Here is a 57,464-nt window from a genome sequence, read left to right as displayed (position 1 = left end):
TTCACTGTCACGACGATTGGCGTCTCCGGCCGAACGCTGACATAACGGCGGACATCCTCGAATGTGGAAACCTTGCTTCCGTCGAGTGCAACGAGCCGGTCGCCGGGCCGCACGCCGGCTTCAGCGGCCGCACTGTCCGGACGCACTTCGGCGACAACCGGATCGGCGATCATCTTGCCATAGACGGAAAACAGTACGGCGAAAATGGCGATCGCGAGGATGAAGTTGGCGATAGGGCCTGCAGCAACGGTAGCGGCGCGTTTCCACAACTTTGCGCCCGCAAGTGTCCGAGCCCTGTCGGCCTCGCTCATGTGGGAAACGCTTGATGCATCGGGCAGGCTCGACGCATCCTCGTCACCAAAGAACTTTACGTAGCCGCCGAGCGGAATAGCAGAAAGCTTCCAGCGTGTACCGTGGCTATCGGTGAAGCCGATCAATTCGGGACCAAAGCCGACCGAAAATGCAGTCACCCGAATTCCGCTCCATCGCCCCACGAGATAGTGACCCATCTCATGAACGAAAACGAGCAGAGAGAGGACGAGGATGAACGGGATAATGTAGCCCGTTATGAAACCGAAGATGGCCATCAGTGTTTCCGCTTCACGATATCGAGGCTGGTCGCCGCTTTAGAGACCGAAGATGAAGGCAGCGACCGAGTTGCTAACATGGCCTTTCATGGCCGTGTCCACAAGCGTCAGCAGAAATACGGCAAAACAGGCAAAAACCAAGCCGTCCACACGGTCCATCACGCCACCGTGTCCGGGAATGAGATGGCTGCTGTCCTTCACACCGAAACGTCGCTTGATGAAGGATTCGAAAAGATCGCCGATCTGGCTCGCAACAGACAGCAGGAAGGCAAGCGCCATCGTCCACAGTGAAAGCCGCGAAAATACGCCAAGCGTAAGCAAACCACTGGCGGCAACGCCTGCAACCGTTCCGCCGATCGCCCCGGACCATGTCTTGCCGGGGGAGATGCGCGGTGCAAGCTTCGGACCGCCAATAGCACGGCCGACAAAATAGGCCAGGATATCTGTCCCCCACACCACTGCGAAGATGAAAAGCGTGGCGACAAACCCCGCCTGATTATCACCGCGGATGGCTGCAAGAGAGATGCCGCTCAATCCGGCATAGACAATACCGCCCGGAAGCCACCAGGAGCCGTGCCCAAGGATCGCCAGCAGCACGCCCGTAACGACACCACCGCAAAGCAGCGGCATGGACAGCTCGCCTTCTCCGATGATGAGATCGGCAGCGATAAGTAGAACGACCAGCCAGCCAAACGCATTGGCCTTGAAGCTCCGCTCCGAAAGGCCGGTGATCGTTGACCATTCATAATAGATCAGCGGTGCCATCACGGCAGCCACAAGATTGAACGCCCAGCCACCTATCCATGTTGCGGCAAGGACGATCACGGCCAGCACAATAGCGGACGCGATGCGAAGTTTGAGCTCCTGCCCCATCAGCCGACCACCGCCGCAGGTCTTGCAGACAAACCGCCAAAGCGCCTGTTACGCGACGCATAGATCTTGAGCGCTTCGACAAAAAGATCCCGGTTGAAATCCGGCCAATAGTCGGGAAGGAAAACGAATTCCGAATACGCGGCCTGCCAGAGCAGGAAGTTCGAAAGCCTCTCCTCGCCGCTCGTGCGGATGATGAGATCCGGATCCGGTATGCCCGCCGTATCGAGATGATCGCTGATCATCTCGGAACTGATGGAATCCGGATCAAGGAGGCCGGCCTTGACCTTCTGCGCAATCCTTGTGGTTGCACGCGCAATTTCGTCGCGAGACCCGTAATTGAACGCGATCACCACCGTAAGCGCTGTATTGTTACGCGTAGTCTCCTCGGCCTCCAGAAGAAGCGGCAGAATATCGCCACGCAGTTTGTCGCGCTCACCGATAACTTTGATCCGTACGTTTTCTCGATGAAGTTCGGCCAGGTCGCGTCGTATAAAACGGCGAAGGAGGCCTAGCAGATCACTGACCTCGGCTTCCGGCCGGCTCCAGTTTTCCGACGAGAACGCAAACAGCGTCAAATACCGGACGCCGAGCTCACCAGCCGCCCGGACCGTTTCCTTGACGGCCTCGACACCCTTACTGTGCCCCATCGTCCGGGCCAGACCGCGCTTGTTGGCCCACCGACCGTTGCCATCCATGATAATGGCAACGTGCTCCGGAATGATCGCAATATCTGGCGTCAGCATGTCCTATGCATTTCCTTCAACGGCCGAGGGAGGGATAAAGATACCCAACCTAGACCTGCATGATTTCCTTTTCCTTATCCGCAAGCAAGCGGTCGACTTCAGAAATCGTGTCGTCGGTCATCTTCTGAACCTTTTCGGATTGCGAGCGGCTATCGTCCTGGCCGATTACGCCATCCTTTTCGGCTTTTTTCAGGCCTTCCATGCCATCGCGACGAACATGTCGGGCAGCGACCTTGGCTTTCTCCGCATAATCATGCGCAACCTTGACCAGCGACTTGCGGCGCTCTTCATTGAGTTCAGGCAGCGGGATGCGAAGGTTCTGCCCATCGACGATCGGGTTGAGGCCAAGGTGCGATTCGCGAATGGCACTTTCTACAGCCCGAACCATGGACTTGTCCCAGATCGAGACACCCAGCATGCGGGGCTCCGGCACGGTGATGTTCGCCACCTGATTCAGCGGCACGCGCGAGCCGTAGGCCTCAACGGTAATCGGATCCAGAACGTTGGCCGACGCGCGACCGGTTCTCAGAGACGCGATATCGCTCTTGAAGGCATTGACTGCGCCTTCCATGCGGCGCTTGATGTCGTTGAGATCGACTGATCCACTCATCGTTGGAACTCCATCTTGTTATCGTTGAACTTTCTGATCGGCAGAAAGATCGCGGTAATTTCTCAGTTGTCGGATACGATCGTCTTGAGGCCGCCGCCGGTCAAGATCTGCGTAAAGCCGCCTGGCTCATGGATCGAGAAGACGACGATCGGGATATGGTTTTCGCGGGCAAGCGCGACCGCGGCGACATCCATCACTGCGAGGCCCTTTTCCAGAACCTCGCTATGCGTCAGCGCGTCGAAGCGGGTAGCATTCGGATCCTTTTTCGGGTCGGCGGAATAGATGCCATCCACCTGGGTGCCCTTGAAGATAGCTTCGGCACCGATTTCTGCGGCGCGCAACGCAGCTGCCGAATCGGTGGTGAAGAACGGATTGCCTGTGCCGCCGGCGAAAATAACCACCCGGCCCTGCGCCATGTGATGCAGTGCCTGTCGCTGCGAGAAGCTTTCGCAGATTTCCGGCATGGCGATAGCCGAAAGAACGACGGTATCGATATCGAGCTTGCGCAGCGACGTTGCAAGCGCCAGCGCGTTGATCACGGTGGCCAGCATGCCCATATGGTCGCCGGTCACCCGGTCGCCGCCCTTGGAGGCCACAGCCACGCCGCGGAAAATGTTGCCGCCGCCGACGACCACACCAACCTCGACGCCCATGCGCCGTGCTTCGGCAATATCGGAAGCGATACGGTCGGCGACCGCGACATCGATGCCAAACCCCTGGCTGCCCATGAGAGCCTCGCCGGAGGCCTTGAGGAGAACGCGTTTATATATGGGCTGAGACGACATGACGGCTCCTTTAAAAGCGAAACGGAAACGGAGAGATCAAACGGCTTGCGGATACACGAAGGGCACCGGCTTGTCACCGGTGCCCTCATAGTTTTCACTGGATTAGGCGAGGAAATCAGCCCTTTGCAGCAGCAGCAACTTCTGCAGCAAAGTCTGTTTCTTCCTTTTCGACGCCTTCGCCGAGAAGAAGACGAGCCATGCCGGTCACTTCAATCGGTGCGCCGACTTCCTTTTCAGCTTCCTTGATGGCAGCGCCGACGGTCAGGTCAGGATTGATGACGAAAGCCTGCGACAGAAGCGCGACTTCTTCGAAGAACTTGCGCATGCGGCCTTCAACCATCTTTTCGATGATGGCTTCCGGCTTGCCGGATTCGCGAGCCTGCTCGATGAAGACGTGGCGTTCGCGCTCGGCGACGGCAGCATCGACTTCTTCGGCGCGTACGGCGAGCGGAGCCGTTGCGGCAATGTGCATGGCAACCTGACGGCCGATGGCGTTCAGTGCGTCCTTGTTACCGGTCGACTTGAGCGCAACCAGAACACCGAGCTTGCCGAGACGATCAGCAGCAGCGTTGTGGATGTAGGTGGCAACGACGCCATCTTCCACTTCGAGTGCCGCCGAACGACGCAGGTTCATGTTTTCGCCGATCGTGGCAACAGCGTCCTTGATCGTGTCGGTGACCGACTTGCCGGTTGCCGGGTAGATGGCGGCGCCGACAGCTTCGACGGAACCGTCAGTGGTGAGTGCAACGTCGGCGATGCCGCGAACGATTGCCTGGAAGGCGTCGTTACGGGCAACGAAGTCGGTTTCCGAGTTGACTTCGACGACAACGGCCTTGGTGCCGGTCGATGCAACGCCGATCAGACCTTCGGCAGCCGTACGGCCAGACTTCTTGTCGGCCTTGGCGATGCCCTTGGCGCGCAGCCAGTCGATTGCCGCTTCGATGTCGCCGTTGTTTTCGGTCAGCGCCTTCTTGCAGTCCATCATGCCTGCGCCGGACTTTTCGCGCAGTTCCTTCACCAGTGCAGCGGTGATCTCAGCCATTGTAAGCCTCTTGTCGGTTTAAATTGCGTAGCGCCGAAAAACTCGGCGAACTCAAGGTTTTGGGAACGAATGTACCCGGAAGTGTGACAGGGTGATGAAGACACCGCCGGCCTGCCCTTCAACCACAATCCGATGGATCGCAGGCGAACAGGACTTTTAAACAAACCGAGGCCAGGGATCGTCTCTCTGGCCTCGGTCGAATTGAAAAAGCAGGAACTGATAACCGTTCCAACCTTGGCCTTAGGCTTCAGCTTCGCCTTCGAGAGCCGGCTCGACCGGAGCTTCGGCGGAAGCGCCGAGGTCACGTCCAGAAGCGCCCTGCTGGCGAGCGATGCCGTCGATGGCAGCGCGAGCGATCAGGTCGCAGTAGAGAGCGATGGCGCGCGAAGCGTCGTCGTTACCCGGGATCGGGAAGTCGATCAGGTCCGGATCGCAGTTCGAGTCGATGATGGCAACGACCGGAATGCCGAGGCGCTTGGCTTCGTCGATCGCGATCTTTTCCTTGTTGGTGTCGATGATGAACATCAGGTCCGGAACGCCGCCCATGTCGCGGATACCGCCGAGAGCCTTTTCCAGCTTCTCGCGTTCGCGCTCAAGGTTCAGACGCTCCTTCTTGGAATAGCCGGACTGTTCCGAGTTCAGGATTTCATCGAGCTTGCGCAGACGGGCGATCGAGTTCGAAATGGTCTTCCAGTTGGTCATCATGCCGCCGAGCCAGCGGGAGTTGACGTAGTACTGAGCCGAACGCTTGGCGGAATCAGCAACAAGCTCGGAAGCCTGACGCTTGGTGCCAACGAACAGAACACGGCCGCCACGGGCAACGGTGTCGGACACGACCTGCAGGGCGCGCGACAGCATCGGAACGGTCTGGGCCAGGTCGATGATGTGGATGTTGTTACGGTCGCCGAAGATGTACGGCTTCATCTTCGGGTTCCAGCGGTGCGTCTGGTGGCCGAAGTGGACGCCTGCTTCGAGGAGCTGACGCATAGAGAAATCGGGCAATGCCATGCCTAGTTATCCTTTTCCGGTTGAACCTCCGCAAGGCAAACAGCACCCTCTTCGAGAATGCCACCGGGCGGAAAAATCCGGATTTCTCCCGGATGATCCCATGCCTCACGTGTGGAATATCGGTGCCCATACAGGCGATTGTGGAAAATTGCAAGCGCTGTGGTGCAGCTTTCACCGCACGACACAAGCGAAACCGGTCAGGCCTTGGCCCCGAGCCTTTGGCGGACCTGCTCGACACTCCCACGGATATAGATCGTATGCGGCTGCCCGGCGCCATTGACCGCAGCAAACGTAACGATCGTCACACCTTCTTCGAAGGGCATCACATAAAGGATCTGCGCCGGGTTGATGTAGACTTCCTGATTGTGGGTGTTTTTAAATCCGATCAATGCCATGAATCACTCCTTATTGCGGCGCAACTACAGACACGAAACTAACAATGTGTCGAGTATTGTGACGCCTAGATTCGGCACTGCGACCGCGTGTTCCAAATCAAATGGCAGGATCGTTACTAACGCGGCACCGCAGGGCACGGATCCTGCTGTGTCTTCAGCAACTCCAGCTTTACGAGGCTGCCTTCCAGCGAAAAATCACCGTAATCCATGGTCAGATCACGGGTTATGCCGTTCTCGTAGAGCTTGAAAGACATGTTGTAGACGGGCATAGGATCGCCGGCGGCGCCATCGTTGAAATAGGCGATCGTGACCGGCCAGTAGGGAGTCTTGGCAAACTCCCCGGCAGCACCGGCTTCGGTATCGCCTTTTTCCGGTGCCTCCGCCTTGCCGATCACGGTTGAGGTCAGAAGTGCCTGATCGCCGTTTTCTGAGCCATCGAAGACACGCGTCTCAAAGATACGTTTGTTGTCCTTGGCCTGCTGAATGATGTCGAGCATATGACTGGTCGGGAACGCGCTTGCCGGCAGCTCCACTTCCCTGCCATTTGCTCCCTGCAGCTCGACCTTCACCCCGCTCTCGCCTTCGCTCGCATCGCCGGTCACGCTCTTGTCGAGTTGCTCATCGGTGAAGGACTTGGTCTCGAAATGAAACTGCTTCGCGGAAAGATCTTCGAACGTCTTGGTCTGCTGGTCGCTGACACGCGTCTCCTCGCCCGTGCTGATCTTGGTGACGAGGCGGAAATTGGTCGTGAACCCGGTGCAGGCAGAGCCGTTGAATTCATAGACCATACGGCCGAACATGCCCTCGATACCGGAGCGCTCGGACGCATCCTTGAGCTTTAGGTCATAGACCGCCCTGTGAGGAATAAGCAGGCGCGCAGCACTGTCGGCGCTGATCGGCGCAGCGGAGGCGACACCGGCACTGGTGACGAGGAACAGCGCGAGGCTCGTGCGCAGCATTCATATTCTCCTGTTGGACTCGGGCGCGGGTGTTATAAGAACGCCATCAGCCAAGGTTATGACCTTGATGAAGGATTTTTGTACGCTTGACAACAAACCGGAGACCGAAATGTCCGATGCCATCGAAAGCCGCCTGAAGGAACTTGGAATTACCCTCCCCATGGCAGCGGCACCCGCAGCCAATTACGTGTCCTACGTCATCAGCGGCAACATGCTTTACATCTCCGGACAGTTGCCGACAGAAAATGGCAAGCTTGAGATCAAAGGCCTTGTTGGCAGCGACGTCGACGTGGCTTTGGCGAGCCGCGCAGCTGAACTTTGCGCCATCAACATCCTGTCGCAGGCAAAGGCAGCACTCGGCGGCGATCTCGGCAAGATCAAGCGCGTCGTCAAGCTGTCGAGTTTCGTCGCCTCCGCTCCCGGCTTCACAGAGCAACATATCGTCACCAACGGCGCATCGAACCTGATTGCAAACGTCCTGGGCGAAGCTGGCAAGCATGCTCGCGCTGCCGTTGGCATGGCCGCATTGCCGCTCAATGCCGCCGTTGAAATCGAAGCCGTTATCGAGATCGAAGCATGACATCTGCAGCCTGGATCAAGGATCTGCCCGTCGCGCATCGCGGCTATCACGACATGAACAAGGCCGTATGGGAGAACTCCCTCTCGGCCTTCGCCCGCGCTGCGGATGCCGGCTTTGCCATCGAATGCGACCTGCAGCTCTCTGCAGACAGCATCCCGATGGTGTTCCACGACGACAAGCTCGAGCGCGTCTGCGGCATCAAGGGCGACGTGCGGGAGCGCACCGCCTCTGAACTCGGCCTGCTATCCATTGGCGGAACGGCCGACAGGATCCCGACCTTGAAGCAGATGCTCAAACTGGTCGATGGTCGCGTACCGCTGGTGATCGAATTGAAAGGCCGCACCGCCGAAGAAGATGACGGCTTCGTCGATATCGTTCTCGAAGAGCTGGAAGGTTATCAGGGCAAGGTCGCGCTGATGAGCTTCGACCATCATCTGATCCGCGATCTGAAGAAGGCCGACGGACCTTATCCGATCGGCCTGACCGCTGAAGGCAGCCAGCCGGAAGAGTTCTTCAAGCATGATGAAATGGCCCAGCTTGGGCTGGATTTCATCTCCTATCACTGGTCCGACCTGCCGAACAGCTTTATCACCGCCCAGAGACAGACCGGCATTGCGTTGATTACCTGGACTGTCAGGGATGAAAACGCGCGCGAGGCTACCTATAAATATGCAGATCAGATGACGTTCGAAGGGTTTGACCCGCGCACGTCGCCCACTGCATAATTCAGGTACATGGCCGGTAATCTTTCAATCCGCATCGAACAATCCCTTGCCGCGATCAGCCCTGAAAGCTGGTCGCGGCTTGCGGGTGCTTCACGGGAAAGCTCTTCAGCAGCGGTCCCCTACAATCCGTTTCTCTCGCATGCCTTCCTTTCGTCGCTGGAACAATCAGGCTCTGCCACGGCCAAGACCGGCTGGCATGGGCATCACATTCTTCTCGAAACCGAAGAAGGCACGCTGATCGGCGCAATCCCCGCCTATCTGAAAAGCCATAGCCAGGGCGAATACGTCTTCGACCACGGCTGGGCTGACGCTTTCGAGCGGGCGGGCGGGCGTTATTATCCGAAACTGCAATGCGCCATCCCCTTCACGCCGGCTACCGGCCCTCGCCTGCTGGTCGCTTCCAGTTATGATCGCGAGACGATGCAGACGACGCTCGCCGCAGGTCTCCAGGAAGTGACACGACAACTCGCAATATCGTCGGCGCATGTGACCTTCGTGCCGGAAAACGAAATTGAGACATTCGAGGAGGCCGACTACCTCCATCGGACCGATCAGCAATTCCACTTCATCAACGAAGGCTATGTCGATCACGACGCATTCCTCGAAACGCTGGCGTCACGCAAGCGCAAGGCGCTGAAAAAGGAACGCCGCGCCGCATTGGAGAATGGAATTTCGATCGACTGGCTGACCGGCGCCGACCTGACCGAGGATATCTGGGATCAATTCTTCGCTTTCTACATGGATACCGGCGGCCGCAAATGGGGCAGACCATATCTGACCCGTAGCTTCTATTCGCTGATAGGCAGCCGCATGGCCGATGACATTCTGTTGGTCATGGCAAGACGCGATGGTCGTTATATCGCCGGCGCGATCAATTTTATCGGTGGTGATACGCTCTACGGCCGTCACTGGGGCTGTATCGAGGATCATCCCTTCCTGCATTTCGAAGTCTGTTATCATCAGGCCATAGACTTCGCCCTTGCCAAGGGGCTGAAGCGCGTCGAAGCCGGTGCCCAGGGCGAACACAAGCTTGCCCGCGGTTATCTTCCAGTCACCACCCATTCCATGCATTACATCGCCCATCCGGGCCTGCGCCGCGCGATTTCCGATTATCTGGAGCGCGAGCGGCAGGAGGTGGACGGCATGAACGAATACCTATCCGAGCACAGCCCTTTCCGAAAAGGCGAGCGGCAGCAGGATGATTGATTGAAGTAATTCCGGCAAAAGCGAGCACCGGTTTTGCGTTCGGAATTGCGTTGAAAGAAGCAGATAGGAGAGGACTTCCATGAGCTACGACGACAAAAACATCTTCGCGAAGATCCTGCGCGGCGAGATCCCTTGCCACCGCGTTTACGAGGATGCCGACACTCTGGCCTTTATGGATGTCATGCCGCAATCCCCAGGTCACCTCCTGGTGATACCGAAGACGCCCTCGCGCAATATTCTCGACGCTGACCCGGCCACCCTGTCGAAAGTCATTCCGATCGTGCAGAAGCTTGCCAATGCGGCCAAAGATGCGTTCGACGCCGATGGCATCACGGTCACGCAGTTCAACGAACCGGCTGCCGGCCAGACCGTCTATCACCTGCATTTCCACATCATCCCGCGCTATGAAGGCGCCGGCCTGAAGCCGCATAGCGGCCAGATGGAAGACCATGGCGTTCTGGCTGCCAACGCCAAAAAGGTCGTTGATGCACTCGGCGCCTGATCAGGCTTTGAGCAGAAACAGGCCTGCGACAAGGATGGCGATCGGTGCGATGACGCCGATCGCCACCTTCTTGCCCGTCAGCAGAAAAATGCAAAAGCCGATACCCGCGGCAGAAAGCCGAAGCCAGAGCGGAGAATCGGCCAATACGCCTGTTGGAAAAACGATCAGCTTGGCGGTGACGGCCATCACGAGCGCTGTCGCAACCGCCCTCACCCAGTTCAGCGCCTCGGATTCCTCATTCAGCCTGTTGCCGGCCAGAACGCCGAGCCAGCGCCAGAAGTCCGTTGCGATAAAGCCGGCAACGGTGATCAGGATATAGGTCCAGTATTCCTCAAGCATCACGCGGCCTCCTCAACGGCACGCCGACGCTGTCGCCGGTATCGATCGATCAGGTAGGCAACGGTTCCGCCGCCAAGGCCGGCAATCAGCACATCGAATTGCGGAACAACAAGCGCCAGCAGCGGTCCTGCGGCGATGCCGATGATAAAGGCGAGCTTAACAACGAACTGCCTGGAACTCGCCCAGATCGACGAGATGAAATAGACCGGCGTCAGCATGAAGAGTGCGCCCGCGACGACCGGCGGAAACTGCGAAACGATGCCATAGCTGATGCCGACGATCGCCGCATTACCACAGGTAAGCGTGAGGCCGAAACCGGCAAAAAAGGCGACCCGGTTCTGGCGCGGCACGTCACGCAGATGCGTCGAGGCGAACACCCAGGAGGTGATCGCAATGAAATGCGAAAGAAACAGAAGCAGCCAGACGGGCGTCTTCTGCGTCCGCATTTCCGGCACGATGGACGCAACCATCGGCATCATACGAATGGCGGACAAGGTCACTGCAAGAAACGACGCAACGATATTGGCTCCACCGATCATCGAGCCGACAAGGATCATCTGCGACGGCAGGGCCCAGACGCCGAGCGTCATGATCACGGCCTCCCAACGCGTCAACCCTGCCTGTAGCGCGAATGCGGCAAACCCGACATAGGACGTCATCAGAATAATGGCGGGAAGCGAGATGACGCCGCGCATGCCAGTCAGGAACCATTTCAAGTTACCGGGCTCATTGCGCTGCTCTGCAGACATAGGCATTCCATTTGCTGTTGATCAAATATGCCTACAAATACAAAGATGCCGGGACAAGCCCGGCATCTTTCATTCAATCGATATGAGAGCGATTACTTACTCTTCGGCACACGCGGAACGGTGCTGCTCTTGCGTGGCTTCGGCGCTTCTTCGGCGATTACGTCGCCGTCGTCATCTGCTTTGGCTTTGGCTGCTGCGCCCTTACCGCCATCCTTGCCCTTGGACGAGGATTTCTTGGCGGCCTTCGGCTTTACAACCTTGGCCTTTGCCTCTTCGGCAGCCTCTTCCACTTCGGCCTCCGGCTTGGGCTTTACCGGCACGGCTTCCGGAATGGAATCGAGCACCAGCTTGTCCTTGCCGTTGTCGTCCTTGCCGACCGTGACGCGGACTACACCACCCTTGCGCAGCGCACCGAACAGGATCTCGTTGGCGAGCGGCTTCTTGATGTATTCCTGGATCACGCGGGAAAGCGGGCGAGCGCCCATCTTCTCGTCGTAACCCTTGTCGGCCAGCCAAGCGATCGCATCCTCATGCAGGTCAAACGTGACGTTGCGTTCGGACAGCTGGGTTTCCAGCTGCATGACGAACTTCTGCACGACCTGATGGATGACGGCCGTCGGCAGCGGCGCAAACGGGATCGTCGCATCGAGACGGTTGCGGAATTCCGGCGTGAACAGGCGGTTCAATGCCTCTTCGTCTTCGCCGGTGCGCTTGGAGGAACCGAAGCCGAAGGCAGCCTTGGCCATTTCCGAAGCGCCCGCATTGGTCGTCATGATCAGGATGACGTTGCGGAAATCGATCTTCTTGCCGTTGTGGTCGGTCAGCGAACCGTGGTCCATGACCTGCAGCAGGATGTTGTAGATATCCGGATGCGCCTTCTCGATTTCGTCGAGCAGCAGCACACTGTGCGGATGCTGATCGACCTGATCGGTCAGAAGACCGCCCTGATCGAACCCGACATAGCCGGGAGGTGCGCCAAGCAGCCGCGAGACCGTGTGGCGTTCCATATATTCCGACATGTCGAACCGCAGCAGTTCCACGCCGAGCGAGGCGGCAAGCTGCTTGGCCACTTCCGTCTTACCAACGCCTGTCGGGCCGGAGAAGACGTAGGAACCAATCGGCTTGTTCGGCTCGCGCAGGCCGGCACGCGCCAGCTTTATAGCGGTTGAAAGTGCTTCGATCGCGGCATCCTGACCGTAGACGACGGACCGCAGTTCCTTTTCCAGGTTGGCGAGAACAGCCTCGTCATCCTTGGAAACGGTTTTAGGCGGTATCCGCGCCATCGTCGCGATGGTTGCCTCGATCTCCTTCTCGGTGATCAGCTTGCGGCGCTTGGAGGCCGGCAGCAGCATCTGCGCCGCACCGGTCTCGTCGATCACGTCGATCGCCTTGTCCGGCAGCTTGCGGTCTGAGATGTAGCGGGCCGACAGTTCGACGGCCGACTTGATCGCCTCGTTGGTGTAACGAAGCTTGTGGTAGTCCTCGAAATAGGGTTTGAGGCCCTTCATGATCTCGATCGCATCCGGGATCGACGGCTCATTGACGTCGATTTTCTGGAAACGGCGGACCAGCGCCCGGTCCTTTTCGAAGAACTGGCGGTATTCCTTGTAGGTGGTCGAGCCGATGCAGCGGATCTGCCCGGAGGACAGAGCCGGCTTCAACAGGTTGGACGCATCCATCGCGCCACCGGATGTTGCACCCGCACCGATAACGGTGTGGATTTCGTCGATGAACAGGACCGCACCCGGAAAATCTTCCAGTTCCTTGACGACCTGCTTCAGACGCTCTTCGAAGTCGCCGCGATAACGGGTGCCGGCGAGCAGCGTGCCCATGTCGAGCGAGAAGATCGTCGCATCGGCGAGCGCTTCCGGCACCTTGCCTTCGACGATACGCTTGGCGAGACCTTCGGCGATCGCAGTCTTGCCCACGCCCGGATCACCCACATAAAGCGGGTTGTTCTTGGAGCGACGGCACAAGACCTGAATCGTCCGGTTGACTTCCGAATGGCGACCGATCAGCGGATCGATCCGCCCGTCCTTGGCCTTGTCGTTCAGATTGACGCAATAGGCCTTGAGCGCATCGGCCGGCTTCTTGGCTGCACCCTCTTCCGGCTCCCCGCCACGCGAGGGCTTGGCTTCGGAATCGGGTTCTTCGGAACCGCGCGGCGTACGGGACTGGGAGGAACCCGGGCGCTTGCCGATACCGTGGGAGATGTAATTGACCGCGTCGTAACGGGTCATCTCCTGCTCCTGCAGGAAGAATGCAGCATGACTTTCGCGCTCGGCGAAGATCGCCACGAGCACATTGGCACCAGTTACTTCTTCACGACCGGAAGACTGGACATGGATGACGGCCCGCTGGATGACACGCTGGAAGCCGGAGGTAGGCTTCGAGTCTTCGTCATAGCCGGTCACGAGGTTGGCAAGTTCGTTATCGACATAGTCGGCAACGGTCTTGCGCAGGTTTTCAAGGTTGACGTTACAAGCGCCCATGACCGCCGCCGCATCCGCGTCATCAATCAACGCGAGAAGCAGATGTTCGAGCGTGGCATATTCGTGATGCCGCTCGTTGGCGAAGGTCAGTGCCTGATGCAGCGCCTTTTCAAGACTAGGCGAAAATGTGGGCACGTCGGGTTCCTCACTTCTTTTCCATGACACATTGTAGCGGATGCTGATGCTGTCTGGCGAAATCCATTACCTGGCTCACCTTCGTTTCCGCTACTTCGTAGGTATAAATGCCGCATTCACCCACTCCATGGTTATGAACGTGGAGCATGATAAGTGTGGCAGCCTCCCTGTCCTTCTGAAAGAACCGCTCCAATATGTGGATGACGAAGTCCATCGGGGTGTAGTCGTCATTCAAGAGGAGTACGCGATACAGGTTCGGACGTTTCGTCTTGGGTTTGGTACGCGTGATGACCGAGGTTCCGCGGTTGGCGTTATCCCCATCACCATCTTTTTCTTTTTCCATCGAGATCGGCAGTGCGATCATCATTCATCATCCCCAGGTGCCGACAACCATTTGAACATTGCGGTCTGCCGGACTCCAGTCTTACTAACTTAGTCCATTGGACACAGATTTTAAGCCCCCTTTGCGGCGGCGCAATCACTATTCCGCCAGAGAGCCGTTCAACCTGCAAAAATTAACACCCATCAGCCCATCGGATGCAAACGCCAAGCGTCCGCACCTGACGATTGTCAGCGACGAAGACATTAAATCGCGGTGTGGGGTTAATCTCACAGGGACGACCGGATAAGGTCGCTCCCTATTAATGGGATTGCATTCGCCGCGTTACAAGAGGCGAACGAGCGATAACGGCGCGACCGAAGGCGGAATCAAAAAGCGGGCCTAAGCGGCCCGCCGGAATGTGTTGGCACCAATGCTCAGTCGAGATCGACGTCGAGGATGGCCATCGAGAAATTGTAGGAGCGCTCGTCGTCCTCGTCATCAACATAGACGACACCGAGAAACTCTTCACCCAGATAGACCTCTGCCGAATCGTCCTTGCGCGGCCGTGCCTTGACAACGATCTGCGGATTCAAAAGGCGCTTGAAGTAAGCGTCGATTTTCTTGATTTCGTCGGGCTTCACGACAATCTCCGTTTTCTATTCACGTTGCCGCGCTTGTTGCATGCGACCGCGGCAAAAGTAAAGCCGACAAGCCTTGGGCCTGCCGGCTTCGACGATTATCCACCGGCGTTTCTATAGCCGGCAGCACTCAGTCTTCCGACATCAGCAGCTGATCCATGACGCGCGCTGGCTCCGAACAGCCCGCCTCCCCGACCACTTTCGCCGGCACCCCGGCAACGGTCGACTTAGACGGAACGGGTTTCAGCACCACCGAACCGGCCGCGACACGCGAGCACGATCCGATCTCAATGTTGCCGAGGATCTTCGCACCGGCGCCGATCAGCACGCCATTGCCGATCTTCGGATGGCGATCGGCACCTTCCTTGCCTGTTCCCCCAAGCGTCACACCATGCAGGATCGAGACATTGTCACCGATGACTGCAGTCTCGCCGACGACGAGGCCCGTGGCATGATCAAGGAAAATGCCCTTGCCGATCCGCGCCGCCGGGTTGATGTCCGTCTGGAAGACGCTGGACGAACGGCTCTGCAGATAGAGCGCGAAATCACGGCGCCCACGTGCATAAAGCCAATGGGCCAGGCGATGCGTCTGGATCGCATGGAACCCCTTGAAATAGAGCACAGGCTCCAGGAAGCGCAGGCATGCCGGATCGCGATCGTAAAATGCCTGGATATCGACGCGCAGGATGGAACCCCATTCCGGCCAGGCATCCAGCATTTCCATGAAAGTCTGGCGAAGCAGAACCGCCTGCAGATCCGGATGATCGAGACGCTCGCAGATCCGGTGAACGACACATTCTTCCAGGGAACGATGGTTCAGCACGGTGGAATAGAGAAACGCGGCAAGAAGCGGATCCTGCTCGATTGCAAGCCGCGCTTCCTGCTGCAACGTATCCCATATCGGATCGACCGTCGCGACGGGTTCTTTGATGCGAATGTCCACTCTTGAGGGCATGACCCACTCCATAGTCGCCTGCAGGCTTTGGAAGACCATTATATAGAACAGGATTACCGGAACGCCAACGCAGGTAAAATCGCATTCCGTTGATCATTACGATCAGAGAACCTGTTACCGACCTGACAGTGCCGCATAAAATTCGAGAACCGCCTTCTTGAACACCCTGTCTCCGACCGCAAGCATGTGATCGCGGTTCGGGATATCGAGCGCCCGCGCATCCGACATGAGGTCGGCCAATTCCTGGGCAGATCCGGCGATATCATCCTTAGTTCCGACACCGATCAGCGTCGGGGCCTCGATCCGCCCCATATCGGAACGCGCCACCAGATCGCGCGAGCCACGGATACAGGCCGCAAGAGCCAGCTTGTCGCTCTTCGTCTGGTCCGCAAAAGCACGAAACATCTTACCACGCTCGTGCGTGATCGCATCGACATCCGGCGCAAGCAAAGCGTCCGCAATCGGGTCCCAGTCACCCACGCCATCGGTCATGCCGATTCCGAGACCACCTAAAACCAGCGAACGGACCCGTTCCGGATGAGCGAGCGCCGCAAAGACGGAAATCCTTGCTCCCATCGAATATCCGAACAGATGAGCGTCCGGAATGCGCAAATGGTCGAGCAGCGCCACGGCATCATCGGCCATGACCCATGGGCGATAGGCTTCCGCGTCGAGCGGCTTGTCGCTTCCGCCGTGGCCGCGATTGTCGATGGCAATAACTCTGTGGCCGGCATCGCCAAGCGTCTTCAACCAGCCGGGATGCACCCAGTTGACCAGCGCGCTCGAAGCAAAGCCATGAATGAGAAGCACCGGTTCGCCGGACGGTTCACCCTCGTCGAAATAACGAAGATTGATTCCGTCATGAATGAAGGACGAGAAGGCGGGCGCATTCAAATTCATCGGACTATCCCTTGTTTCGGGCGACCTATAGTGGATCAGGGATCGCCAATGAACCCGCTCGATAAAAAAATGCGGATGTTTCCCCCCTACACAATCGATGCGCGGGCAGATAATGTCCGGCGAAATCAAATGGCAGGGAGACGACCATGGCTGGCCACAGCATTCCTCACTTTCAAAACGATGGCGGATATCCGGTTATCCAGATCGGCGTGAAGGAATTCATGTGCACCGGTGCTTCCGTGCCCTTCGACCATCCGCACATCTTTATCGATCTCGGCGACGACAGCGAGAAGGTGTGCTCCTACTGCTCCACCCTCTATCGCTATAATCCGGGCCTGAAAGCCGATCAGACCGATCCTCCGGGTTGCGTCTTCCACGTCAAGGCAGCATAAGTTTAAACTTTCAGGCAGCAAGCCGATGCATCTCGACAGGATTGCGATTGTGGGAGCCGGCATGGCCGGCCTGGCTGCAGCGCTTAGCTTTTCCCGCTTGGGCATGGCTTGTGACATTTTTGAAGAAGCCGGCGACCTTGTGGAAGTCGGTGCGGGCCTGCAGATGTCGCCGAACGCATCAGCAATCCTTGGCGAACTGGGCGTGCTGGCCGGACTCGAAAAAATCTGGACCGAGCCGCGCGAAATCGCCCTTGTCTCCGGCACATCCCTCAAGAAGCTGGCATCCGTTCCGGCAGGTGATTTTGCCAGGGATCGCTGGAAAGCACCCTACGGCGTACTTCACCGTGCGACGCTGCAGGCAGCATTGCTTTCAGCGGTGGAGCGAGATCCGCTCTGCTCGATCCGGCTTGGCACACCCATAAGAGGCGGCTTGCCAAAAGCCGTTCGGGAACTCACCGGAAACTCCTACCCGCTCGTGATCGGTGCCGACGGAGTGTGGTCCAATGCACGCGCGTCGGTGGAGGATGCTCCCCAGCCCGATTTCTCCCGGAATATCGCGTGGCGCTTTACCATTCCGCTCGATGAAGCACCCGACTGGCTTGCGCGCGATTGCGTTACCGCGTTCATGGGGCCGTCGACACATCTCGTTGCTTATCCTTTGAGAGAAATGAGCGAGTTCAACATCGTTGCCATCGCGTCAGGCATAAGCCCCGGTGCCACATGGGAAGCGCAGGCGAACGAAGGCCAGAAAGCGATGCTGGTCAGGCAGTTTGGTGGCTGGAATGCGGAAATCACCGCGCTGTTGAGCCGCTTGCCCCGACCGACATTCTGGCCACTTCACGAAGTGACGTCGGGTCGCTGGCACAATGGCCGCGACGTGGTGCTGATCGGAGATGCCGCACACGCGATGATGCCATTCTCTGCACAGGGCGCTGCCATGGCAATCGAGGACGGGTTCGTGCTCGCCAACGAAGTGAAGAAGTCAAGTTCCCTGCCCGCCGCCCTGGCCGGCTTTGAAGCACAGAGAACCAGCCGCGCGGCGAGGGTCAAGGCTCGCGGGTCGTTCAACCGCTTCGCGTATCATGCTCGCGGTCCATTCCGTATCGGTCGCGATATCGTCCTGTCGCTGCGTCCGCCGCAATCTCTCGCGGCGGATCTGGATTGGCTTTACGGATACCGCGTCAGTTGATCAGACGGCAGCGGCTGCGAGGAAGCCCTGCTCGAGATCCTTCTGGAGGTCGGCAACGTCTTCCAAGCCGATCTGCAGGCGGATGACCGGGCCTTCTTCGGGCTGTTTGCGGATCGTGCGGTCAGACAGATTAACCTGTAGCGCCAGGCTTTCGAACCCACCCCAGGAATAACCGAGACCGAAATAGCTCAATGCATCGAGGAACGCATGCGCTTTTGCCTTGGCGTTGTCTGCGTCAGCCTTGAGCACGAAGGAGAAAATGCCGCTGGAACCCTTGAAATCACGCTTCCAGATCTCGTGTCCTGGGAAACTCGGCAATGCCGGATGCAGCACACGCGCCACATCGTCGCGCCCTTCCAGCCACTGCGCGAGAGCAAGCGCGCTTTTCTGATGATGCTCCAGACGAACACCCATGGTCCGCAGACCACGCAGGATCATGTAGGAATCATCCGGCGCACCGCAGATACCCATGAGGATGCGGGCTTCCTCCAGCTGCGGCCACCACTTGGCATTGGCGGACACCGATCCCATCACGATGTCGGAATGGCCCGAAGGGTATTTCGTCGTTGCATGGATTGACACGTCCACACCGAAATCGAGCGGTCGGAAATAAAGCGGCGTCGCCCAGGTATTGTCCATCGTCACGACGCAACCATGCTTGTGTGCGGCATCGGCAATCGCACGAATATCCTGCATCTCGAATGTATTGGAACCCGGCGCCTCGGTGTGCACCAGCTTCGTATTTGGTTTGATCAGAGCCTCGATACCGGCACCGACTTCCGGGTCGTAATACTCGATTTCCACGCCAAGGCGCGTGAGCATCGTATTGCAGAAATTTCGGCAGGGCGTGTAAACCGAATCGACGATCAAAGCATGGTCGCCCGCCGACAGGTAGGCCAGAAACGGCACCGAGATAGCTGCCAGCCCTGACGGGACCAGAATCGTGCCTGCTGAACCTTCCAATTCGTCAAAAGCAGCACACAATGCGTCTGTGGTCGGTGTTGCACGGGTACCGTAAGAGTAAGGCTGGCCTCGGCTCTCCATCGTCGCAGAATCAGGAAACAGCACGGTCGAGGCATGAACGACCGGGGGATTGACGAAGCCGTGGTAGGAGCGCGGATCATTTCCGATATGCGCAAGTCGCGTATTAGCGCCGGCAGCGCCGAGCATGGAAGATTTTCTGGTCATCTGGTGGGAAAACTCTCTAGGCGGGAAAGCTTTCTTGTCGCGCTGCGAAGCCTGGAGGTCAAGCCCGGTCGATACGTCGTAAAGTTGAGCATAGATCAGATGCAAAACATAAAGGCACTGAATTCAGCACATACTGCATAAGCCATCGGCAATTGCTCAATCACTGAGCAAAAAACTAAATTTTACCTTATTTCAAACGCAATTCCTGCTGGTGAGACTTGACCCCCACAGCATTTGCGAATGAGATAGGCTGGCTCGCCGCTGGAGGGTTGGCGAGCAACCGGCCGTATTCGAACAACGATCAAGGGGAGCGGCCCGGTGACGTCAGAAAATAAAACACAAACAAAGGTTGGGAAAATGAAAAAGACAATTCTGTCAGCCGCGATTGGCGCTGCAGCCCTGGGCTTGGCCTCGGCAGCATCGGCAGCCACGCTTGATGACGTTAAGGCAAAGGGTGTCGTCACCTGCGGCGTCAGCGCTGGCATTCCGGGTTTCTCGAATCCAGACGACAAGGGCGAGTGGACCGGTATCGACGTCGATTACTGCCGCGGTATCGCTGCCGCCGTGTTCGGCGACCCGACGAAGGCTAAGTTCGTTGCCCTGTCGAGCAAGGACCGTTTCCCGGCGCTGCAGTCCGGCGAAGTCGACGTCCTTACGCGCAACACCACCTGGACGATCAGCCGCGACACATCGCTCGGCTTCAACTTCCGTACCGTCAACTACTACGACGGCCAGGGCTTCATCGTGAAGAAGAGCCTCAACGTGAAGTCGGCACTTGAGCTTTCCGGCGCTGCTGTCTGCGTCCAGACCGGCACGACCACCGAGCTCAACCTCGCCGACTACTTCAAGTCCAACAACCTTCAGTACAATCCGGTCGTCTTCGAAAAGGAAGCCGACGCTACGACTGCTTACGACTCCGGTCGTTGCGACGTCTACACGACCGACCAGTCCGGCCTCTATGCAATCCGCCTGAAGATGAAGAACCCGGACGAGAACATGGTTCTGCCGGAAGTCATCTCCAAGGAGCCGCTTGGCCCGGCCGTTCGCCAGGGTGACGACAAGTGGTTCGACATCGTGTCGTGGGTTCACTACGCCATGGTCAACGCCGAAGAACTCGGCATCACATCGAAGAATGTCGATGAGCTGAAGACCAGCGGCGGACCGGACGTGAAGCGCATGCTCGGCAGCGAAGAAGGCTCCAAGATCGGTACCGATCTCGGCCTTACGAACGATTGGGCTTACAACATTGTCAAGCTGGTCGGTAATTATGGAGAAGTCTTCGACCGCACCGTCGGCCCGAACACTCCGCTCAAGATCGAGCGTGGCCTGAACGCTCTGTGGACCAAGGGCGGTCTGCAATACGCCCCGCCGATCCGTTAATCGGACCGACAGTGGACATGGGCATGGAGGTGGAGAAATCCGCCTCCATGCATCTAAAATTCCCGCAAGGGCAAAAAGTCTCCAAAAAGGAGATAAATAAACTAAGGGGATTCGTTTATGGCCGGCATGGCCCTCAATTCCGAAACGTCTGACACCAAAAAGCGGGCCTCGTCCCTGATAAACGACCCGAAAGTGCGCGGGATATTCTATCAGGTCCTGACATTGGCGCTTCTCGTCCTCTTCGTGTGGACCGTCACCCAAAACACGATCCACAATCTGCAGAAGGCAAACATTGCCTCCGGTTTCGGATTTCTTCAGGGCCGCGCCGGTTTCGACATCGGCCAGTCGCTGATCGCCTATACAAGTGACTCCACCTATGGCCGCGCGCTGCTCGTCGGCATTCTGAACACCTTGCAGGTAGCCGTTCTTGGCATCATTACGGCTTCTATCATCGGCTTTATCGTCGGCATCGCCCGCCTTTCGCAGAACTGGCTCATTGCCAAGCTCGCGCAGGTCTATGTGGAGTTTTTCCGCAACATCCCGCCGCTGCTCGTTATCCTGTTCTGGTACAAGGGCGTCATCGCCGTACTTCCGCAAGCGCGCGAATCTCTGAATCTGCCCTTCCAGAGCTATCTCAACAATCGCGGCCTGTTTGTGCCAAAACCGATATTCGGAGATGGTGCCTGGGCAATCGCCGTAGCGTTTCTGATCGGTATCATCGCTACGGTGTTCGTAGCGCGTTGGGCAAAGAAGCGACAAATGCTCACCGGAAAGCCGTTTCATACCGTTTGGACGGGTTTGGCGCTAATCATCGGCTTGCCGATCCTGACTTTCCTGGCACTCGGCGCACCGATCACCTTCGACTTCCCCGTTGCAGGTCGCTTCAACCTGACAGGTGGTTCGGTTCTGGGACCGGAATTCATCTCGCTCTACCTGGCGCTCTCCTTCTACACGGCTTCCTTCATTGCCGAGATCGTCCGCTCGGGCATCAAGGCTGTGCCGAAGGGCCAGACCGAAGCTGCAAACGCGCTTGGGCTACGCTCGAATGCTATTACGCGACTGATCGTCCTCCCGCAGGCGCTCAGGATCATCATCCCACCACTGACAAGCCAATATCTGAACCTCACCAAGAACTCGTCTTTGGCGGTCGCGTGCGGGTTTGCAGACATTTATGCAATCGGCGGAACGATGTTGAACCAGACCGGCCAGGCAGTTGAGATCGTTGCTCTTTTCCTTGTCGTCTATCTGTCCATCTCGATCACCACGGCGATATTCATGAACTGGTTCAATGCCAAAATGGCCTTGGTGGAGAGATAATCATGGCCACGACCTCTTCAACTTTCGTGCGCCAGGACATGCTGGCGCAGCAACCGGCGCCGCTCGGTGTCAGCGGCCCGTCACACTGGTTCAGAACCAAGTTGTTCGCAACGCCGAAGGATACGGTTCTGACCATCCTGGCGCTTGCGCTGCTAGTCTATGTCATCCCAGGCATGATCAATTGGCTGTTTATCGATGCCGTCTGGACCGGTTCGGACCGCACGGCCTGTGCGACCGTCATCCAGGGCGGCATTCTTCCAGACGGTCAATCCGGCGCATGCTGGGCTTTTGTCGAAGCAAAATTCCAGCAGTTCATGTTCGGCCGGTACCCGGCTGATGAACGCTGGCGGCCGATCCTCGTCGCGGTCCTTTTTGTGATCCTGCTCATTCCGATGCTCATTCCGAAGGCCCCCCATAAGGGATGGAATGCGCTGGCGCTCTTCATCATCCTGCCGTTCATCTCGTTCTTCCTGCTGATTGGCGGCTTCGGCCTTCCGCATGTCGAGACCCAGCTCTGGGGCGGATTGATGGTAACGCTGATCCTCTCTTTCTTCGGGATCACCGTATCTCTGCCGCTTGGCATTATCCTGGCGCTCGGACGGCGTTCGCAAATGCCTGTAATCAAGACGCTCTGCGTCGTCTTCATCGAGATAATCCGCGGCATTCCACTCGTCACGGTTCTATTCATGGCAAGCGTCATGCTGCCGCTTTTCCTGCCGGATGGATGGACGTTCGACAAACTGCTTCGCGCGCTGATCGGCGTTTCGATCTTCGCCTCCGCCTATATGGCGGAAGTCATTCGAGGCGGTTTGCAGGCGATTCCGAAGGGACAGTTTGAAGGGGCGGACTCGCTGGGATTGACCTATTGGCAAAAGACGCGGCTGATCATTCTGCCGCAGGCAATCAAGTTGGTCATCCCAAGCATCGTCAACACTTTCATTGGCCTGTTCAAGGATACGTCACTCGTCTCGATTATCGGCATGTTCGACCTTCTGGGGATCGTTACGCTCAACCAGTCGGATGCCAACTGGTCGACGCCGGTCACGCCGGTCACCGGTTACATTTTTGCCGGTTTCATATTCTGGCTTTTCTGCTTCGGCATGTCGCGATACTCCGCCTTTATGGAGCGACACCTCGACACCAGCCACAGGCACTAGCCGCAACAAGAGTTAAAGGGGAAAACAATGGCTGAAGCCCTAACGAAAAAACTGACCGTTTCCTCGACCGAGGTTGCAGTCGAAATCATCGGCATGAACAAGTGGTATGGTGATTTCCACGTGCTGCGCGACATCAATCTGAAGGTGATGAAGGGCGAGCGCATCGTCATTGCCGGGCCTTCGGGCTCCGGCAAGTCGACGATGATCCGTTGCATCAACCGGCTGGAAGAACATCAGTCGGGCAATATCCTCGTCGACAATATCGAGCTTACCAACGATCTGAAGAAGATCGACGAGGTGCGCCGCGAGGTCGGCATGGTGTTCCAGCACTTCAACCTCTTCCCGCACCTGACCATCCTGGAAAACTGCACGCTGGCTCCGATCTGGGTTCGCAAGATGCCGAAGAAGGAAGCCGAAGAGATCGCGATGCACTATCTGAAGCGCGTCAAGATCCCGGAACAGGCCAACAAATATCCGGGCCAGCTCTCCGGCGGCCAGCAGCAGCGCGTGGCGATCGCCCGCTCGCTCTGCATGAAGCCGAAGATCATGCTGTTCGACGAACCGACCTCGGCGCTCGACCCGGAAATGGTCAAGGAAGTGCTCGACACCATGGTCTCGCTTGCCGAAGAAGGCATGACCATGCTGTGCGTGACCCATGAGATGGGTTTTGCCCGCCAGGTCGCAAACCGCGTCATCTTCATGGATCAGGGCCAGATCGTCGAGCAGAACTCGCCGGCCGAGTTCTTCGATAATCCGCAGCACGAGCGCACCAAACTCTTCCTCAGCCAGATCCTGCACTGAGGACAGCTAAATATCGAGATGAAAAAGGGCGCCTGAAGCGCCCTTTTTCATCTCACCATTTGTAGGAATAACTCGCGTTAACGCTCGATACCGTCGTTGCATCGGTGAAGTTTCGGTTCACGCTGCCGCTCAGCGTTATGTTCTCACCGAGAGGTTGCTCGATCCCGAAACTGGCAGCAACTGCCGAAAAATTCGCGGAACCATTGGCAACGGCTACGAAGGCGGTTCCGCTCTCACGCTGCCTCAACTTGATCGATTGGCTCGCGTCCAGTCCTGCCCAGTCTTTTTGCACACCGTCATAGCGAACCACATAGCTGGATTGACGCTCAAGATTGAAGGTTGGCGTAGCAATCTGCTTTTCATAATAGTTCATGCTGATCGCAGCGCTGCCTGCATTGCCATCCATATTGATCCCGATATCACGGCTCATCTGGTAAGCGGGGCGCTTCCTATCCTCGGTTTTTATCCTGCTCCAGAACTTGAGAGGTGTATTCACCACCTCACCAGTCTTCGACGAATCCACACCGACATTGAATCCGGCCTCTGTTTCGAGCCGCACGGGCAGCCGAAGTCCCAGCTTCACGGCGTAACTTGTGTCCGAGTTCTTGATCGGCTGCCATATCAATGGACGTTCATCCGCCCAACTTGAACTAGAGATGGAGGCTGCAAGCAAAACCGCACCCGCCAGGGCGAGAATATTTCTGTTCATATGTATCCCCACTCGAAGGCTCAAAGACAATGCAAAGGTCCGGGCCGCTCAGCGCGGCCCGCAAAAACCATTTCAGTGTATTGAAGGCGCCAAACGCGAAGCTCCTGCTCCCGGCACCAAAATTACCTTCCCCTGCGTGACGCAACGGAACCGATGAACTGGATAATAGCTGAGAATGCGACGCAGCGAAATTCCAAAAGTCCTTTCGCATATGCGAACAAGCGCGGGTAAAATTTCACCCCAACGGGAACAAGATCGGCCTTGAGTCGTTGCTGTCTGCCGATTTGAGGGAGACAGCGATGAAGCTGACATTTGTGTCAACGTTACTGATTGCCTTGGCGCCAGCACTAACCGAAAGCGCCTCTGCCGCGTCGATAACCTATGGCAGCTTGGGAATTATCAAGGGATCGGATGTCGAAAATCGCTTCTTGAGCGCACGCGACGAATGCACGCTTGAAGCTTCAACGCCGCCGCGCGGACACCCATTTTTCGACAATTTCCTCAATCAGGCTGCGCTGAGAGCCTGCCTCTATCGCCAAGGCTTTTCGAGCAAGGGGGATTATGTCTATCCGGTTCCCCTATTCGGCAATCCCGTGCGTAGCCGATAAGCAGGGTGGTGCCGGTCAGCAAGCTCTACAAATCGGGTTCATCAGGAGTTCTTTACCCGCCTCCGGGTTACAACAAGCTGCATGTATCTGCGATATGGAGAAAGAAGAGAGTGGCGACCCCTGCAGGACTCGAACCTGCGACCTGCTGCTTAGAAGGCAGCTGCTCTATCCAGTTGAGCTAAGGGGCCTTTAAGGCGGCAGCTAAGTGCCGCAATAATCAATGCGTCCAGGGCTGCAGGCGATTGAACCGGAAATTGTCGGTATAGGATACCGCCTGCCTGTTTGCGTCTTTCGGGTGGATGACCCGGTATTCGATGCCCTCGCGCTGCGCATAGGCTTCAGCCAGTTCCTGCGTCTCGAAAGTCAGACGGAGCTGCTGCTTCATGTCGCCGGATGACGTATAACCCAGGATCGGATCGATGCTGCGCGGCGTTTCAGGATCGAATTCCAGAACCCATAGACGGGTCTTGGCCTTGCCAGACTGCATTGCAGTTTTTGCAGGACGATAAATCTTCGCAGCCATGAGTTCACCAACCCCATAAATTCGTCCGCGATCCAGGCATCCTATCTGCCTGAGAACGCCGCCAACCGATTCAACGATATCGCAGCATTGCGGTACCAACGCTTTTGCCGTGTCCCCGGTTCATTGTCAACGACCTCCATGGCCATTGAAACAGCGGAGGCTAGGGCCAAGCCCCGACTTCTATCTTACAATCGTCAGCGTCTCGGCGGCCCGGGTGATCGCCGTGTAAAGCCAGCGCTCACGCGTATCGCGAAACGCGAAGCTCTCGTCGAACAACACGACATTGTTCCATTGCGAACCCTGCGCCTTATGGCACGTCAGCGCATAACCGTAATCGAACTCGTCGTAACGCTTGCGCATAGACCACGGAATTTCTTCCTCGCTCTCGAAGGCAGCCTTGAGAAGCTTGATCTTCGCGGCACCGCGATCCATGTCGTCGTCTTCCGGGCGGATCATCAGGTTGATGCCCGGCTTCACCGTTTCTCGTGAGGCGCTCATCACCTGCCAGAGCGAACCGTTGAGCAGGCCCTTGACCTGGTCGTTCCTCAGGCAGACCAGCTTGTCGCCGGATTGCGGATAATCGGCCGTAAAGCCCTTCAGCTCGCGCAGGCGCTGGTTATAGCGCTTGCGGGTGCGGTTGGTACCGACAAGAACCTGGTCGGCACCAAGCACAAGATCCTGCGTCACCTCGTCGCGTGAAATGACCTGCGCCTTTCCGTAATCCCCATACATGATCTCCTTGCCCTCGCGCACCTGCATGGCGAGCTGGATGATCGGGTTGTCTTGCGCCTGGCGATGGATTTCGGTCAGGAGATAATCCGGTTCCTGCTCGGTGAAGAAACCGCCGCCTGAAACGGGCGGCAGCTGACCGGGATCGCCGAGAACCAGGATCGGTGTGCCAAAGCTCATCAAATCTTTGCCAAGCGCCTCGTCGACCATCGAGCATTCGTCGATGACGATGAGGGCTGCCTTGGCGACGGGGCTTTGGCGATTGATGGCGAACATCGGCGCGATCGAGGTCTTGCCTGTCTCTTCGTCTTCGACCGCCTCCTCGCCGCGCGGGCGGTAGATCAGGGAGTGGATGGTCTTGGCATTGCGGGCGCCTCTGGAGCGCAACACCTGCGCCGCCTTGCCGGTAAAGGCTGCAAACAGAACCTCTCCGTCCACATGTTCGGCGAAATGTTTGGCAAGCGTCGTCTTGCCGGTGCCGGCATAACCGAACAGCCGGAAAACCTGACTGCGCCCATCCTTCAGCCAGCGCGAAACGGCCTTGAGGGCCTCATCCTGTTGCGGTGCAAATTGCATGCCGGGACTTGGCAGGATTCTCGGAGAAAGCGCAACATAAAAGAACGAAAGATGAATCAAAGCCGAGGATAACGGCGCCTGCTGCGCTTATCGGCCGCCTGTCTGTCGAAAATGAAAAAAACTTCGGCTCGTCGGGAATAAATTCGCGCATGCCGGTGTCATGACATCGGTGGCCGGGAGAGAGCCACCTCAAATCAGGAGACGCCCGATGAAAAAGCTCATCCTCGCTACTACCGCATTCGCCGCGCTCGCCACCGCAGCCCTAGCCGCCAGCCCGTTTACGACGGTCAAGACCGACAAGGGAAACGTGCTTGCCGGCGAAAAAGGCATGACGGTCTACACTTTCAAGAACGACAAGGCTGGCACATCGAACTGCTACGACAAATGCGCCCAGAACTGGCCGCCGGTCATGGCCGCTTCCGATGCCAAGCCTGATGGTGCATACTCGCTCGTCACCCGCAAGGACGGGGCAAAACAATGGGCCAAGGACGGCATGCCGCTCTATTACTGGGTGAAGGACACCAAGCAGGGCGACACGACCGGTGATGGCGTGAACGGTGTCTGGGATGTCGCCAAGCCCTGATCTTCCCAACTCGGAAAGGGCGACCGGGGGCGAGACCGAAGACGTCGCACCGGTTGCCTTTGAAGCAAGAATCCTCGCTCTCCTGCCGCAACTCAGGCGCTATTCACGCAGCCTGACGCGATCAGACACGGAGAGTGAGGATTTGCTGCAGGACTGTGTCGAAAAGGCCCTCGTCAGCCGCAGCCAGTGGCGCGGCACAAATTTCAAGGCATGGGCCTACCGGATCATGACTAATCTTCATCTCAACGCGCACCGATTTCGCATACGTCACCCGTCGGTGACAACCGATGGCAGCGAGATCGAGGATCTCGTCATGACATCAGCAGATCCGCTCGAAAGCCGAAAGCTCATGCAGTCTCTGGCGAGCCTTCCGGCTGAATTTCGGGTCGTTCTGACATTGGTTGTCGTCGAGGGGTATACCTATCAGGAGGTAGCCGACATGCTGGACATTCCCATCGGGACGGTCATGTCGCGGCTATCGCGCGCACGCCATGCCCTCAGGGAAAAGATGCGCGAAGCCAAGATCATTCCACTGCGGAGACCCCGATGACAGAGCGCCGCTCCATCTCCGAGGAACAGCTGCACGCCTATGTCGATGATCTCCTCGACGAAGCGGATCGCCGGCGCGTGGAAGAATTTCTCAGTGAAAATCCCGAGGCGGCAGAAATGATCGCCGACTGGCAGTCGCAAAACGACGGCCTCCGCTCAGCCTTTGCCGGTTACCGGAAATCGTCAGCCGCAGACCTTCAACTGGTTACCATGAGCGGCAACCGGACGAGGAGCCTGCGTGCAAGCCGCCTGTCGCTCGTCGCAGCCTCGGTTGCGATCTTCGCGCTTGGCGCGCTGGGCGGGCATTACGCCCCTGCCCTGTTTGAGAAATCCGAACTCGCGCAGGCCTATGCCGATGCGCTTCCGCAGGAGGCCCACAACGCCTTCCTCGTCTATGCAAGCGAAGTCCGCCACCCGGTCGAGGTTTTTGCCGATCAGGAAGCACATCTTGCCACATGGCTCGGCAAACGGCTGTCGATCCCCGACCTCAAGGTGCCCAACCTGCAATCGCTTGGCTTTCGCCTTGTCGGAGGAAGATTGCTGCCAGTCGTTGGTACGGCGGGCGCCATGTTCATGTATGAGGATGCAGGCGGTCAGCGCCTGACCGTGATCGTCGGGCGCAATCCGCAAAACCAGACTACAAGCTTCCGCTTTGCCTCTGCCGGCGATATCGAGACGTTCTACTGGATCGACGGTGACCTGGGTTATGCCGTCACCGGCGAAATCTCGCGCGCAACGCTGCAGAAAGTCGCGGAGGAATGTTATCGCCAGTTTCCATCCTGACCGACGCTTGGCATCGGAAAAGAAAGTCTTAGGTTAGCCCTTTAAAGGCCGAACCGAGGTTTTGCATCATGCACGATATTGCCGCCGCCACTCTTCCCTCAGGAACGCTTTTGCCCTCGCTCGGACTCGGAACATGGAAGATGGGCGAGAATGCCCGGACCGCCAGTCAGGAGGTCGAGAGCCTGAAACGCGGCCTCAATCTCGGCATGACGCTGATCGATACGGCTGAAATGTATGGCGAAGGCGGAGCCGAACTTATTACAGGAAAGGCAATCGAGGGGCGGCGTGACGAGGTCTTCCTCGTCAGCAAGGTCTATCCCTTCAATGCCAGCCGCCAGGGCGTCATAGACGCCTGTGAGAGAAGCCTTCAAAGGTTGAAAACCGATCAGCTGGACCTCTATCTTCTTCATTGGCGTGGCGAGCATGATCTTGAGGAAACCGTGGCCGGTTTTGAGGAGCTGCGCAGAGCAGGCAAGATCCGCGAATGGGGCGTCTCGAATTTCGATGTCGAGGACATGGAAGACCTGATGGAGGTGGAAGACGGAGAAAACTGCGCCGCCAATCAGGTCCTCTACAATCTCTCCCGCCGGGGTATCGAACACGACCTCCTGCCCTGGTGTCAGGAACGCGGCATTCCTATCATGGCCTATTCGCCCATCGAACAGGGCCGGATATTGCGCAACACTGAATTGATCCGCATCGCCAAGGCCTATCAGGCAACACCAGCCCAACTGGTGCTGGCCTTTGTCATGCGAGCGCGAAACACGATCGCCATCCCGAAATCCAGCGATCCTCACCGCGTTGAGGAAAATGCTGGCGCGGCAGGGCTGGAGATCAGCAGGGAGGATTGGGCGGCACTCGACACAGTCTTCCCGCCGCCGTTCAGGAAACAGCCGCTGGAAATGCTGTGAGCTAAAGGTGCGCCCGCCCGGCAACGATCGCATCGATCGCTTTAAACACATTCGACGCCCGCCGGGTCTCGGAATCTCGATAGATCGGATAATCGATGAAGGCAGCAGCGGTAAGCTGGTCGATGCTGCGCGTTACGCCTCGGCGCTTCAAGACGATCGCTCGGGCATGCTCGCTCATGTGGTCATCGGTCAGGCCCCAACTGCTATAGAAGGGCGCGGCGTAACAGCGTACCGGCACACCGCGCAAAAGGGCGTCGAAACCGAACTGGCTGGCAACCGTCCAGACCTCGTCGACCACCTTCAGGATCGACGCAGCCGAGACAGGTTCAGCCGACAGCGTGACCCCCGCCCTGCCTGCCGCCATCTCGGTAAGATAGCCCTTCCTGTAGCCGGCAATAACGTCCGGATGAGTACGAACGATACACTGGGCACCACTCGCCAGCGCATCGTCGAGCATGGCGACGAAGGATGCCGATGAGCCGAGCGAAAGCGGAACGGAGACGTCTCCCTTTACTTGGTCGATCAGAAGAATTCTGCGTTTGCCGCTTGGCTCGAACTTCGGTTCCTGATGCGGAAGATGGTTGTATTTGGAAAGGCCATGCCGAACGATCGCGTCGCGCACGTCCCTCGCCTCCTGCCCGCCATCGTCTGACATTTCAGCGATAATTCGCTCCAGGCGCGACGCCTTCGACGCATCCGTTGACAAGGCCAGATCGTCCGCGACGATAGAAAATGGCAAAACGCCGGATTTTCCGAGTTGAACGGAACGGAGAAATCCATCCTCAAGCCGCCAATGCGGCAGATTGCGCGCCGCTGCTATCGTCTCCGTCATCTTTGCGACGATGCGGCCACCCCAGGCGATGGTTCCGCCAATGCCAGGAGCAAGGCAGGTCCGGACCTCAGGCAATCCGAGATAATCCTTCACCCACGGCATGTCTTTGCGAAGCCACCGCATGGCTCCGAGCGACGTTCCGACCGGGGGGAGCCAGGGCTTTCCCCCGATCCTGCCGGGATCATCATATTTCAAGGCAACGACCGTCCACGTTTGAGGCGAATTGTTATCGCCTACTCCGGACGGTCAGCTTTGTCCAATCGCGTTACATGCCCTGTGGGCCGCGATTCATCGCCGCGATGCCCGTGCGGCAGACTTCAATCAGTCCGAGCGGCTTCACCACCGCCACGAACTGGTCGATCTTCGAGGATTTTCCGGTGATCTCGAAAATGAAGTGACCGACCGTCGCATCCACAACCTTCGCCTGGAAGGCATCGGCAAGGCGCAAAACTTCGGCCCGGCTTTCACCGGTTCCGGCCACCTTGATCAGCGCCACTTCGCGCTCGATCGGGCGTTCCTGACCAAGCTGGCCCGCACGCACCGTCAGGTCGACGACCCGATGCACCGGAACGATCCGCTCAAGCTGCGCCTTGATCTGCTCAAGAACGGTCGGCGTACCGTTGGTCACGATCGTAATTCGCGATAGGTGGGATTCGTGTTCAGTCTCCGAGACGGTGAGACTTTCGATATTGTAGCCACGGCCGGAGAAAAGGCCGATGACGCGGGCAAGCACGCCCGGTTCGTTGGTGACAAGAACCGATAGCGTATGGCTCTCGACCTTGGCGGTTTCCGGGCTGATGAAATAGGCAGAACCGGTCGGCTGCTGATGTGCGTTCATGATCTGGGTCCGTTCCTTAAAATCTTGTCAGGAATGCTAACTCGTATCAAACGAGCTGGCGGCCCTTTGCATCGATGGCCGTCGCAACAGCTTCGTCCGAAGCCTCATCCGGCAACAGCATCTCGTTATGTGCCTTGCCAGATGGGATCATCGGGAAGCAGTTGGCGAGATTGGCAACCCGGCAATCAAAGATAACCGGCGCCTTTACCGCGATCATCTCGGCAATCTTGCCATCCAGTTCCTTGGGATCGTCGCAATACATGCCGACAGCGCCATAGGCTTCCGCCAGCTTGACGAAATCGGGCATGGCTTCGGTGTAGGAATTCGACAGGCGGTTGCCGTGCAGCAGCTGCTGCCACTGGCGCACCATGCCCATATACTGGTTGTTCAGAATGAAGATCTTCACCGGCAGGTTATGCTGGATGGCGCAGGACATTTCCTGGATGCACATCTGGATAGACGCATCACCGGCAATATCGATAACAAGCGCATCCGGATGTGCAACCTGAACGCCGAGCGCTGCCGGCAGGCCGTATCCCATCGTGCCGAGACCGCCTGATGTCATCCAGTGATTTGGCTCCTCGAAGCCGAAGAACTGGGCTGCCCACATCTGGTGCTGGCCGACTTCGGTGGTGATGAAGGTCTCCCGGCCCTTTGTCGCTTCAGCAAGACGCTCCAGCGCATATTGCGGCATGATGACGTCATTGGAGTTCTTGTAGGAGAACGACTTGCGTGCGCGCCAGGTCTCGATTGAAGAGCGCCATTCGGCGGCCTGGGCCTTTTCCGGCTTCTTCGGCAGCGCCCGCCATAGGCGGACCATGTCTTCCAGAACATGACCGACATCGCCGATGATCGGAATATCGACCCGAACGTTCTTGTTGATCGACGACGGATCGATATCGACATGGACCTTGCGCGAATTCGGCGAAAACGCGTTCAGGCGGCCGGTGATACGGTCGTCGAAACGGGCGCCGATACAGACCATGACGTCACAGTCATGCATCGCCATGTTGGCTTCGTAGGAACCGTGCATGCCGAGCATGCCGAGCCAGTTCTTGCCCGAAGCCGGATAGGCGCCCAGGCCCATCAGCGTCGAGGTGATCGGGAAATCGGTCAATTCGACCAGTTCGCGCAGCAGCTTGGAGGCTTCCGGGCCGGCATTGATGACGCCGCCGCCGGTATAGAGGATCGGACGACGAGCTGTTGCCATCAGTTCGACTGCAGCCTGGATCGCCTTCAGATCACCATTGACCTTCGGCTTGTAGCTCTTGCTTGCCGACGCTTCCGAAGGCGGAACATAGGTGCCGGTGGCGAACTGTACGTCCTTTGGGATATCGACAACGACCGGGCCGGGGCGACCAGTCTGTGCGATACGGAACGCCTCATGGATGATGCCTGCCAGTTCGTTGACATCCTTCACCAGCCAGTTGTGCTTGGTGCAGGGGCGCGTGATGCCCACGGTATCGGCTTCCTGAAACGCATCCGAACCGATCAGCGTGGTCGGAACCTGGCCGGTCAGGCAGACCAGCGGGATCGAATCCATCAGCGCGTCCTGCAGCGGCGTGACCGCATTTGTTGCACCCGGACCGGAGGTCACCAGCATGACGCCAACCTTGCCGGTGGAGCGAGCGTAACCTTCGGCCGCATGGCCGGCGCCCTGTTCATGACGGACGAGAATATGCTGGATGTCATCCTGCTGGAAAATCTCGTCATAGATCGGAAGAACGGCGCCGCCTGGGTAACCGAAGAGATGTTCGACGCCATTGTCCTTCAAAGCGCGAAGCACGATTTCGGCGCCTGTCATCCGGTTGCCGTTATCCGCCGTGTCCGTCATGTCCTGTCCTCCTGATGTCTGGCCTTTTATCTGCAATGGCCTGGATTGCTGCTGGAGATTTGTTTCTGGTCCTTTGGATTGAGATGATCGACCGGAAACAAGGCATAAAAAAAGGCCCCTTAGGAGCCTGTCTTTCCGCGCATGGGTGGCTAACGCCGGACGGTTACACCGTCCTGCCCATGCGCGTTCCCACCACAATAAGTGCCTTCGAAATCTTCATGGCCGGGAGTGTTAGCCGCATAATACACATTCGTCAACGCGGCGATTAATCAAAAAGCCTCTCGGAGGCCCTGTTTTCAATCAACCTGATCATTTCGTTGGCAGAACCTACACCAGTTGTTAAGCGGCACGCCATAATTTGCATCTCCAGTACGCCGCCCGGACACTGCTTGAGTTTCCACCCCAATGACAGGGGCGCCTTTTGCTGAATGACGAATCCCATCGCTCTCCCACATCAGGAGAGCAAGATCGCAGGGATCCTATGAAGCCGGGAAACCGCTTCCTGGGAAGGGTTGTTTCTTGCAATGGAGCGCACGCAACCATCGCAGCCGTAGCAGAGGCTGGCGAAACCGAGCTCACCGAGCTTTGGTCTGTAGGGCGCCTCATCTCGATTACCGTTGGCAAGAACCGCGTCGTGGCATTGGCCTATTCGATGCAGACCGGCATACGCGAGTGGTCGGAAACCGATGACACCAAATTTCAGATCGAAGTCGAGCTTCTCGGCGAGGTTCGTGTTGGGCCGGATGGGCGAGAGCAGTTTTCCAGAGGCATATCGCGATACCCCTATCTTGGAGCGATTGCCCACCGAATACGCTCGTCGGATCTCGTAAAGATCTACGACCCCGGCAAGAGCGAAACATGTGTCGTCGGCAAATTGACCCAGGACGAAAGCATCGATGCTGCGATCCATGTGCCGACGATGTTGTCGAAACATTTCGCTATCGTCGGCTCAACCGGCGTCGGCAAGTCGACTGCGGTTTCTCTGCTGTTACACAAGGCTATCGAGTCAGACCCGAAACTCAGGGTTCTTATCCTCGATCCGCACAACGAGTTCGCGGCAGCCTTTCCCGAACACGCGGTAACAATCGACACCGACACGCTGGATCTGCCTTTTTGGCTCATGCGGCTTGAAGAATTTGCCGAAGTGGTGTTTCGCGGACGCCCGGGGGTTCCCGAAGAACTGGATATGCTTCGCGACCTCATCCCGGAAGCCAAGCGAGCTTTCCGCGGCAGCGAATCCAGCCTGACCAAAAGATCCGCAGAGAAAAGCTCCGTTACGGCGGACACGCCGGTTCCCTACCGCATGGCCGATCTTCTCGCACTGATCGATGACCGCATCGGCCGCCTCGAAGGCCGCGCTGAAAAACCATTCCTCCGGTCGCTGAAAATGCGGATCGTTTCCGCCATCAACGATCCGCGCTATCATTTCATGTTCTCCAACAACACGATCCACGACACGATCATGGAGACGATCGCGCACATATTCCGCATTCCCGGCAACGACCGTCCGATCTCGACCTTCCAGCTCGCCGGCATACCGTCGGAAGTGGTCAACTCCGTCGCGTCGATCCTCTGCCGTATGGCCTTCGAGCTTGCCCTGTGGAGCAATGGCGCCATCCACATGCTGGTGGTCTGCGAAGAAGCACATCGCTACGTGCCGGCCGATCCCACTCTCGGTTTCATTCCGACCCGCCAGGCAATTGCGCGAATTGCCAAGGAAGGCCGCAAATACGGCGTCTCCCTCGGCGTGATCACCCAGCGTCCGGGCGAACTCGATCAGACCATTCTCTCACAGTGTTCGACGCTGTTTGCCATGCGGCTCTCCAACGACCGGGATCAGGAGATCATCAAGTCGGCCATTCCGAATTCATCGGTCTCTACCACGAGCTTTCTCTCCTCGATCGGCAATGGCGAGGCGATCGCATTTGGCGAAGCAATTGCCGTCCCGATGAGAATGAGGTTCACCCACGTCGATTCTCAGCACCTGCCCAAGGCTCACGGAATCGCTGACAAGAATCACGAGGAAACACCCGACACGGTCGACTTGCGTGCCATTGTCTCGCGTATGCGCTCTGTCAGCGGGCCTGATATCAGCACTTTCCAGCAAAGTTATCTCGCCGCCGAAGCGGCTGGCGCAATGCCTGCTGCTCCCTTCATCCCCGAAACCAACGTCGACTTCCCCCCGGCAAGTGATGCCGAACTTGATCGCTGGAAGCGGGAGATCGGGTCTCACAGCGCTGCAGAAACCAGATCCAGCCAGTCTACAGAACCCTATCGCCCGGACATGTTACCGAGGCCGGCAAGGGTCGAGCAAGCAACGCCACTGGATAACCGGAGCGGCGGGCGTGGCCGCACGCTGGCACCCTCGCCCGATCCGGTTGCACGACCCAATCCGTTCCTGAAACGGGAAGGTTCCTTCCGGGATAGCCTGCTGAAGAAGCCTTTGAGCAGTCTTTACGACAAGGACTGAACCGACGCGGGCAAACCTTCAATACGGCGCCAGTCTTCATCCATCTGATTGCGGAACCAAGTCATCTGCCGTTTTGCATATTGCCGTGTCAGGGCCGAACTGCGTTCGATCACGCCTGCTCTCGACATCTCGCCATTGAGCATTCCGGCGATCTCGCGCACTCCGATTGCTTTCATTGCAGGCAGTTCGTCAGACGGATTTTGCGCAAGAAGCGCTTTAACTTCATCGATCGCTCCTTGATCAAGCATCTTCTCGAAACGGCGATTGATGCGATCGTGAAGAACGGCACGATCCGGCAGTACGACAAATTTCTGTGCGCGGGCAGGATCGATAATCACCGGCCCTTGCTTGCCCTGAAACTCCACGATCGACCGCCCTGTGGTCTGCAGGACCTCAAGCGCTCTGACAATCCTCTGTCCATCCCGAACGTCCAGAGCATCGGCCACCGCCGCATCTTTCTGCGCCAGCTCCGAGTGAAGCGCCTCCGGCCCTTCATGCTTCAGCCTCAGCCGAACCTCGCAACGTATCTCCTGGGGAATTTCCGGCATGTCCGAAAGACCGCCGGTCAGCGCCTTGAAGTAGAGACCGGTGCCGCCGACGAAGATGGGCAGCTGACCGCGAGCGCGAATGTCTGGCAGAAGAGAGGCTACGTCGCGCAGCCATTCCCCTGTCGAATAAGCCTTTGTCGCAGCGACATGACCATAGAGATGATGAGTTATTCCCTCCATCTCCTCGTCCAATGGCCGTGCGGTCAGCATACGTAGCGTATCATAGACCTGCATGCTGTCGGTATTGATGACCACACCATTTTGCTTCTCGGCCAGCCGGACGGCCAGTGCCGACTTGCCGCTGGCCGTCGGCCCGGTTATCAGGATCGCGTCGATGTCTTGCACAAGGTTTTCCATATGGCTTTCGTTGCCACGCTCATTGCCCATCCGTCAAATCCGGTTCTCAACTCGGCTCTTGCAGAGCAGGCAGCCGGAGCCGTCAGGACTTCGGGTCTTTACTGGCTTGCGGACGGCATAGCCTGCGACATTGCCCTGCATGACGACGAAGACGTAACGACCGCGGAATCCAGGTTGCGCAAGCTGATAGCAGATGCACCGGTCGATGTCGTCGTCCAGCAAGCGGAAACACGACGCAAGCAGTTTCTGATCGCCGACATGGATTCCACCATGATCGGCCAGGAATGTATCGACGAACTCGCCGACGTCGTCGGCCTGAAAGACAAGGTAGCAACGATTACCGCCCGTGCCATGAACGGCGAAATCGCCTTCGAACCTGCCCTACGCGAGCGTGTCGCCCTGCTCAAGGGCCTTCCGATCACGGTGGTCGATGACGTAATTGCCAAACGCATCACACTGACATCCGGTGGCCGCGAGCTGATTGCGACGATGAAATCGAAGGGATATTACGCTGCCCTTGTGTCTGGCGGCTTCACGGTATTTACCAGCCGGATCGCGGCCACGCTCGGCTTCGACGAGAACCGCGCCAACGTCCTGATCGAAAAGGACGGCATTCTTACTGGCGAGGTTGCCGAACCCATCCTCGGCAAGCAGGCCAAGGTCGATGCACTGGAGGAGATTTCAGCCAGACTTGGCATCTCGCCCGATGACGTAATCGCGGTTGGCGATGGCGCTAACGACCTCGGCATGCTGAGCATTGCCGGTTCCGGCGTCGCACTCCACGCCAAGCCCACCGTCGCCGCACAGGCAAAGATGCGCATCCACCACGGCGACCTGACGGCCCTGCTCTATATCCAGGGTTATCGGAAAAGCGACTTCGTCACCGAATGAGCCGGCGGGTCGCCATCATCGAGACGCCCCGTCTGATCCTGGGCACCTGGATCAAAGCCGATCGCGACCTTTTCCGTGAAATCAACGCCGATCCTAAGGTCATGGAGTTTTTTCCGTTCCGGCGAAGCTACGAGGAAGCCGACGCGTTCCTGGACAAGCTCAACGGGATGATAACTGAAGATGGACGGGGGTTCTTTGCCGTCGTACTGAAGGAGACACAGGAACCGGTTGGTTTCTGTGGCCTGTCTCATCCCAATCTTCCAGGGATATTCTCAGATGATACAATCGAGATCGGTTGGCGTCTCGCGACACGGTTTTGGGGAAACGGTTACGTCACCGAAGCGGCAAGCGCGCTTTTGGATCAAACCTTCGCTCGCCGAAATGTAGATTGCGTCGTCTCCTTCGCGGTTGAGAAGAACCATCGCTCGACCAACGTGATGAAACGCCTTGGAATGCGCAGACGCCAGGAGATGGACTTCAGCCATCCGCGTATTCCCGATACATATCCCCACCTGAAACGGCATGTCGTTTACACCATTTCAAAAGACGAATGGCAGGCCCGAAGGCCTGCCTGATTTCGATCTCAATCGAGAGGGATCGCGACGAAACGCAGATTACCCGCCTTGTCCGCGATCATGATGTGAGCGTTTCTGCGTCCCTCCGCCTTCAGCGCATCCATCCGGCTGGTGACATCACTTGGCTGCTCGACGAAATCCTGCGCCACCTCGACAATGACCTCGCCCGGCTTCACGCCTTTATCGGCAGCAAGCGAGCCGGCGGCAACTTCAGTCACCACCACGCCCTCAACGCTTTCAGCGATATCGAAGCTCTTGCGGCGCTCTTCATCGAGCACGGCAATCGTCATGCCATAGGCTTTTACCGGCTCCTTGCTCTGCTCTGCGCCCTGATCGCTGCCGTCATTCGTTTCCGGCGCATCGTCGGCCTGGGGATCCTCGCCGTCAGCATCTGCAGATTGAACGCTGTCTTCCAGCCGACCCGGTGTTACCTTGACGGTCTGCTGCTTGCCATCGCGAAGGATGACGACATCAACCTCCTTGCCGACAGGGCTTTCAGCAACAATACGGGGCAGATCCCGCATCTCGTTGATCGGCTCGCCATCAAAGCTGACGATCACATCGCCGGCCTTGATCTCGCCGTTCTTGATCGGTCCATCATTGATGATGCCGGAAACCAGCGCACCTCTCGCCCGGTCGAGACCGAGACTCTCGGAGACTTCATCTGTCACCGGCTGAATACGCACACCGAGCCATCCGCGTCTTGTCTCGCCGAATTCGATAAGCTGACGCACCACATTCTCGGCGATCTCCGTCGGCACGGCGAAACCGATGCCGATCGAACCGCCCGAAGGCGAAATGATAGCCGTGTTGATCCCTATGACTTCGCCACGCATGTTGAACAGCGGACCACCGGAATTACCCTTGTTGATTGCCGCATCCGTCTGAATGAAGTTGTCATAAGGGCCTGCATTGATATTGCGGCCACGCGCCGAAATGATACCCAGCGTCACAGACCCGCCAAGCCCGAACGGGTTGCCGATCGCCATGACCCAATCGCCAATACGCATACGGTGCGAATTTCCAAAGGGAACCGCCTTCAGAGGCGTTTTGGGTTCGACCTTCAATACGGATAGGTCAGTCTTGGTGTCGGTTCCGATCAGGGTTGCCTTGAGCTTGGAGCCATTGGCAAAGACAACCTCGATATCGTCTGCGCCTTCGATGACGTGATTGTTCGTCACCACATATCCAGCGGGATCGATGACGAAGCCGGAACCAAGCGAAGAGACTTTCCGGTTGCCGCGCTGTCCGCCCTCACCATCAAAAAAATCGTCGAAGAACTCCTGAAACGGTGATCCCTCCTGGATTTGCGGCGGCTGAGGGCCGTTACCGGAGCTCTTTACACTCTGCGAGGTCGAAATATTGACCACAGCATCGAGCAAGCCTTCGGAAAGATCCGCAATCGATGCAGGTCCCCCCGGGGTCATGTTGGCCGGCGGCGAAGGTGGCGGATTGAAAGATGTCGACGGCGGCGCAGGCGCGGGCAGCATCGCGCCAGGCGCGCCCGGCCGCGACTGCGAAGGCGTCGAAGGTGCCTGGGCTGGAGCCGGAGCATCGGGCTGCGTCTGTGCCCAGCCGGGTATGGGCGCGACGGCGACGGCCAGAGCAATACCTCCCGCGGCAAAGCGCTTCCAGGACGATCGAACCTGCTGAGCCATCTGGCCTCCTCACATTGTGGACTGTCTGCATTGCCCTCAGGAATGTGGGCTTTATCGATCCGCTTATAGGAACGACTGAATCGGGCAGAGTTTCGGCAAAGAATAGGGTGGAATGGCCCGGCAGGAAATTACCTTTTCGTGAGGAAGCGGCCACTCTGCACATAAAACGTGAAAAGGGCGGCCAAAGCCGCCCTTCTCTACCAGTTCAGTTTGCCGGAGCAGGAGCCGTAGTTCCCGCCCGCGGAGTGCGGTTTCCATCCGGTGTCTCGAAGTATTTGAAGAAATCCGAATCCGGCGAAAGAACCATCGTCGTGTTATTGTCACCGAGGGCCGAAACATAAGCCCGCATCGAGCGATAGAACTCGAAGAAGCTCGGATCACGCTGAAACGCTTCGGCAAAGATCCGGTTACGCTCTGCATCGCCCTGACCGCGTAGGATTTCAGAATCCCTCTGAGCCTCGGAAACCAGCTCGACGACCTGACGATCAGCTATCGCTCGGCGTCGCTGACCTTCTTCGTTACCGCGAGCACGGATCAGTTCGGCCTCGGCCAGACGCTCGGACTCCATGAGCTTGAAAGTCTGTTCGGAAACGTCCGGCGTAAGATCGGTACGGCGGATGCGAACATCCTCGATCCTGACGCCCAGCGTTTCAGCCGCAGTATTAAGATCGCGATGGACCTCGGTCATCATCGATGCCCGTTCTTCCGACAACGCTGCTTCAAAACCGCGAAGACCGTAGACACGGCGAAGACCGGAATCGAGACGCGTCCTGAGACGCGATTCAGCGGATTCCCTATCGCCCGAGACGGTCTCACGGAAAAGTCTCGGATCAGCGATGCGGTATACGACGAATGCATCCACATCGTAGAATTTGCCGTCATTCACCTGAACACGAATATTGTCCAGATCAAGTCGCAACGCGCGCTTCTCGACATACTGAACACGATCTGCATCCATGAAAGCAAAGGGCAGCTTGAAATAGAGGCCGGGTTCGCTCTTGACCGACTGGATTTCACCGAACCGGATGACAAGTGCCTGCTCGCGCTCGTTGACGACAAAAAGCGACGAATAAGCGAGAAACAGAATAACGGCCAATCCAACGAGGAAGGCTGGAAGACGGTTGGAATTCATCGGCTTCCTCCCTGCGGCTGTGCGGCCGGATTACGCATCATCTCGTTGAGCGGAAGATAAGGAACTGCTCCCTGCTGCTGACCATCCATGATGATCTTGTTCGAGGATTTCAGCACCGCTTCCATCGTTTCGATGAAAATACGGCGACGCGTCACTTCCGGTGCATTGGCATACTGGTCGTAGATGGAAATGAAACGCTGAGCCTCACCCTGTGCTTCGTTCACGACACGGTCGCGATAAGCGGAAGCCTCTTCGCGTACCTGGGCCGCTTGACCGCGTGCTCCACCAAGCTTCTGGTTGGCGTATCGGTTCGCTTCCTCCTTCGCTCGGTCCTCATCCTGCGTTGCGCGCTGAACTTCCTCGAAAGCATCAGCAACTTCACGTGGCGGCGAAGCATCCTCGATGGACACGGCATTGATCGCAATACCCGAACCGTAGCGGTCCATGGTCCCTTGAATGATGTCGCGCACCTGGGTCGACATGGATTCACGACCGCCGCGGAAGATATCCTGCGCCGGGCGGCGTCCAACCACTTCGCGCATCGCGCTATCGGCAACCTGCTGAAGCGTCGCAGCCGGCGTCTCAAGGTTGAAAAGATAGGACTTGGGGTCAGTGACCGTAAACAGAACTGAGAATTGAACGTTGACGATGTTCTGATCGCCCGTCAGCATCCAGCCGGCATTCGAGCTCGATCCCCTGGCTGCACCGATATTCTGCTGCTGCTCGGTAACCTTGACGATTTCGACAGTTTCAAACGGCCACATGTGGAAATGCAGGCCCGGCATGGAAACTTCTTCCTTGGGCTTTCCGAACCGCAGTTCGACGCCTCGCTCGTCCGGCTGCACCGTGTAGATCGACTGGAAAACCAGGAATGCTGCAACCACGAGCAGCACGATAACCACCGCACCGCCGTTGAAGCCGCCGGGTACGATCCCCTTCAGCCGATCCTGACTGCGGCGTATGATGTCCTCGATATCGGGCGGACCGCCATTGCCACCGCCGCCATTACCGCGCGGACGGTTTGGTCCTTGTCCCCATGGACCTTGATTGTTACCGCCACCGCCGCCGCCGCCCCATGGGCCGCCGCCGCCATTCTGATTGCTCCAGGGCATCAAAACCTCTTTGTAAGTGTCTCCCTTCCCTCGCGCCGCAACTGATCGAAGAGCAGCAAGGGTTCCTGCCCGTTATAGGTATCAGAAGCTCAGCTTTCAACGCGACTTCAATAACTTCCAAGTCAACGGTAACGAAATGTTTCAGTTTGCCGCGTTTTTCCGCCGGTAGACGGAAAAACGCGTGGGATAATTGTCCTTGTCTCCGGCAGGAATTGCCTCTTCGGACACTTTCTCGAAGATATCGGGATCAATGTCAGGGAAGAACGTGTCGCCATCCGGAATATCTGCTTCGACATGCGTCACATAAAGCCGATCAACGAAATTCATAGACTGTCGGTATATTTCGCCTCCCCCGATAATGCCGATTTCGTCGGCACCGGTCGCAGCGGCGATCGCCTGCGCGGTATTTACCGCCTCTTCTACGGAGCCGGCCAACTGCACGCCTTCGATGATACGCGACACGTCACGCGTTACCACGATATGTGGGCGGCCGGGCAAAGGCTTGCCGCCGAACGAATCGAGCGTCTTGCGCCCGACGATTATCGGCTTTCCAAGCGTCATGGCCTTGAAACGTTTGAGGTCGGTCGAAAGCTTCCATGGCATATCGCCATCGCGACCGATCACGCCGTTGCGGGAAACGGCAACGACTATGGAAAGCGGAGCTTTCGCCATTACACTGCTACCACGGCCTTGATATGCGCGTCGGCGACATAATTCTCGAGTTCGAAATCCTCGAACCTGAACCCGAAGATATCCTTGATGTCAGGATTGATCTTCATTGTCGGCAGCGGCTTGGGATCACGCGTCATCTGCAGCCGCGCCTGTTCCATATGATTGGCATAGATATGTGCATCACCGAACGTATGGATGAATTCGCCAGGCTTCAGCCCCACGACCTGTGCCACCATCATCGTCAGCAGTGCGTAGGAGGCAATGTTGAAGGGTACGCCCAGAAAAATATCGGCAGATCGCTGGTAGAGCTGGCAGGAGAGCTTGCCGTCGGCGACATAAAACTGGAACAGGCAATGGCACGGCGGCAGCGCCATGTCGTCCACCTGAGCCGGGTTCCATGCTGAGACGATATGGCGGCGGGAATTGGGATTGGTCTTCAACCCCTCGATCAATTGAGCGATCTGATCCACATGCCCGCCATCAGGCTTGGGCCAGGAACGCCATTGATATCCATAGACCGGGCCGAGATCGCCGTTCTCATCAGCCCATTCGTCCCAGATTCGAACGCCGTTTTCCTTCAGGTAGGCAATATTCGTGTCACCCTGCAGGAACCACAGAAGTTCATGGATGATCGACTTCAGATGCAGTTTCTTCGTCGTCAGAACCGGAAAGCCGTCCGACAGATCAAAACGCATCTGGTATCCGAAGACGGAGCGCGTGCCGGTGCCGGTGCGGTCACCACGATCGCTTCCGGTTTCCATCACATGCCGGAGAAAGTCGAGATACTGTTTCATGGGTGTCTAGCCGATTCCTGAGTTTCAGGACTTACATAATAGCATGCCGGCCGCACACCAATCACCTGCCGGTGACGCAAATCCGCTTTCCCCGGCTTTTCACTATCGTCACACCAATATGACAAGACCTCTTTTCAACGGTCACGCAAACACCTATATCAGCCGTGCCGGACTTCGGTTCGGATATGGCGATAAACGGTCGGTGTAATAAACCTATTGGACCCGGGGGCGGTACCCGGCGCCTCCACCACAAGGTGGCCTCCGATGGCCACTTTATGATGGGGGCGAAATAGGATCGACAAGGGTGTAAAGATCGAACTTTTGCTCGGCATGATACCGCCGTTATCGGGTCACAAGTGTAGTTGCAAATGACAACAACGCTAAGGGTTATGCTCTCGCTGCCTAATGGCGGTGCGGGAAATCCGAACTAAGTCCTTACGGTTAGCCCCGTAAGGCGGGGTCCGAAGGCACCTGGCAACAGAAGCCTTCACCTTCCCCTAACACTGGAATACAATCGTAAACTGACTCGGCGGCTCGGGACTTCCGTCCGTTGAAATGGCATGGCATAACGCGTCTTACTAAAAGACGTTAACAGGGAAAGACAGGACCGCATGGCTCAGGATCATATCCGTTACGATATTCTGGCACAGGATGCGCTGCGTGGCGTTATTCGCAAGGTTCTGACAGAGGTCGCGGCTACAGGCCGCCTGCCCGGCGACCACCATTTCTTCATTACCTTCCTTACAGGCGCGCCCGGTGTGCGCATCTCGCAGCACCTGAAGGCGAAGTACAACGAACAGATGACGATTGTCGTACAGCACCAGTTCTGGGATCTGAAGGTAACCGATACGCAGTTCGAAATCGGTCTTTCTTTCTCCGATACTCCTGAACGCCTGGTCATCCCGTTCAATGCCATTCGCGGCTTCTACGATCCCTCGGTGAATTTCGAACTGGAATTCGAGGTGCCGTTGACCGAGGAAGATGAAACTTCCGCGGAAATCACCGCCATTCCGGTGGAGGCAATCGCCAAGACTTCAGAACCTGCAAAAGAAGACGGCGAAGAGAAGAAGGAAGGCTCGGTCGTGTCCCTCGATTCCTTCCGGAAGAAGCAGTAGGCCAGATCGACGGGAGATCGTTCCATGGGTGACGTCGTCAATCTCCGGCAATTCAAGAAGACCAAGGCGCGCTCCGAGAAAGAGAAGCACGCCGAGCAAAGCCGTATCAGCCATGGCCGCACCAAGGCTGAGAAATCACTGACGACAGCGCTAAACGACAAGGCTGAGAAATCCCTAAATCAGGGAAAGCTGGAAAAGTCTCAAAAAAATCCAGAATAAGTGGACATTAACGGCCTGTTAGCTGTGCCCATTTGGGTCGCTTGACCCACACCGTTCCGCCAAATTTATAGGGGCCTCTGGTCATGACGATCACGGAGCCACTCTTGATTCACAAGCATTCCGCCACCCTTCACGGTCACCGAACGAGCTTTTCCCTGGAGGACGAATTCTGGTGCGAATTGAAGGCGATCGCCAAGGAAAGAGGCATGAGCCTCGCCAGCCTCATCACCGAAGTCGATGACGAACGCGGTGGCCTAGGCAACCTCTCATCCTCTTTGCGCCTCTACGTTCTCCGCTATCTGAAGGGAACTGACCCGGTTATAGGTAACGACATGGCGAATGAACCGCTGCCTTCGGCAAAAGCGCGCGCCTGAATCGCTACTGGCCGAGACCCGGCAAATTTCCTTCGCCGAAAGGCCTGCCAACCTGATTGCCGGGTTGCAGGTTCTCATTGGTCGGCGGCACTGTAAGCTGAAGTTCGTTCGCCTTGCGTTGCCGCTCCTCTTCCGCAGCTTTCGCCGCCTCGACCATCGCTTGACGCTGCCGCTGCGCGGCCTCAACACGGGCTTTTTCTGCCGCACGCTCCGTCGCATTGAAGTTGTAAAGCGAGACCTCGCGGCGAAGACGCTGCTTTTCCAGTACGCTTGACTGAAGCATTTCCACCCGTCGACGCTCCTGCTCATAGGCGCGCATCGACAGGAAGTTCGTCAGGGCAGCAATATCTATGCGTTCCTTGGGCTTCGTCCGATCGCCCGAATAAAGCAGGCGCACAGTCGGGTCTCCACCGGCAACCGCATCGTCACCGGCATTGTAGGAGATAGCGACAGAGGCATTCATGCCGCGCTCGAAAATGCCAGCAGTTCCTTCCGCCGCAAGGTTGAGACTTCTCGATGGCAACCTGATTTCCTGGACGCGCAATTCACCGCCACTGATCGAAAACGGGATATGCACCTGCCCAAAAGCCACTTCGCCCTGATGGACGAGGGCCGCCACTTTGCCACCGACACTCGCTTCCTTCACCTCGCCCTTCGCGGCATCGGTCGACGCCATCACGGTCTTGAGCAGGTCCGGATTGATGCCGTGAACAGTCACATCAGAAAGCTGAACCTCGCCTGATCCGCTCAGAGCAGCAGCAAGATCGCGCATATTGCCGCCGCTTGCCTCGGCCGAGGCATCGAAACTGACCCTGCCATCCGCAACAGTGCGATCTCCATTGCGCCAGACGATGGATGACAGATCGGCATTTTCCACATGCAGTTTCGTCTGCATGATGCCGGTGCCGTTTCCATTGGAGATCAGAAGCTTGCCTGCAATTTTTCCGCCCTGCCATTCGCCGGAAGCATCATCGAGAGAAATGCCGCCTCCCCGATGCAGAAGCTTCGTCGAGAAGTTCGCGACCCGCCCGATCTCGCCCGCATGAAAGTCCTTGGCCTTCACATCCAGCGAAACTTCACTGTCGCCGAAAACAGGCAGCGAGAATGGTTCTGCCAGCGGCTCTCCATTCTCGGGATTTGTCACCGGACCGAAGACAGCATCGCCAAGCCAGGCGAGATCCAGCATATCGACGGCAAGCGCACCATCGGCTTTGAGGCTGGCGGAGCCACGATCGACTGAAAGCTTCCCATCGAAAGCGTTGCCATCCGCATTCCCGCGCAGCGCTGTTACATCGATTGACTTGTCGGTCAGCGCCAGATCGGCCTTGAGATCGACCGGCAAACCGCCGCCGAACTGCGGAATTCCGATACCGGTCAGAAGCAGATAGGGTTCGATGTTTTGGCTCTTCAGCTCGACATATCCCCGCCCCTCAGCGAAATCATCCGCCATCAGCGATATGTCACCACTGGCGGCAAGCGATGTCCGATCCGTATTGAAGGCAAGCGTCGCGCGGGCGGGTCCATCGGAAGACTTATCAACATTTAGCGCCAGCTTGCCCGGCCCATCGCCGCCAAACGGCAGAATGTTAAGGCCGGCCTGACCGAGCAGGATTTCCGACTTTGGATTATCCAGTGACGCCGCAATCGCCATTGCGTTTCCGCCTGTCAGATTGAACAGAGTCGGCAGCTCTATGTCCACCTTGACCGCACTGCCGTTAATGGAGCCGGCAACCTTCACCGACGCCCCATCCGACTGCTCTCCGATGCTCAGGTCCGCGGTCAGGTCCGCTTCGGAATAGTAGGATGCATTGGCGCTCAGACGGTCAAGAACCGGATGCGCCGGCAATTGCTGCTTGAGCATCGCCATGAATGCCGTCGGGTCTGCCGACTGGAAATGCACCTTTGCGGTCCCGCGATAATCGAGCAGCGAGCCCTGCACTTCGCCCTCGGCAGACACGCGAGCACCTGCAATATCGCCCGCGGACAGATGCCCAAGCGCCAGAACGCCACCCGCCATGGTGAAGGCGGTATCGACATTCTTCGCGACGACTCCGGATACGGTCAATTTCTCGGCCTTGAGCTTTGCCTCCAGCCGGTGATCCAGCACGCTGTGACCGGCATCCTCGCCTGTGACCAGCGAGGCAAGCGCCCGCATCGCATCGAGATCAATTTCATCGCCTGCAAGGTCCACAGACAATCCGGGCGATTGGGTGCCCTGAGACCGCCGCTCCATACTGCCCTTGAGCGTTGCCGGACCTATCGCCAGTTCCAGTCCGTCGAAACGTTGGACGTTGGTGGTCAGATCGACCTTGGCCGAAAAACCTGCCGTGCGGAGTTGGCGGATTGCCGGATCGACGCGGCCGGAAAGCCAGTCGGCAAGGCCGGACGGCTGGGTGGAGGCAAGCAGCATGTCGCCCTTGAAAGACGGAAGGCCCTCCAGCACCAGCGCACCGGTCGCTTCCATCCGGGTCCGTCCCGGCAAGGTCGCAATCGCCTTGTCAACCGTCCAGCCGCCATCCGCCGGACGCACGTCGAGCTGGATATCGCGGATCGTCGTATCGTTCAAAACAACGGCCGGCAGCTTGAGGCTGGCGCGACCGGGAACCTGCGGAATGGGAATGGATGCGGCCATCTCGACAAACGCCTGCAGCCGGCGCTGCGCGGATGCAGCGGCATCGCGGCCCGTCTTGCCACGCATTCCCTGCTGTCCGAGCTTATTGACGTCGATCTGCTGTCCTTCGGCAGTCAGCAGAAATTCGGGTCTGCTGCCGGTATCGAGCGTGGCCTCACCGGTCACTACGTAAGGTTCGTTGAGCGCACCAACCTCAAGCCGATAGTCGGCGACCCGTATCCGGTCATTGGTTATTTCGAAACCGCCCTTAACCCGAGGCCCGGGCAGTGGAGCGCTAACCGGCTCTGTCTCGTCCTCTTCCTGCAGCACATTCACGGTAAAGCTGCCGCTATAGGTCGGCACGTTTTCAGCCAGGGTCAGTTCACCGTCGAGATTGACCTCGAGAGGTTCGTCCTCAGGCCAGAGCCGCAGCCTGAGCGGCAGACGTTTCGTTTCGACATCTGCGGCGCCGGTAACGAGGCTGAAGCGCCCCTCTTCACCGTCAAGGATAGCATTCCCCTCACCGCGCCACGGGCCGGCAAGCGACGCCGCCGACATTTCCGCAGTCAGCCCGGTGATATTTCGGGACCGCCCGGACTGCTCATCAATCACGGCGACCGCCGCATTGCTGATGTGAACATCCTCGATCACCACGACACGCGTCGGAATGGCCGGCCGGCTTCCGCGCATCCAGTCGAGCGTCCCATCCTTCAGGACGCGGACGCGTACCGTTGGATCCTCGATACGCATATCGAAGATACGCGCCTCACCGGAAAGAAACGGTGCCAGCTCCATATCCATGGAAAAGCTGGCGATCTGTGCCAACGGCTTGCCGTCAACATCCTGCCCGACGCGGACGTCATGTAAGGTGATCGATGGAAACGGGAGTAGGCGGGCATCGACCTCGCCGTGTACCGATACTTTCTTGCCGAGCATACGGCTCGCCTGCTGCTCGAATTCGACGCGGAAGCTCGACCAGTCAAGCACGAACGGCGCGAGCAGCGCGGCAAAAAGAACCACGACGATCGAGCCGCCGATTGCCACCATCACGCGTCCAAACACCGTCCCAATTCTCCTGTTTCACTCACACTACCGGATCGGCAGTCGCGTTCAAGTCACGCCTGCGCCATACGGAAGATCTTGCCGGGATTGAAGATATTTTCGGGATCGAGCCCCTTTTTGACAGACCGCATGACATCAAGTGCGCCACCCAACTCTTCGTCGAGATAGGACATCTTGCCCTGCCCCACGCCGTGCTCGCCGGTGCAGGTACCATCCATGGCAAGCGCGCGGCGACTGAGCCGTTCCGTGAATGCCTCGACATTAGCAACCGATGCTGGGTCCTTGTCGTCGAAGAGCACCAGAACATGGAAATTCCCGTCTCCTGCATGGCCGACGATGGGCGCGAGAAGACCGGAATTGCGGATATCTGCCTGAGTTTCGGCAACGCATTCGGCGAGCCGCGAAATTGGCACGCAGACATCCGTCGAAAGACCGTTTAGCGACGGGTCGAGCGCGCGCCCCGCCCAATAGGCATTGTGCCGCGCATTCCAGAGCTTGGTTCGCTCCTCGGCATTGGCAGTCCAGTGGAATTCGTCGCCGCCGCATTCGGCAGCGATCTCGGCAAACTGCTCCGACTGGATACGGACCGTATCCTCGGTGCCATGAAATTCCAGAAAAAGCGTCGGCTTCTCGGGATAGGAAAGATTGGAATAGGCGTTGCAGGCCTTGATCTGCACGTCGTCCAGAAGCTCGATGCGCGCAACAGGTATGCCCATCTGGATCGTCATGATGACTGCATTGCAGGCATCTTCGATCGTCGGAAACGCGCAGACGCCGCCACCGATCTTTTCAGGGATACCCTGCAGCTTCAGCGTCACCGAAGTGATGACGCCGAGCGTGCCTTCTGCACCGACGAAAAGTCGGGTCAGGTCATAACCCGCCGAAGACTTCTTGGCACGGCGCGCGGTGCGGATTTCCTCACCGTTGGCAGTCACCACGGTGAGCGCAAGAACATTGTCCTTCATAGTGCCGTAACGCACCGCGTTCGTGCCCGAAGCGCGGGTCGAAGCCATACCGCCGATGGTGGCATTGGCACCGGGATCGATCGGGAAGAAAAGCCCCGTATCGCGCAGTTCACGATTAAGCTCTTCACGGGTAATGCCGGGCTCAACCGTGACATCGAGGTCTTCCGGACTGATGCTCAGCACCTTGTTCATACGCGAAAAATCAACCGAAATGCCGCCGGACGGCGCATTCACCTGACCTTCGAGCGAGGAGCCGACACCGAACGGGATGACGGGGACGCGATGTTCGGCACAGATCCCGACGATCAATTTTACGTCTTCGCTAGTCTCAACGAAGACGACGCCATCCGGCAGCTGCGCCGGCAAATAGGTGGTGGTGTGGGCATGCTGTTCGCGAAACGACTGGCCGGTCTGGAAACGATCCCCGAACGCCTGCTTCAAAATCCCGAGGACAGTGCTGATACCGTCCTCGTTGCGCGCGCCAGACTGAACGTCCCGAATTGCCATGTCGAATTCTCCTGCATGCTGAGCAGGAGATTGGTTAGGAGACAGGGCCTTGTTTGTCCAGCCGAAAGGCGGTCGACCCGGTACGTGATGACAGATCCTATTCGGCTGCCATCAAAGGAGGCTGCTTGCTGTCGTTCGCCCGGCTCTTTTTCGCATTCTCCAGCTCGTCATGGAAACGGGCTTCCTCATGCGCGTGCGGCTTGGCGAAGCGGGCAAGCAGGAGATAGGCAACCGGCGTAATGTAGAGCGTCACCAGCGTGGCAAAGCCGAGGCCGCCGACGATCACCCAACCAAGCGCGATACGGGCCTCGGCACCGGCCCCTTGAGCCAGAACCAGGGGCAGACCACCGATCACGGTTGCGATCATCGTCATCATCACTGGCCGCAGACGCAGGCTGCAGGCCCGTTCGATCGCCTCCCGGCAATTGGCGCCCTCGTTTCGCAGGTGATTGGCAAACTCAACGATCAGAATGCCGTTCTTGGCCATCACCCCGACAAGCAGGACGAGACCGATCTGCGAGTAGACATTCAGGCTGGACCCCGTCAGCACCAGTGCAAACGCGGCGCAGGCAAGCCCCAGCGGCACCGTCGACATGATGATGATAGACGACAGCACGCTTTCGAACTGGGCTGCCAGCACCAGGAAGATGATGGCGATGGCAAAGCCGAAGGTCAGCGCCATGCCGCTGGAATTTTCCTTGAGCGTCGCCGCTTCCGCAAGCGGGATCAGACGCGATCCCTGTGGCAACAGCGGCTGAGCCAGTTCGGTCGCCACCTGAACCGCCTGGCCGAGCGATACACCTTCCTTGAGACCCGCGGAGAAGGAAACCGAAGCAAGCTGCTGCTCCCGCCGCAACGTCGGAGACACCGCGCGTTCCTCCAATGTCGCGACGGTCGACATCGGCACCATTCGTCCGTCCTTGGTCTTCAGGAAGATGCTTTCGAGATCGGTTGGATCGTCGATCGGCCTCGTGGTTGACTTGAGCTTGACCGGGATCGCCTCGCCATCGACGAACACATCGACGACAGAACGCCCTTCGAGAAGCGATTGCACCGCCGTACCGAGAGCCTTGATGTCGATACCGAGGTCAGACGCACGTTCGCGATTGACCGTTATGAAAATTTGCGCCTGATTAGGCTCATCGTTCAGGCGTGGCGTATCGAACAGATTGGTCTCACGCAGCGAATCCACCAGCTTTGCCGCAGCCGCCGTCAATTGTTCGTGGCTGGTACCGACCAGCGCCATCTGCAACCCGTTGCCGGCGCCGCGGATACGCAGGCTATTTTGCTGCTGGGCGAAGGCTCTGAGTGCCGGCACAGTCGCCGTCGCCGCGTTGATATCCTGGACGATGTCCGCCTGGCTGCGCTCGCGCTCCGACCAGGGAGCGAGCGTCAGCACCATGAAGCCGTTGTTCTTCGCTCCGCCCTGCCCCGAGATCGAATAGATGTTCTGAATCTCTCCCGCGTCGACGAGCGGCTGAAGTTTTTCTTCAACTTGCTGCAGCTTGTCCCGCATATATTTCAGGCTGACGCCCTCCGGCGCGGTGGCACGCAGGAACACCATCGCCCGGTCTTCCGGCGGTGTCAGTTCGCTCTTGACCGTCTTGAAGGCCATGTAGCCAGCACCACCAAACAGTAGCGCGACCACAACGACTGCAGCCGGCACGTTGAGGCAGGCATGGAGCGTCGTTCGATAGACATTGGCAAACAACGTGCCGAATCGACCGAGCAGCCCGTCATGCTTCTCCTTGATCGGCTTGGTCAGCATCCGCGAGGCAAGCATCGGGCAGAGCGTCAACGCCGTGATCGATGAAAGCGCCACAGCGAAAGCGAGAACGAAACCAAATTCGCGGAACAGACCGCCCATCTGGCCGGGCAGGAAGGAAAGTGGGATGAAGACTGCGGCGAGCGTGGCCGTCGTCGCAAGAACCGCGAAGAACACTTCCTGCGTCCCGATCACGGCCGCAGCACGCGGCCCCATGCCTTCAGCTCTCCGCCGCACGATATTTTCCAGAACGACGATCGCATCATCGACGACAAGTCCGGTCGCCAGAACGATGGCCAAAAGTGTGAGAATATTGATGGAGAACCCGACCATATAGATCGCGACCAGCGTGCCGATCAGCGCAACCGGCATGGTCAGCGCAGGAATGAGCGTCGCCTTCCAGTCGCGCAGGAACAGGAAGATGACCAGAACCACGATCGTACCCGAGAGGGCAAGGGCAATCTCTACCTCGTGCAGCGCGCCCTGAATGAACACGGCGTCATCGCTGGTGATCGCGATCCGCGTGCCTTCCGGCAGGCTCTTCGACAATTCTGCAACGGCGGCGCGAACACCTTCGGAAATACTGAGCGTATTCGACTGAGCCTGTCGGAGCACGCCGAGACCGACGCCCTGGATGCCGTTCGACCGAAGCGCCGTCGTCCCATCATCCGGCCCGAGCATTACGGTCGCGACATCGCGAAGCCGGACATTGTCGTTGATAAGGATATTTTCGAAGTCTTCCGGCTTGGTGAGATTGGCCGTGGCACGGACGACGATGTCCTGTGTCGAGGATTCCAGTGATCCCGCCGGCACATCCATGGCAGCGGTGGACAATGCATTCGAAAGGTCCGCAATCGTCAACCCGCGGCTCGCCAGCGCCGTCTGGTTCACGTCAACGCGAAAGATTTTCTCCTGATCGCCGTAAAGCTCGACATCGGCAACACCATCGACGGCGGCCAGCCGGTCGGAAACCTCGTTATCGACGAGAAGCGTCAGCTCTTCCATCGACATCGTGAACGAGGTCACGGCAAGACGCATGATCGGCTGGCTGTCGCTATCCGCCTTGATGATGCGTGGCTCGTCGGCATCCTCCGGCAATTGCCCGGTCACGCGGCCGAGCGCATCGCGCACGTCGTTCGCCGCCACAGCCAGATCCGCAGTATCGCTGAATTCGAGTGTGACCCGGCTCTGGCCGAAGTCGGAAATCGATGAGATCGTTTTCAGGCCGCTGACTCGCGCAACGGCACCCTCGATGACATCGGTCACCTCCTGGTCCATCGTCTGCGCCGATGCACCATCATAGGTGGTGCGAACGCTGATCACCGGCTGATCGACATCCGGCAGCTCGCGGACTTCGACACCGACAAGCGCGGCAAGACCGGCGACCACCAGCAACGTGTTGATGACCGCGGCGAGGATAGGACGCCGTACGAAAAGCGCGGTGAAACCCTGCTTGCCGGATTGGCCGTTTGATCCGCCCTGCGCGACCTCGTGCGATTGTCCGCCTTTATCCTCGCTCATCGGCTGGCAACCTCCGGCGGCTTTTCACCGGCAATGCGCACTGCACCACCTTCGCGAACCCGCTGCAGGCCTTCCGTTGCAATCGCATCGCCTTCGTTCAGGTCTGCCGCAACAAGAATGGCGTCCGGATTGCGCTGGATGATCCTGACCCTCGCCTTTACCGACTTGTGGTCTTCGATCCGCCAGACGAAGGAGCCCTGCGTATCCCATTGGATCGCAAGTGGATCGACAGCGGGATAGGTTTCGCCGGGGAAACGCATGGTAACGCCGAAGGACATCCCAGCCCTCAATTCATCTTCGCCATTCGGAATTTTTGCGCGGATGCGGATCGTGCGGCTGGCGGGATCGACGCGGTTATCCACCGCCTCGACAGACCCCTTGAATGTCTGTCCGGGACGGGAGATCGACGCGGCCTCCACCGGCATGCCAGTCTTCACTTGCACGGCAAACCGCTCTGGCGCCCAGAAATCGACGAGCAGTTCGGATCGGTTGTCGATGGTCACCACATTGCTCGACGTCGTGACGTTATCGCCGATATTGATGGCGACGATACCGACGATGCCATCGATCGGCGCCACAACGGACCGGCGCTTCAGCGAGAGCTGCGCATTGGTTAGCGCAAGCTGAGCCGTCTCTTCGGCAATTTGCGCATCGAGCACTTCGAGCCGTGAAAAGCTTTTCAGGTTTTGGTAGCTCTCCGACTTTTCCTTTGCGCTGCGAAGAAGCACCTGTGCCTGATCGCGCAGGATGATCTGTTCGTCATCGTCTAGCTGGGCGAGAACCTGCCCCTTCTTCACCTGATCACCGGATTTTACCAGGATCTCGTTGATCGTGCCCGCCGCCTGCGGCATGACGATAACCGACTGGATCGCCTCACCATCACCGATTGCGGAAAGGCTGTCGTTGACGATGCCAGTTCCGACCGGACGTGTTGCAACCAGCACGGCCTGCCCGCCCGACGAATTCTGCCGGTTGCCGCCCGCGCCTGTCGAGCGTTGGCCGCTTCCGGCCACGGTCGCCGAAGCCGGTTCCCTCGCTTTAGGATTGATCGTCGAGACGATTGCCTCAGGCACTCCCATCGAGACCAGCGTGCGGCCAGCATCCGCCGACAGATAAACCCAGAAACAGAGGCCTCCGAGTAAAACCGCAGCCGACAGAAGAAGCTGGTTCCAGATCCGCATTCATGTCCTCGTGAAGTATCTTATGGGTATGAGGAGTATCCTCGTTTCCCTATTAACAAGCAATGGCTGCACCACTGCCTTACCGATTTGTAACATCACGGGATTTCACGCTTATGTCAGAATGAGATCATCCCTTTGGTTGCAAAAAACGTCGTTATCGACAGCTTTGTCAGCTTGAACGATTTTCGCGTGTCGTAGTTCAATTCGCACCGTGATGGACTATTTCATCCACCAAAACGGGAATGAAAAGAGAACATCGACTGGCCTTTCCGGCTCGAATCACTACATTGGCCGCATGAGTAACAGTTTCGACGATATTCCGTTCTTCGATGAAGAGCCGGAACCCGCGCCGCGCAGGCAGCAAGCCCCATCTGATCGCCAGCAACTCCAGAGCGGGGCATCAGGTGGATTGGGCATAGCGGCTCGCGCCATGGCAGCGCGCGATGGCGCACGCCCTGCCGCGGATTATCTATCCGGCCTGAACCCTGAACAGCGCGAGGCCGTGGAAACCGTGGACGGCCCGGTTCTTGTTCTTGCAGGAGCCGGTACCGGAAAGACGCGTGTCCTGACCACTCGTATCGCTCATATTCTGGCGACCGGTAAAGCCTGGCCAAGCCAGATTCTCGCCGTCACCTTTACCAATAAGGCGGCGCGCGAGATGAAGGAGCGTATCGGCGTCCTCGTCGGCGGTGCAGTCGAAGGCATGCCGTGGCTTGGTACATTCCACTCGATCGGGGTGAAGATCCTGCGTCGCCATGCCGAACTCGTCGGACTTCGTTCGGACTTCACCATTCTCGATACCGATGACGTGGTTCGACTGATCAAGCAGCTGATCCAGGCCGAGGGCCTGGACGACAAGCGCTGGCCGGCAAAACAATTCGCCGGCATGATCGACGGCTGGAAGAACAAGGGGCTGCTTCCACACGATATCCCCGAAGGAGACGCGCGCGCCTTCGCCAATGGCAAGGGCCGCGAACTTTACGCTGCCTATCAGGCGCGCTTGAGAACGCTCAACGCCTGCGACTTTGGCGACCTTCTGCTGCATCCGATCGCGATCTTTCGCAAGACGCCGGACCTGCTGAAGGAATATCACGAGAAATTCCGCTATATTCTGGTCGACGAGTATCAGGACACCAATACCGCACAATATATGTGGCTGCGCCTGCTGGCACAGCGACCTAAGAACGTGCCTCAGAACGTCTGCTGCGTTGGCGACGACGACCAGTCGATCTATGGATGGCGAGGTGCGGAAGTCGACAACATCCTGCGCTTCGAAAAGGATTTTCCGGGCGCCAAGGTCATCAAGCTGGAGCGCAATTATCGTTCCACCGAGCACATTCTCGGCGCTGCCGGCCACCTGATCGCCCATAATGAAGGCAGGCTCGGCAAGACGCTGTTCACCGATCGCGTCGATCCGGACGATGAGAAAGTCATCGTTCATGCAGCCTGGGATTCGGAAGAAGAAGCCCGTGCCGTCGGCGAGGAGATCGAGCGGCTGCAGCGGGGTGACGGCGACGGCAAGAAGCATGCACTCAACGATATGGCGATCCTCGTGCGCGCCTCCTTCCAGATGCGCGAGTTCGAAGATCGCTTTGTCACACTCGGCCTGAACTATCGCGTCGTCGGCGGTCCACGTTTCTACGAACGGCTCGAAATCCGCGATGCCATGGCCTATTTCCGCCTCGTCTGCCAGCCGGCGGATGATCTGGCCTTCGAGCGTATCATCAATACGCCGAAGCGTGGGCTTGGCGATACGACCGTGCGTTATCTGCACGATTCCGCCCGTGCCCGCGACATTCCGATGCTGCAGGCCGCGGCCGAGATGGTCGAAACGGATGAGCTGAAGCCGAAGGCGCGCAAGGCGCTTTTCGATGTCGTGCAGAACTTCAGGAACTGGCAGGAACGGCTTGAAAGAACGGAACATACCGAACTTGCCGAGCAGATCCTCGAAGAGTCGGGCTATACCGACATGTGGAAGAACGACAAGTCAGCGGAAGCACCGGGTCGTCTCGACAACCTGAAGGAACTGATCCGCTCGATGGAGCAGTTCGACAGCATGCGCGGCTTCCTTGAGCACGTCTCTCTCGTCATGGATGCCGAGCAGAACGAGAACCTCGACGCGGTCTCGATCATGACGCTCCATTCGGCCAAGGGGCTGGAATTCGACACGGTCTTTCTGCCTGGTTGGGAGGAAGGCCTCTTTCCGCATCAGCGGGCGCTTGATGAAGGCGGTCGATCCGGTCTCGAGGAAGAACGCCGCCTCGCCTATGTCGGGATCACGCGCGCAAAGCACCGCTGCCATATCTGGTTCGTCTCCAACCGGCGTATCCACGGCCTATGGCAATCGACCATGCCGTCCCGCTTCCTGGAAGAACTGCCGCAGAACCACGTCGATGTGGCAGCTTCCGATTCATCGAATTACGGCGGGTATGGCGGGCGTGGCGGTTACGGCCAGTCGCGTTTCGACAAGGCCGATCCGTTCGCCAACAAC

Annotated in this window: 55 protein-coding genes, 1 tRNA gene and 1 other RNA gene (2 of these 57 only partly in view); 23 read left to right on the top strand and 34 right to left on the bottom strand. The window is 58.0% G+C overall.

The genetic code is table 11. The features are described 5' to 3' along the window. The 9 genes from rseP to GGE33_RS05580 all read right to left on the bottom strand — a co-directional run. Positions 1-587, bottom strand: partial view of an RIP metalloprotease RseP gene (gene rseP / locus GGE33_RS05620; protein WP_148148061.1) — the 5' portion only. It extends 535 nt beyond the left edge of the window; only the first 587 of its 1,122 coding nucleotides appear in the window; its start codon is at positions 585-587; the stop codon falls past the left edge of the window. Positions 588-626: 39 nt separating this feature from the next. Next, positions 627-1,460, bottom strand: coding sequence for a phosphatidate cytidylyltransferase (locus GGE33_RS05615; protein ID WP_148148060.1), 834 nt, complete (start codon positions 1,458-1,460; stop codon positions 627-629). Next, entirely contained in the window at positions 1,460-2,203 is a 744-nt protein-coding gene (locus tag GGE33_RS05610; protein ID WP_183821529.1) for an isoprenyl transferase, read from the bottom strand. Before GGE33_RS05610 ends, GGE33_RS05615 begins: the two co-directional genes overlap by 1 nt. A gap of 49 nt (positions 2,204-2,252) precedes the next feature. Next, positions 2,253-2,813 (bottom strand): ribosome recycling factor, encoded by a 561-nt coding sequence (gene frr, locus GGE33_RS05605; RefSeq protein ID WP_148148058.1) that lies wholly within the window; start codon positions 2,811-2,813, stop codon positions 2,253-2,255. A gap of 62 nt (positions 2,814-2,875) precedes the next feature. Next, the gene (pyrH, locus tag GGE33_RS05600; protein WP_148148057.1) at positions 2,876-3,598 is read right to left on the bottom strand and encodes a UMP kinase; all 723 of its coding nucleotides are present in this window, start codon (positions 3,596-3,598) and stop codon (positions 2,876-2,878) included. Between the two features lie 115 nt (positions 3,599-3,713). Next, entirely contained in the window at positions 3,714-4,640 is a 927-nt protein-coding gene (tsf, locus tag GGE33_RS05595) for a translation elongation factor Ts (RefSeq protein ID WP_148148056.1), read from the bottom strand. Between the two features lie 240 nt (positions 4,641-4,880). Continuing rightward, positions 4,881-5,648 (bottom strand): 30S ribosomal protein S2, encoded by a 768-nt coding sequence (gene rpsB, locus GGE33_RS05590; RefSeq protein WP_148148055.1) that lies wholly within the window; start codon positions 5,646-5,648, stop codon positions 4,881-4,883. 197 nt (positions 5,649-5,845) lie between these two features. Continuing rightward, the gene (locus tag GGE33_RS05585; protein ID WP_148148054.1) at positions 5,846-6,043 is read right to left on the bottom strand and encodes a hypothetical protein; all 198 of its coding nucleotides are present in this window, start codon (positions 6,041-6,043) and stop codon (positions 5,846-5,848) included. Positions 6,044-6,159: 116 nt separating this feature from the next. Next, a complete protein-coding gene (locus tag GGE33_RS05580) occupies positions 6,160-7,002 on the bottom strand; it encodes a cell envelope integrity EipB family protein (RefSeq protein WP_183821528.1) in 843 nt (280 codons plus the stop codon). Positions 7,003-7,111: 109 nt separating this feature from the next. On the opposite strand from GGE33_RS05580, the gene GGE33_RS05575 reads away from it, so the two are divergent. From GGE33_RS05575 to GGE33_RS05560, 4 genes are all read left to right on the top strand, one after another. Continuing rightward, a complete protein-coding gene (locus GGE33_RS05575) occupies positions 7,112-7,582 on the top strand; it encodes a RidA family protein (protein ID WP_183821527.1) in 471 nt (156 codons plus the stop codon). Next, positions 7,579-8,307 (top strand): glycerophosphodiester phosphodiesterase, encoded by a 729-nt coding sequence (locus tag GGE33_RS05570; protein WP_183821526.1) that lies wholly within the window; start codon positions 7,579-7,581, stop codon positions 8,305-8,307. Before GGE33_RS05575 ends, GGE33_RS05570 begins: the two co-directional genes overlap by 4 nt. 9 nt (positions 8,308-8,316) lie before the next feature. Continuing rightward, positions 8,317-9,513: a GNAT family N-acetyltransferase gene (locus GGE33_RS05565; protein WP_183821525.1), complete on the top strand. Its 1,197-nt coding sequence runs from the start codon at positions 8,317-8,319 to the stop codon at positions 9,511-9,513. Positions 9,514-9,592: 79 nt separating this feature from the next. Then, a complete protein-coding gene (locus tag GGE33_RS05560; RefSeq protein ID WP_183821524.1) occupies positions 9,593-10,015 on the top strand; it encodes an HIT family protein in 423 nt (140 codons plus the stop codon). On the opposite strand, the gene GGE33_RS05555 is transcribed toward GGE33_RS05560, so the two are convergent. The 7 genes from GGE33_RS05555 to GGE33_RS05525 form a co-directional block, all read right to left on the bottom strand. After that, positions 10,016-10,354, bottom strand: a complete 339-nt coding sequence (locus tag GGE33_RS05555) for an AzlD domain-containing protein (protein ID WP_210303570.1) — start codon at positions 10,352-10,354, stop codon at positions 10,016-10,018. It abuts the gene before it with no gap. Then, positions 10,354-11,103: an AzlC family ABC transporter permease gene (locus GGE33_RS05550; RefSeq protein ID WP_183821522.1), complete on the bottom strand. Its 750-nt coding sequence runs from the start codon at positions 11,101-11,103 to the stop codon at positions 10,354-10,356. The genes GGE33_RS05555 and GGE33_RS05550 overlap by 1 nt, the downstream gene beginning before the upstream one ends. Before the next feature lie 92 nt (positions 11,104-11,195). Further along, positions 11,196-13,730, bottom strand: coding sequence for an ATP-dependent Clp protease ATP-binding subunit ClpA (clpA, locus tag GGE33_RS05545; protein WP_183821521.1), 2,535 nt, complete (start codon positions 13,728-13,730; stop codon positions 11,196-11,198). A 10-nt stretch (positions 13,731-13,740) separates the two neighbouring features. Then, positions 13,741-14,094, bottom strand: a complete 354-nt coding sequence (gene clpS, locus GGE33_RS05540) for an ATP-dependent Clp protease adapter ClpS (protein ID WP_112503791.1) — start codon at positions 14,092-14,094, stop codon at positions 13,741-13,743. A 392-nt stretch (positions 14,095-14,486) separates the two neighbouring features. Next, positions 14,487-14,693 carry a DUF3126 family protein gene (locus GGE33_RS05535; RefSeq protein WP_112457769.1) on the bottom strand — a complete coding sequence of 69 codons (207 nt, stop codon included), beginning with the start codon at positions 14,691-14,693 and terminating at the stop codon, positions 14,487-14,489. Positions 14,694-14,820: 127 nt separating this feature from the next. Beyond that, entirely contained in the window at positions 14,821-15,645 is an 825-nt protein-coding gene (cysE, locus tag GGE33_RS05530) for a serine O-acetyltransferase (protein WP_183821520.1), read from the bottom strand. A gap of 114 nt (positions 15,646-15,759) precedes the next feature. Then, entirely contained in the window at positions 15,760-16,545 is a 786-nt protein-coding gene (locus tag GGE33_RS05525) for an alpha/beta fold hydrolase (RefSeq protein WP_183821519.1), read from the bottom strand. 146 nt (positions 16,546-16,691) lie between these two features. Between GGE33_RS05525 and GGE33_RS05520 the strand changes: the two genes are divergently transcribed. Both GGE33_RS05520 and GGE33_RS05515 read left to right on the top strand, forming a co-directional pair. Continuing rightward, positions 16,692-16,937: a zinc-finger domain-containing protein gene (locus GGE33_RS05520; protein ID WP_183821518.1), complete on the top strand. Its 246-nt coding sequence runs from the start codon at positions 16,692-16,694 to the stop codon at positions 16,935-16,937. A 25-nt stretch (positions 16,938-16,962) separates the two neighbouring features. Beyond that, on the top strand, positions 16,963-18,126 hold the full coding sequence (locus GGE33_RS05515; protein ID WP_183821517.1) for an FAD-dependent monooxygenase: 1,164 nt from the start codon (positions 16,963-16,965) through the stop codon (positions 18,124-18,126). Here GGE33_RS05515 and GGE33_RS05510 read toward each other — a convergent pair whose 3' ends face one another. Then, positions 18,127-19,314, bottom strand: a complete 1,188-nt coding sequence (locus GGE33_RS05510; RefSeq protein WP_183821516.1) for a cystathionine beta-lyase — start codon at positions 19,312-19,314, stop codon at positions 18,127-18,129. It abuts the gene before it with no gap. A gap of 357 nt (positions 19,315-19,671) precedes the next feature. On the opposite strand from GGE33_RS05510, the gene GGE33_RS05505 reads away from it, so the two are divergent. The 4 genes from GGE33_RS05505 (at position 19,672) to GGE33_RS05490 (ending at position 23,969) form a co-directional block, all read left to right on the top strand. Next, the gene (locus tag GGE33_RS05505) at positions 19,672-20,694 is read left to right on the top strand and encodes an amino acid ABC transporter substrate-binding protein (protein ID WP_148148041.1); all 1,023 of its coding nucleotides are present in this window, start codon (positions 19,672-19,674) and stop codon (positions 20,692-20,694) included. Positions 20,695-20,811: 117 nt separating this feature from the next. Further along, a complete protein-coding gene (locus GGE33_RS05500; RefSeq protein WP_183821515.1) occupies positions 20,812-22,011 on the top strand; it encodes an amino acid ABC transporter permease in 1,200 nt (399 codons plus the stop codon). A 38-nt stretch (positions 22,012-22,049) separates the two neighbouring features. Next, the gene (locus tag GGE33_RS05495) at positions 22,050-23,168 is read left to right on the top strand and encodes an amino acid ABC transporter permease (protein WP_394353629.1); all 1,119 of its coding nucleotides are present in this window, start codon (positions 22,050-22,052) and stop codon (positions 23,166-23,168) included. A gap of 27 nt (positions 23,169-23,195) precedes the next feature. After that, complete coding sequence (locus GGE33_RS05490) at positions 23,196-23,969, top strand: amino acid ABC transporter ATP-binding protein (protein WP_183686040.1); 774 nt, start codon at positions 23,196-23,198, stop codon at positions 23,967-23,969. A gap of 52 nt (positions 23,970-24,021) precedes the next feature. On the opposite strand, the gene GGE33_RS05485 is transcribed toward GGE33_RS05490, so the two are convergent. Continuing rightward, on the bottom strand, positions 24,022-24,678 hold the full coding sequence (locus GGE33_RS05485) for a hypothetical protein (RefSeq protein WP_148147664.1): 657 nt from the start codon (positions 24,676-24,678) through the stop codon (positions 24,022-24,024). Positions 24,679-24,977: 299 nt separating this feature from the next. On the opposite strand from GGE33_RS05485, the gene GGE33_RS05480 reads away from it, so the two are divergent. Beyond that, positions 24,978-25,286, top strand: coding sequence for a hypothetical protein (locus tag GGE33_RS05480; RefSeq protein ID WP_183821514.1), 309 nt, complete (start codon positions 24,978-24,980; stop codon positions 25,284-25,286). Positions 25,287-25,397: 111 nt separating this feature from the next. Here the strand turns inward: GGE33_RS05480 and GGE33_RS05475 are convergent. From GGE33_RS05475 to GGE33_RS05465, 3 genes are all read right to left on the bottom strand, one after another. Continuing rightward, a tRNA-Arg gene (locus tag GGE33_RS05475) sits at positions 25,398-25,474 on the bottom strand. Positions 25,475-25,503: 29 nt separating this feature from the next. Beyond that, positions 25,504-25,809: an ETC complex I subunit gene (locus GGE33_RS05470; RefSeq protein ID WP_148147662.1), complete on the bottom strand. Its 306-nt coding sequence runs from the start codon at positions 25,807-25,809 to the stop codon at positions 25,504-25,506. Positions 25,810-25,989: 180 nt separating this feature from the next. Beyond that, entirely contained in the window at positions 25,990-27,114 is a 1,125-nt protein-coding gene (locus GGE33_RS05465) for an ATP-dependent DNA helicase (protein ID WP_148147661.1), read from the bottom strand. Between the two features lie 208 nt (positions 27,115-27,322). On the opposite strand from GGE33_RS05465, the gene GGE33_RS05460 reads away from it, so the two are divergent. From GGE33_RS05460 to GGE33_RS05445, 4 genes are all read left to right on the top strand, one after another. Continuing rightward, complete coding sequence (locus GGE33_RS05460) at positions 27,323-27,697, top strand: COG4315 family predicted lipoprotein (protein ID WP_183821513.1); 375 nt, start codon at positions 27,323-27,325, stop codon at positions 27,695-27,697. Beyond that, a complete protein-coding gene (locus GGE33_RS05455; protein ID WP_183821512.1) occupies positions 27,681-28,247 on the top strand; it encodes an RNA polymerase sigma factor in 567 nt (188 codons plus the stop codon). The genes GGE33_RS05460 and GGE33_RS05455 overlap by 17 nt, the downstream gene beginning before the upstream one ends. Then, complete coding sequence (locus GGE33_RS05450; protein WP_183821511.1) at positions 28,244-29,029, top strand: anti-sigma factor family protein; 786 nt, start codon at positions 28,244-28,246, stop codon at positions 29,027-29,029. The genes GGE33_RS05455 and GGE33_RS05450 overlap by 4 nt, the downstream gene beginning before the upstream one ends. 68 nt (positions 29,030-29,097) lie before the next feature. Then, positions 29,098-29,940, top strand: a complete 843-nt coding sequence (locus tag GGE33_RS05445; RefSeq protein WP_183821510.1) for an aldo/keto reductase — start codon at positions 29,098-29,100, stop codon at positions 29,938-29,940. A gap of 1 nt (position 29,941) precedes the next feature. On the opposite strand, the gene GGE33_RS05440 is transcribed toward GGE33_RS05445, so the two are convergent. From GGE33_RS05440 to GGE33_RS05430, 3 genes are all read right to left on the bottom strand, one after another. Then, complete coding sequence (locus GGE33_RS05440; protein WP_183821509.1) at positions 29,942-30,895, bottom strand: capsular polysaccharide export protein, LipB/KpsS family; 954 nt, start codon at positions 30,893-30,895, stop codon at positions 29,942-29,944. A 142-nt stretch (positions 30,896-31,037) separates the two neighbouring features. Then, positions 31,038-31,610, bottom strand: a complete 573-nt coding sequence (gene ilvN, locus GGE33_RS05435; protein ID WP_112503697.1) for an acetolactate synthase small subunit — start codon at positions 31,608-31,610, stop codon at positions 31,038-31,040. 46 nt (positions 31,611-31,656) lie between these two features. Next, complete coding sequence (locus GGE33_RS05430; RefSeq protein ID WP_148147655.1) at positions 31,657-33,444, bottom strand: acetolactate synthase 3 large subunit; 1,788 nt, start codon at positions 33,442-33,444, stop codon at positions 31,657-31,659. A 481-nt stretch (positions 33,445-33,925) separates the two neighbouring features. On the opposite strand from GGE33_RS05430, the gene GGE33_RS05425 reads away from it, so the two are divergent. Then, positions 33,926-35,914, top strand: coding sequence for an ATP-binding protein (locus GGE33_RS05425; RefSeq protein WP_183821508.1), 1,989 nt, complete (start codon positions 33,926-33,928; stop codon positions 35,912-35,914). Here the strand turns inward: GGE33_RS05425 and miaA are convergent. Further along, entirely contained in the window at positions 35,899-36,819 is a 921-nt protein-coding gene (miaA, locus tag GGE33_RS05420; protein ID WP_183821507.1) for a tRNA (adenosine(37)-N6)-dimethylallyltransferase MiaA, read from the bottom strand. The two genes, GGE33_RS05425 and miaA, sit on opposite strands and share 16 nt — an antisense overlap. Here miaA and serB point away from each other — a divergent pair, their 5' ends adjacent. Together serB and GGE33_RS05410 are read left to right on the top strand one after the other, a co-directional pair. Next, a complete protein-coding gene (gene serB, locus GGE33_RS05415) occupies positions 36,820-37,710 on the top strand; it encodes a phosphoserine phosphatase SerB (protein WP_183821506.1) in 891 nt (296 codons plus the stop codon). Further along, on the top strand, positions 37,707-38,285 hold the full coding sequence (locus GGE33_RS05410) for a GNAT family N-acetyltransferase (protein ID WP_183821505.1): 579 nt from the start codon (positions 37,707-37,709) through the stop codon (positions 38,283-38,285). The genes serB and GGE33_RS05410 overlap by 4 nt, the downstream gene beginning before the upstream one ends. An 8-nt stretch (positions 38,286-38,293) precedes the next feature. Here the strand turns inward: GGE33_RS05410 and GGE33_RS05405 are convergent, their stop codons facing one another. The 5 genes from GGE33_RS05405 to GGE33_RS05385 all read right to left on the bottom strand — a co-directional run bounded on the left by GGE33_RS05405 (position 38,294) and on the right by GGE33_RS05385 (position 43,653). Beyond that, positions 38,294-39,943, bottom strand: a complete 1,650-nt coding sequence (locus GGE33_RS05405) for a Do family serine endopeptidase (RefSeq protein WP_183821504.1) — start codon at positions 39,941-39,943, stop codon at positions 38,294-38,296. A 205-nt stretch (positions 39,944-40,148) separates the two neighbouring features. Next, entirely contained in the window at positions 40,149-41,075 is a 927-nt protein-coding gene (hflC, locus tag GGE33_RS05400) for a protease modulator HflC (protein WP_148147649.1), read from the bottom strand. Continuing rightward, complete coding sequence (gene hflK / locus GGE33_RS05395) at positions 41,072-42,187, bottom strand: FtsH protease activity modulator HflK (RefSeq protein WP_148147648.1); 1,116 nt, start codon at positions 42,185-42,187, stop codon at positions 41,072-41,074. The genes hflC and hflK overlap by 4 nt, the downstream gene beginning before the upstream one ends. Before the next feature lie 141 nt (positions 42,188-42,328). Continuing rightward, complete coding sequence (locus GGE33_RS05390) at positions 42,329-42,859, bottom strand: dihydrofolate reductase (protein ID WP_183821503.1); 531 nt, start codon at positions 42,857-42,859, stop codon at positions 42,329-42,331. After that, complete coding sequence (locus GGE33_RS05385) at positions 42,859-43,653, bottom strand: thymidylate synthase (protein ID WP_183821502.1); 795 nt, start codon at positions 43,651-43,653, stop codon at positions 42,859-42,861. The genes GGE33_RS05390 and GGE33_RS05385 overlap by 1 nt, the downstream gene beginning before the upstream one ends. Positions 43,654-43,780: 127 nt before the next feature. On the opposite strand from GGE33_RS05385, the gene ssrA reads away from it, so the two are divergent. The 4 genes from ssrA (at position 43,781) to GGE33_RS05365 (ending at position 45,361) form a co-directional block, all read left to right on the top strand. Next, positions 43,781-44,145: a transfer-messenger RNA gene (gene ssrA / locus GGE33_RS05380) on the top strand. A gap of 119 nt (positions 44,146-44,264) precedes the next feature. Beyond that, positions 44,265-44,768, top strand: a complete 504-nt coding sequence (locus GGE33_RS05375; protein WP_148147645.1) for an SspB family protein — start codon at positions 44,265-44,267, stop codon at positions 44,766-44,768. A gap of 24 nt (positions 44,769-44,792) precedes the next feature. Further along, positions 44,793-44,987 carry a DUF4169 family protein gene (locus GGE33_RS05370; RefSeq protein ID WP_148147644.1) on the top strand — a complete coding sequence of 65 codons (195 nt, stop codon included), beginning with the start codon at positions 44,793-44,795 and terminating at the stop codon, positions 44,985-44,987. A 104-nt stretch (positions 44,988-45,091) separates the two neighbouring features. Beyond that, positions 45,092-45,361 carry a ribbon-helix-helix domain-containing protein gene (locus GGE33_RS05365; RefSeq protein ID WP_148147643.1) on the top strand — a complete coding sequence of 90 codons (270 nt, stop codon included), beginning with the start codon at positions 45,092-45,094 and terminating at the stop codon, positions 45,359-45,361. Positions 45,362-45,365: 4 nt separating this feature from the next. Here GGE33_RS05365 and GGE33_RS05360 read toward each other — a convergent pair whose 3' ends face one another. From GGE33_RS05360 to GGE33_RS05345, 4 genes are all read right to left on the bottom strand, one after another. Beyond that, entirely contained in the window at positions 45,366-49,034 is a 3,669-nt protein-coding gene (locus GGE33_RS05360; RefSeq protein WP_183821501.1) for an AsmA family protein, read from the bottom strand. 53 nt (positions 49,035-49,087) lie between these two features. Continuing rightward, a complete protein-coding gene (locus GGE33_RS05355) occupies positions 49,088-50,506 on the bottom strand; it encodes an FAD-binding oxidoreductase (protein WP_183821500.1) in 1,419 nt (472 codons plus the stop codon). Between the two features lie 97 nt (positions 50,507-50,603). Then, positions 50,604-53,792: an efflux RND transporter permease subunit gene (locus tag GGE33_RS05350; protein ID WP_183821499.1), complete on the bottom strand. Its 3,189-nt coding sequence runs from the start codon at positions 53,790-53,792 to the stop codon at positions 50,604-50,606. After that, complete coding sequence (locus GGE33_RS05345; RefSeq protein WP_183821498.1) at positions 53,789-54,973, bottom strand: efflux RND transporter periplasmic adaptor subunit; 1,185 nt, start codon at positions 54,971-54,973, stop codon at positions 53,789-53,791. Before GGE33_RS05345 ends, GGE33_RS05350 begins: the two co-directional genes overlap by 4 nt. A gap of 295 nt (positions 54,974-55,268) precedes the next feature. Here GGE33_RS05345 and GGE33_RS05340 point away from each other — a divergent pair, with 295 nt between their 5' ends. Continuing rightward, positions 55,269-57,464, top strand: the 5' portion of a protein-coding gene (locus GGE33_RS05340; protein WP_183685877.1) for an ATP-dependent helicase. The gene runs 315 nt beyond the window's last position; the window shows 2,196 of its 2,511 coding nt (coding positions 1-2,196); the start codon lies at positions 55,269-55,271; its stop codon lies off the right edge, out of view.

Source organism: Aliirhizobium cellulosilyticum (genome assembly GCF_014198105.1).
In the GTDB taxonomy this organism is placed as follows: Bacteria; Pseudomonadota; Alphaproteobacteria; order Rhizobiales; family Rhizobiaceae; genus Neorhizobium; species Neorhizobium cellulosilyticum.
Note: the sequence above shows the minus strand (reverse complement) of the source record. Positions and strands in the feature narration are given on the sequence as shown.

Coding starts and splice junctions, on each gene's coding strand:
- pyrH (WP_148148057.1), bottom strand. CDS start 3,598: ATGTCGTCTCAGCCCATATATAAACGCGTTCTCCTCAAGGCCTCCGGC.
- GGE33_RS05445 (WP_183821510.1), top strand. CDS start 29,098: ATGCACGATATTGCCGCCGCCACTCTTCCCTCAGGAACGCTTTTGCCC.
- GGE33_RS05510 (WP_183821516.1), bottom strand. CDS start 19,314: ATGACCAGAAAATCTTCCATGCTCGGCGCTGCCGGCGCTAATACGCGA.
- miaA (WP_183821507.1), bottom strand. CDS start 36,819: ATGGAAAACCTTGTGCAAGACATCGACGCGATCCTGATAACCGGGCCG.
- GGE33_RS05585 (WP_148148054.1), bottom strand. CDS start 6,043: ATGGCATTGATCGGATTTAAAAACACCCACAATCAGGAAGTCTACATC.
- GGE33_RS05525 (WP_183821519.1), bottom strand. CDS start 16,545: ATGAATTTGAATGCGCCCGCCTTCTCGTCCTTCATTCATGACGGAATC.
- GGE33_RS05455 (WP_183821512.1), top strand. CDS start 27,681: ATGTCGCCAAGCCCTGATCTTCCCAACTCGGAAAGGGCGACCGGGGGC.
- rpsB (WP_148148055.1), bottom strand. CDS start 5,648: ATGGCATTGCCCGATTTCTCTATGCGTCAGCTCCTCGAAGCAGGCGTC.
- GGE33_RS05410 (WP_183821505.1), top strand. CDS start 37,707: ATGAGCCGGCGGGTCGCCATCATCGAGACGCCCCGTCTGATCCTGGGC.
- GGE33_RS05470 (WP_148147662.1), bottom strand. CDS start 25,809: ATGGCTGCGAAGATTTATCGTCCTGCAAAAACTGCAATGCAGTCTGGC.
- tsf (WP_148148056.1), bottom strand. CDS start 4,640: ATGGCTGAGATCACCGCTGCACTGGTGAAGGAACTGCGCGAAAAGTCC.
- GGE33_RS05550 (WP_183821522.1), bottom strand. CDS start 11,103: ATGTCTGCAGAGCAGCGCAATGAGCCCGGTAACTTGAAATGGTTCCTG.
- GGE33_RS05615 (WP_148148060.1), bottom strand. CDS start 1,460: ATGGGGCAGGAGCTCAAACTTCGCATCGCGTCCGCTATTGTGCTGGCC.
- GGE33_RS05490 (WP_183686040.1), top strand. CDS start 23,196: ATGGCTGAAGCCCTAACGAAAAAACTGACCGTTTCCTCGACCGAGGTT.
- serB (WP_183821506.1), top strand. CDS start 36,820: ATGGCTTTCGTTGCCACGCTCATTGCCCATCCGTCAAATCCGGTTCTC.
- GGE33_RS05570 (WP_183821526.1), top strand. CDS start 7,579: ATGACATCTGCAGCCTGGATCAAGGATCTGCCCGTCGCGCATCGCGGC.
- GGE33_RS05575 (WP_183821527.1), top strand. CDS start 7,112: ATGTCCGATGCCATCGAAAGCCGCCTGAAGGAACTTGGAATTACCCTC.
- GGE33_RS05500 (WP_183821515.1), top strand. CDS start 20,812: ATGGCCGGCATGGCCCTCAATTCCGAAACGTCTGACACCAAAAAGCGG.
- GGE33_RS05375 (WP_148147645.1), top strand. CDS start 44,265: ATGGCTCAGGATCATATCCGTTACGATATTCTGGCACAGGATGCGCTG.
- clpS (WP_112503791.1), bottom strand. CDS start 14,094: ATGATCGCACTGCCGATCTCGATGGAAAAAGAAAAAGATGGTGATGGG.
- GGE33_RS05385 (WP_183821502.1), bottom strand. CDS start 43,653: ATGAAACAGTATCTCGACTTTCTCCGGCATGTGATGGAAACCGGAAGC.
- GGE33_RS05440 (WP_183821509.1), bottom strand. CDS start 30,895: ATGCGGTGGCTTCGCAAAGACATGCCGTGGGTGAAGGATTATCTCGGA.
- GGE33_RS05460 (WP_183821513.1), top strand. CDS start 27,323: ATGAAAAAGCTCATCCTCGCTACTACCGCATTCGCCGCGCTCGCCACC.
- GGE33_RS05505 (WP_148148041.1), top strand. CDS start 19,672: ATGAAAAAGACAATTCTGTCAGCCGCGATTGGCGCTGCAGCCCTGGGC.
- GGE33_RS05560 (WP_183821524.1), top strand. CDS start 9,593: ATGAGCTACGACGACAAAAACATCTTCGCGAAGATCCTGCGCGGCGAG.
- GGE33_RS05485 (WP_148147664.1), bottom strand. CDS start 24,678: ATGAACAGAAATATTCTCGCCCTGGCGGGTGCGGTTTTGCTTGCAGCC.
- GGE33_RS05425 (WP_183821508.1), top strand. CDS start 33,926: ATGAAGCCGGGAAACCGCTTCCTGGGAAGGGTTGTTTCTTGCAATGGA.
- GGE33_RS05370 (WP_148147644.1), top strand. CDS start 44,793: ATGGGTGACGTCGTCAATCTCCGGCAATTCAAGAAGACCAAGGCGCGC.
- GGE33_RS05355 (WP_183821500.1), bottom strand. CDS start 50,506: ATGGCAATTCGGGACGTTCAGTCTGGCGCGCGCAACGAGGACGGTATC.
- GGE33_RS05430 (WP_148147655.1), bottom strand. CDS start 33,444: ATGACGGACACGGCGGATAACGGCAACCGGATGACAGGCGCCGAAATC.
- hflC (WP_148147649.1), bottom strand. CDS start 41,075: ATGAATTCCAACCGTCTTCCAGCCTTCCTCGTTGGATTGGCCGTTATT.
- GGE33_RS05580 (WP_183821528.1), bottom strand. CDS start 7,002: ATGCTGCGCACGAGCCTCGCGCTGTTCCTCGTCACCAGTGCCGGTGTC.
- ilvN (WP_112503697.1), bottom strand. CDS start 31,610: ATGAACGCACATCAGCAGCCGACCGGTTCTGCCTATTTCATCAGCCCG.
- hflK (WP_148147648.1), bottom strand. CDS start 42,187: ATGCCCTGGAGCAATCAGAATGGCGGCGGCGGCCCATGGGGCGGCGGC.
- frr (WP_148148058.1), bottom strand. CDS start 2,813: ATGAGTGGATCAGTCGATCTCAACGACATCAAGCGCCGCATGGAAGGC.
- GGE33_RS05405 (WP_183821504.1), bottom strand. CDS start 39,943: ATGGCTCAGCAGGTTCGATCGTCCTGGAAGCGCTTTGCCGCGGGAGGT.
- GGE33_RS05565 (WP_183821525.1), top strand. CDS start 8,317: ATGGCCGGTAATCTTTCAATCCGCATCGAACAATCCCTTGCCGCGATC.
- GGE33_RS05345 (WP_183821498.1), bottom strand. CDS start 54,973: ATGCGGATCTGGAACCAGCTTCTTCTGTCGGCTGCGGTTTTACTCGGA.
- GGE33_RS05515 (WP_183821517.1), top strand. CDS start 16,963: ATGCATCTCGACAGGATTGCGATTGTGGGAGCCGGCATGGCCGGCCTG.
- GGE33_RS05465 (WP_148147661.1), bottom strand. CDS start 27,114: ATGCAATTTGCACCGCAACAGGATGAGGCCCTCAAGGCCGTTTCGCGC.
- GGE33_RS05450 (WP_183821511.1), top strand. CDS start 28,244: ATGACAGAGCGCCGCTCCATCTCCGAGGAACAGCTGCACGCCTATGTC.
- cysE (WP_183821520.1), bottom strand. CDS start 15,645: ATGCCCTCAAGAGTGGACATTCGCATCAAAGAACCCGTCGCGACGGTC.
- GGE33_RS05495 (WP_394353629.1), top strand. CDS start 22,050: ATGCTGGCGCAGCAACCGGCGCCGCTCGGTGTCAGCGGCCCGTCACAC.
- GGE33_RS05520 (WP_183821518.1), top strand. CDS start 16,692: ATGGCTGGCCACAGCATTCCTCACTTTCAAAACGATGGCGGATATCCG.
- GGE33_RS05610 (WP_183821529.1), bottom strand. CDS start 2,203: ATGCTGACGCCAGATATTGCGATCATTCCGGAGCACGTTGCCATTATC.
- GGE33_RS05555 (WP_210303570.1), bottom strand. CDS start 10,354: ATGCTTGAGGAATACTGGACCTATATCCTGATCACCGTTGCCGGCTTT.
- GGE33_RS05350 (WP_183821499.1), bottom strand. CDS start 53,792: ATGAGCGAGGATAAAGGCGGACAATCGCACGAGGTCGCGCAGGGCGGA.
- GGE33_RS05390 (WP_183821503.1), bottom strand. CDS start 42,859: ATGGCGAAAGCTCCGCTTTCCATAGTCGTTGCCGTTTCCCGCAACGGC.
- GGE33_RS05480 (WP_183821514.1), top strand. CDS start 24,978: ATGAAGCTGACATTTGTGTCAACGTTACTGATTGCCTTGGCGCCAGCA.